Below are 51,054 nucleotides of genomic sequence, written 5' to 3' on the forward strand. Positions count from 1 at the left end.
GAGGCGCTCCAGCAGATCGCGGAGAAGAAGCGCACCCTCAACCAGCAGAAGGCGGAGGCCGCGAGCAAGCTCAACGAGCTCGACGAGACCCGCACGGAACTGGGCAAGAAGAAGAAGGAAGTCCAGGCGAAGCTGGCCGAGGCGCAGAAGCTCCTCAACTCGCTGACCGCCGCCCAGCGTGCTTCCCTCACCGCCGCGGAGAACCGGGCCAACCGCTCCAACGAGCGCGTCGACCTGGGCAACGTTCCGCCGGCCTCCTCGCTCGCCGCGGCCGCCCTCTCGGCCGCGCAGAGCAAGATCGGTTCGCCGTACGTCTACGGCGCGACCGGCCCGAGCTCCTTCGACTGCTCCGGCCTCACCTCCTGGGCCTACGCCCAGGCCGGCGCCTCGATACCGCGCACCTCCCAGTCCCAGGCCAACGCGGGCACGCGCCTGTCGATGGGCCAGCTCGCGCCCGGCGACCTCGTCATCTTCTACGGCGACCAGCACCACGTGGCCCTGTACGCGGGCAACGGCATGGTCCTGCACGCGCCGCGCACCGGTACGGTCGTGCGCTACGAGTCCATCAACAACATGCCGTTCCAGTTCGGCGTCCGGATCTGACCGGAAGCGCCGACGCCCGTTGAACCTATCGGGTGATCTCGTACGGTGACGGTCCGGCGGTGACCTGCGCAAGCGGAGTCCCGCCCGGCCGCCCGGCGGTACCCGGTCTTTGAACTCCCCGTGTCCGGCTGACTACTGTCAGCCGACGTGCCATCTCATCGACGCATCCCGCAGCCCGGCCGGGCCCCGCGTACCTCCAGGGCCACGGTCCTGACGGCGGCGGCCACCGCCGCCGCCGCGATGGCGGGCGCGGCCGGCACCGCGCAGACGGCCGCCGCCGACCCGGCGGACACCCCCGTCGATGTCGCTGCCCGCATCGACCACCTCTACACCCAGGCCGAACGGGCCACCGAGCAGTTCAACGCCGCCCGTGAGAACACCCAGCGGCTCCGGCGCGAGGTGGAGGTGCTCCAGGACCGGGCCGCGCGCGGCCAGGAGCGGGTCAACCGGCTCCGCGACGACCTCGGCACGCTCGCCGGGGCCCAGTACCGCGGCGGGGGAGTGGACCCCACCCTCGCCCTGCTGCTCTCTGCCGACCCCGCGACCTACCTCGACCGGGCCGCCACCCTCGACCGGATCAGCAGCCGTGGCGACGCGCGGCTGGGCGAACTCCGCTCCGCCCAGCGGTTCCTGGACCAGGAACGCTCCCGGGCCACCGAACGCCTCGACGAACTCGAGCGGGCCCGCACCAGCCTCACGGCCCGCAAGAAGGCCGTGCAGCGCAAGCTGATGGCGGCCGCCCGCCTGGTCAACTCCCTCTCCCCGGAGGACCGGGCCCGGCTCGCCCGCCGCCTGGAGGCCCGTGCCTCCCGTTCCGGCCGGATGGTCGACATCCCCGACCTCGGCCCCCTGTCCGTACGCGCCGCGACGGCCGTCGCCGCCGCGCGCTCCGCCGTCGGCTCCCCCTACGTCTGGGGTGCCACCGGCCCCGGCTCCTTCGACTGCTCCGGCCTGATGGTCTGGGCGTACCGCCAGGCCGGCGTGGGCCTGCCCCGCACCTCCCAGGCCCAGCTGCACGCCGGGCGTCACGTGCCGCTCGGCCAGGCCCGCCCCGGCGACCTGGTCATCTACCGCGGCGACGCCAGTCACGTCGCCATGTACGTCGGTGACGGCCAGGTCATCCACGCCCCGTACCCCGGCGCCCGGGTCCGCTACGACCCCGTCGCCATGCTGCCGATCTCGGCGGTGACCCGGCCCACGTGACCGCCCCTGCCCAGACCGTACGATCGGCGGCGTGGCCCTCTTCCGCTCGCCGACCCGCGCCGTGGCCGCCGCGCTGTGCTGCGCGGCGGTGCTGCTCGCGGGCTGCGGACCCGCGGGCGACGGGACGGCGGAGCACGGGGGGCCCGGGGAACCGGTCGTAAGGCAGCTGCTGGAACGGCGGGCCGACGCGGTCCTGGGGCACGACGAGAAGGCGTACCTGGCCGATGTGACGCCCGCCCGGCACGCCGCCGAGCGCCAGGTCTTCCGCAACCTGGAGGAGCTCCCGCTCGTCTCCTGGTCGTACCGGCTGGTCTCCACCGAGGGCGCGGACCCGGTGACCGCCCGCGTCCAGCTGCGCTACCGCCTGGGGGGCTACGACAGCACCCCGGTCACCACCGACGAGTCCCTGCTGCTGCGCGCGGACGGCACCGGACGCTGGCGGGTGGCCGGCGACGGCGACCCGGGCGGCCTGCTGTGGGAACAGGGCCCGCTGCACGTCGTCCGCGGCAGCCACAGCCTCGTCCTCGGCACCGGCGACCGAACCGAACTGGCCGGGTACGCCACCGACGCGGACCGGGCCGTCCCGCAGGTGCGGCGGGCCTGGGGCGGACAGGGCTGGACCGGGCGGGTGGTGCTGGAAGTGCCGTCCTCGCTGCGGCGGATGGGGCAGCTCCTGGACGCCCCGGCGCAGACGTACGCGGGCGTCGCGGCCGTCACCACCGGGGAGGTCGGCGGCAGCGGGACCGCGCCCGCCGGACGCGTCATAGTCAACCCCGAGGCCTTCGCGGGGCTGTCGGCCTTCGGCCGCCAGGTCGTGCTCACCCACGAGACCACCCACGTCGCCACGCGCGCCGCGACGACCTCCCGCACCCCGCTGTGGCTCTCCGAGGGCTTCGCCGACTGGGTCGCCTACCGGGACTCCGGCCGTACGGCGGCGAGCCTGGCACCCGAGCTGCGCCGGGACGTCACGGCCTCGGGGCCGCCCGGTCACCTCCCCGCGGACGCCGACTTCGCGCCCGGTGCGCTCGCGCAGGCCCAGGCGTACGAGGGCGCCTGGCTGGCCTGCCGGCTCATCGCCGACACCTGGGGCGCCGACCGGCTGGTCGCGCTGTACCGTTCCGGTGCGGATCTGCGCGGCACGCTCGGCATCGACGGGGACGCCTTCACCGAGCGCTGGCGGGCCTACGTCAAGGGGGAGTTGGGATGAGCGCCACGGACGGGGACTTCACGCCGGAGGAGACCGCGCGCGGCAGGGCGCTGCGCCGCGCGCAACTGCCCTTCCTGCTCGGCGGCCGCCTCGCCGGGCTCGCGCTGCTGCTCGTGCTGGGGCTGACCCCCGCGGGCGCCGCCCTCACCGGGCTGTTCGGCGACGCCTGGGCCTCCCGCGTAGCGGCCGGCGGCCTGCTGCTGGTGCTGCTCCAGCAGGCGGTCACCCTGCCGTTCTCCGCCCGGGTCCGCGTCGTCCGGCGCCGCTACGGGCTCGTCACCCAGGGCTGGGGCGGCTGGGCCGTCGACGTCCTGCGCGGGCTGCTCGTCTCCGTACCGCTCGTGCTGGCCGCGCTGTACGGCTACTACGGCCTCGGCTGGGCCTGGGCCGCCCCGGGTGCCGTCTGCGCGGCCGTCGTGCTGTCCTGGCTCGCCCCGGTCGTGCTGGAACCGCTCTTCAACCGCTTCCGGCCGATGGAGGACGGGCCCCTGCGCGACGCGCTGCTGGCCCTGGCCGAGCGCGACGGGATCCCCGTGCGGGCGGTGCTCGTCGCCGACGCGTCCCGGCGGACGACCGCGCTCAACGCGTACGTCTCCGGCTTCGGCCGCACCCGGCGGATCGTCGCCTACGACACGCTGCTCGGCACGGCCCCGGCGGAGGAGGTCGAACTCGTCGTCGCCCACGAACTGGGCCACGTCAAGCACCGCGACGTACCGCGCGGCACGCTGCTCGGCGCCGTCGGCGCGGGGGCGGGGGTCTGCGTGCTCTCCGCGGTCATGGCCGCCTCCTCCTACGGCACCGGTGACCCCCGCGGGCTGTTCCTGCTGGCCGCGGTGGCCGCGGTGCTGTCGGCGTGCGCCGGGCCGTTCGGCTGCGCCCTGAGCCGGCGGATCGAACGGCGGGCGGACGTGCACGCGCTGGAACTGACCCGGGACGCCGAGCGCTTCATCGCCATGCAGCGACGCCTCACCGTCACCAACGTCTCCGACCCCGACCCCCCGCGCCTGCTGCACGTCCTCTTCGGCACGCACCCCACCCCCGTCCAGCGCATCGCCGCCGCCCGCGCGTTCGCCTCCGCCACGGGGTAGCGCCCGGCGCGGCGCAGGCGCTCCGCGCCGAACGCGCCACCCTCGCGCGCCCGGCGCGGTCTGCCCGGGAGGTGGGGTCCGGGCGAGGACTTCCGTGAGCCGTTCGCGTCCGCGTGGGCCGTGGCGCGGGGCACGTTCTGGCGGCGGGGGCCGTCCGCCTTCTCGGCGCGCACCGGTGGCAGGGAAGGACGCCGCCGCAGCTCGTCGTACGGGCCGCGGGCACCGTGCGCCTCCCCGGCGGGGCGCGCCTCGATGCCGGGGCCTCGTGCGCGTCCGCGGGCGGCCCGGGCTCAGGCGGTGAGGTCCGCGAGGGCCTCCGTGAGCCATTCGCGCTCCGCGTGGCCCGTGGCGCGGGCTACGCGGAGCATGCCCTGGCGGAAGGGGTCGTCCGCCTCCTCGGCGCGCACCGGCCTGCCGCGGTCGTAGAAGAAGCTGGAGGGGGTCTCCAGGAACTCCAGCCGGCGCCGCAGCACGGCCGCCTGGGCCGTCGCGTCGGGCAGGTGCCTCAGGAAGGCGAGCACGGCGAAGAAGCGGGTGGAGTCGGTGATCTCGATCGGCTTGGGGTCGCGGAGCCGGGCGAGCAGCCGCGCGCGCCCGGTGTCGGTGAGCGAGAGCACGCGGCGCGGTGCGGCGCCGACGCCCGGCTCGGTGTGCTCGCTGACCAGTCCTGCGGCGGTGAGGCGGTTGATGGCCGGGTAGAGCGCGCCGTCGCTGACCGGGCGGACGTGGCCGTTGAGTGCGGCGATGCGCTCCTTGAGCTCGTAGCCGTGCAGGGATTCCTTGAACAGGAAGCCCAGGATCGTCAGCTCCAGCACCGTTCGCCACCTTTCTCGATCATGCGTTCGCACTTGCCCGTGTGGTGCCATGATGATACCTCTAAACGTGGTATCTCGAATCGAGGTACCGGAGGGGAGGGGACCCATGACGCACCGCGCCCGGCTGGTCGCACTGGCCGGCCCGGTCTACCTGGAACTGCTCGCGGGTGTCGTCGCCGGGATCATCGACGTGCTGTGGGTGGCGCGGCTCGGCGGCGGGGGAGCGGCCGTCGCGGCTGTGGCGGTGGCCACGAACACCGAGAACGTGCTGCTCGGGGTGGTGCTGATGGCCGCGCAGGGGACGACGGTGCTGGTCTCGCGGGCCGCCGGGGCGCGGGACCCGGCGGCGGTCAGGGCGGCGGTGCGCGGCGGGTGGGCGCTGTGCGCGCTGCTGACCCCGGCCGTGGCCGTCGGAGGCTTCCTGTGCCGGGAGCCGCTGGCGGCGCTGCTGCTCGGTGCCCACGGCGACCCGGTGGCGGTCCGTCTCGCGGCCGGGTACTTCGCGGTCTCGCTCCCCGGCACCGCGGTGTTCTACGCACAGAACACCCTGGACGGGGTCTTCAAGGGGGGCGGCGACACCCGCACCCCGATGCGGCTCGCCCTGCTGGCGGGCGGGCTGATCCTGCTCCTCGACCCGTTCCTGATCCACGCCCTCGGGGTGCGGGGCGCGGCCGTCGCCACCGTCGCGGGCCGAACCGTGGCCCTCGCCGCGGGGCTGGCGCTGCTGCGCCGCAACCCCCTGGTGCGGCAGGCCGCGCAGGTGCCGCCCGCAGAACCGGTGGCGGCCGCGCTGCGCCGTACCGCCGTGACCGGGGCGCCGATGGCGGCGGACTTCCTGGTCCGGATGGCCGGCACGCTGACCCTGGTGGCGATCGTGGCCCGGCTGGGCGTCGCCCAGGTCGCGGCGTACGGGATCGCGACCAAGGCGATGTACGTGGCGACGATGGGCTTCTACGCCGTGCGCCAGGCGGCCTCGATCCACACCGCGTACCACCTGGGCGCCGGCCGCGACGAGCGGTACGCCATCGGGCGCCGGGCCCTGCTGCTCGGCGGTGGGCTCGGACTCCTCGCGGCGGTCGTCCTGCTGCCCGCCGCGCCGTGGGTCATGGCCGCCTTCGGCGCGGAGCCCGGCGTGGCGGCGGCCGGGACGGTCTTCCTGCGCACCCTCGGCCCGTACCTGGTGCTGCTGGGGTGCTTCATCGCGCTGGGCGGTGTCTTCCAGGGCGGCGGCGGGGCCACCCTGCTGGTCCGGGTGACGCTGGTGGGCACGGCGGTGCAGCTGCCGCTGGCCTACGCGCTGGCGGGCCCGGCCGGGCTGGGGCTCGTGGGCGTCGGCGTGGCGCTGGCCGTCGCGGCGGGCTTGCAGTGCCTGGCCGTGACGGTGGTCTTCACCAGGTCAGCAGCTTCTCGGCGTCCTGGCCGTGCTCGGGCTCAGGCGCGGCCTGCGCCCTGCGCGCCCTCTCCGGCAGGCCCGTCGAAGCCACCCACAGCCGGCGGCAGGCGATGACGGAGGCGGCGACCAGCAGGCCGTTGCGGAGCAGCAGCAGGGCGATGCCGAGGTCGGTGCTGCCGACGACGTCGGCGAAGCGCACCGGGAACTCGTACAGGGTGAGCACCGTCGCCGCCAGCACCAGCACCGCGGGCAGCGCCATCACGCTGGCCCGCAGCGTGAGGCAGACGGCCGCCAGGCCGATCAGCCAGATCATGTACTGGGGGCTGATCACGCGGCTGGTCGTGGTGAACAGCAGCACCGCGGTGAACGCGGCGTCGAAGGGCGTGCTCGGGCCGTACGTCCGGGTCCGCAGCCGCCACAGCAGCAGCCACGCGAAGGCCACCGCGGTCAGCCCGAGGGCGAGGTCGCTGACCAGGCCCACGTAGGGCCCGAGGAACTCCACCGAGCCGTAGTTGAGCAGGACCTGCCCCTGCCAGCCGTGGTGCCGGGCGATGTGGAAGACCAGGGAACCCAGGGACTCCACCTCGGTGCCCCGCTCGCCCTGGAAGCGCAGGAAGGCGAAGGCCCCCGGCATCCACAGCCAGAAGCCCAGGGCGAGGACGCCCGCCCCGGCCACGGCCGCCGTCCAGATCCGGCGGTCGCGAACCCCGGTGAGCAGCAGCACCGGCCAGACCTTGAGCATCGCGCCGAACGCGATCAGCGCGCCCGCGACCCTGGGGCGGCGCACCGTCGCCAGCAGCGCGGCCATGGCGACGGCGGTGACCATCACGTCGTAGCGCGCGTACGCGGTCGGCCCCAGCAGCGGCACGCCCAGCACCCACACGTAGGCGCCGGCCACCCGCCGTCCCTCGCCGCGCGAACCGCGCAGCAGCAGCGCGAAGGCGACGAGGTCGGCGGCGCAGGCGAGCCAGAAGAACGCGGTCGCGTAGTCGAGGAACGGCAGCATCGCGGGGGCGAGCACCGCGAGCGCGGCGGCGGGCGGGTACTGCCAGGTGACGTCGTGGTGGGGGAAGGTGCCGGTCCGCAGGACCTCGTACCAGCCGTGGTAGATCACCGAGACGTCGGTGGTCACGTCCAGCGGGGACAGGGTGAGCACCTTGAAGACGTAGAGCAGCAGCACGACCCGGGTGGCCGCCCAGGCGAGGACCGGCCCGACCGGGAGCCGCTTGCCGCTGTCGCCTGCCATGTCCACCTCGTCGAATCGGTTCTGCTGTGATGATGCACGATGCCGGTCTCACCCGTGGACAGGCTGTGGAGCTTAGACGCGCGAGGGGCCGCGGTCGGTTGCCGCGGACCGCACCGGATACCCTCGGCGACGTATGGACAAGACCTTGATCGTCACCAACGACTTCCCGCCACGCCCCGGTGGCATCCAGGCGTTCGTGCACAGCATGGCGCTGCGCCTCGATCCCGGCCGGGTGGTGGTGTACGCGTCGACCTGGCGGGACGGCTCCGAGGTCGCCGCGTTCGACGCCGAGCAGCCCTTCCCGGTCGTACGTGATCGTACGACGATGTTGCTGCCGACCCCGAGGGTGACCCGGCGCGCCGCCGCGCTCCTGCGCGAGCACGGCTGCACCTCGGTGTGGTTCGGGGCCGCGGCCCCGCTCGGGCTGATGGCGCCCGCGCTGCGGAAGGCCGGGGCCCGCCGGCTGGTGGCGACGACCCACGGGCACGAGGCGGGGTGGGCGCAGTTGCCCGCGAGCCGCGGGCTGCTGCGGCGGATCGGCGAGGGCACCGACACGATCACCTACCTGGGCGAGTACACCCGGTCCCGGATCGCCCGGGCACTGACGCCGCAGGCCGCCGGGCGCATGGTGCAACTGCCGCCGGGCGTGGACGAGAAGACCTTCCACCCGGCCTCCGGCGGCGAGGCGGTGCGCGCCCGGCTGGGGCTCACCGACCGGCCGGTGGTCGTCTGCGTCTCCCGCCTGGTGCCGCGCAAGGGCCAGGACACCCTCATCGAGGCGATGCCGACGATCCTGGCCGCCCAGCCCGACGCCGTCCTGCTCGTCGTGGGCGGCGGCCCGTACGCGGACGACCTGAAGCGGCTCGCCGAGCGGACCGGGGTGGCGGAGTCGGTGCGGTTCACCGGGGCCGTGCCGTGGCAGGAGCTGCCCGCGCACTTCGGCGCCGGTGACGTCTTCGCCATGCCGTGCCGCACGCGCCGGGGCGGGCTGGACGTCGAGGGGCTCGGCATCGTCTACCTGGAGGCCTCGGCCACCGGCCTGCCGGTCGTCGCGGGCGACTCCGGCGGGGCGCCGGACGCGGTGCTGGACGGCGAGACCGGCTGGGTGGTGCGCGGCGGGGAGCCCGCGGAGGCAGCCGAGCGGATCCTGGTGCTGCTGGGCGACGCGGAACTGCGGCGCCGGATGGGCGAGCGCGGGCGCAAGTGGGTCGAGGACGCCTGGCGGTGGGATCTGCTCGCCGAGCGGCTCAAGGCCCTCTTGTAAAAGACCATGAGCGCACGGTATGGGCGGAATCCGCCGTTCCGCCCATGATGCGCCCATGACAGCAAACCTGACGCGTCGTCAGATTCTGGGCATCGCCGCCCTGCAGACGGCATCCGTGATGGGTCTCACCCGCATCGGGCTCTCCCCGGCCGCCGCGGCGGACCGGGAGCCCGCCGGCTACGCGCCGGCCGTCGTCGTCGGCTCCGGCTACGGAGGCGCGGTCGCGGCGTTACGCCTGGCCGAGGCGGGCGTGAGCACCCTCGTACTGGAGATGGGGCGGGCGTGGGACACGCCGGCCCCCGACGGCAAGGTCTTCTGCAACACCGCCTCGCCGGACCGGCGCTCCATGTGGTTCCGCACCCGCACCGCGGCGCCCCTGGCCACCTTCCTCTGGCTCGACGTGGTCAACAAGGACATCACCCCGTACCCCGGCGTCCTGGACCGCGTCGACCACCCCGGCATGTCCGTCTACGTCGGCCGCGGCGTCGGCGGCGGCTCCCTCGTCAACGGCGGCATGGCCGTCACACCGGACCGCGCCTACTTCCGGGAGGTCCTCCCGCAGGTCGACGCGGACGCCATGTACGGCACGTGGTTCCCGCTGGCCAACCGCATGCTCGGCGTCAACACCGTCGCGCCCGACTGGTTCGAGGGCACCGAGTGGTACCAGTTCACCCGCGTCTCCCGCGCCCAGGCCGCCCGGGCCGGGCTCGCCACCACCTTCGTGCCCAACGTCTACGACTTCGACTACATGCAGCGCGAGGCCGCGGGCACCGCCACCAAGTCGGCCCTGGCCCAGGAGGTCATCTACGGCAACAACTTCGGCAAGCGCAGCCTCGACCGGACCTACCTCGCCGCCGCGCTCGGCACCGGCAACGTCACCATCGAGACGCTCAGCCACGTGAAGGCGGTCCGCCGCGACCCCGACGGCACCTACGTGCTCACGGTGGCGCAGACCGACCTCACCGGCGCCGTCGTCGCCACCCGCGAGGTCGGCTGCCGCGCCCTGTTCCTCGCCGCGGGCAGCCTCGGCACCACCGAACTGCTGCTGCGCGCCCGGGAGACGGGCGCCCTGCCCGACCTCAGCGCCGCCGTCGGCAAGGGCTGGGCGGGCAACGGCAACATCATGCTCGGCCGCGCCAACCACCTGTGGAACCCCACCGGCGCCCACCAGTCGACCATCCCCGTGATGGGCATCAACGACTGGAACAACGCCGCCAACCCGGTGTTCGCCGAGATCGCCCCGCTCCCCATCGGCCTGGAGACGTGGATCAGCCTCTACCTCGCGATCACCAAGAACCCCGAGCGGGGCACCTTCGTCTACGACCCGGCCACCGACGCGGCCGTGCTGAACTGGACCCGCTCCCAGAACCAGCCCTCGGTCGCCGCCGCGAAGACCCTCTTCGACCGCGTCAACCGGGCCAACGCCACCATCTACCGCTACGACCTGTTCGGCGGCAACCGGGTCTTCGCCGACGACTTCTGCTACCACCCGCTCGGCGGCTGCGTCCTCGGCAGCGCCACCGACGCCTACGGCCGCGCGGACGGCTACGACGGCCTGTACGTCGTCGACGGCTCGCTCGTCCCCGGCTCCATCGGGGTCAACCCGTTCGTCACCATCACCGCCCTGGCCGAGCGCACCATGGCCAGGGTCCTGGCCCGGGACGGCATCACCTAGGAACGCCGGTGGCCGCCGTACGCCCGAGGGGTACGGCGGCCACCGTCGACGTGGGTGAGGGCCCGTCAGCGCGGGCTCACCTGCCGTAGATCGCGGCGATCTCGTCCGCGAAGTCCCGCAGCACCACGTTGCGCTTCAGCTTCAGCGAGGGCGTCACGTGACCGGACTCCTCGGTGAACTGCGTCGCCAGGACACGGAACTTCTTGACCGCCTCCGCCTTGGACACCGCGGCGTTGCCGTCGTCGATCGCCGACTGCACCTCGGCCAGCAGCTCCGCGTCCTCACGCAGCTCCGCGACGCTGCGGCCGGACTTGCCGTGCTGCTGGGCCCAGCGGGGCAGGAACTCCTCGTCCAGGGTGACCAGCGCGCCGATGAAGGGCTTGCCGTCGCCGACCACCATGCACTCGGCGACCAGCGCGTGGGCCCGGATGCGGTCCTCGATCACGGCCGGGGCGACGTTCTTGCCGCCCGCGGTGACGATGATCTCCTTCTTGCGGCCGGTGATGGTGATGTAGCCGTCCTCGTCCAGCGTCCCGACGTCGCCGGTGTGGAACCAGCCGTCGGTGACGGCCTCGGTGGTGGCCGCCTCGTTGTTCCAGTAGCCCGCGAACAGGTGCTCGCCGTGGAGCATGACCTCGCCGTCGTCGGCGATGCGGACCGTGGAGCCCGGCAGCGGCTGGCCGACGGTGCCGATCTTGGTGCGGTCCCAGGGGTTGAAGGCGGTGGCCGCACAGGACTCGGTCAGGCCGTAGCCCTCCAGCACCGTGAAGCCGATGCCGCGGTAGAAGTGGCCCAGCCGCTCGCCCAGCGGGGCCCCGCCGGAGATCGAGTACTCGGCGCGGCCGCCGAGCACGGCGCGCAGCTTGCTGTAGACCAGCCGGTCGAAGACCTTGTGCTTGAACTTCAGGCCGAGCGAGGGACCGCCGGCCGAGTCCAGCGCGCGGCTGTACTCGATCGCCACGTCGGTGGCCTTGTCGAAGACCTTCCCCTTGCCGCCGGCCTGCGCCTGGGCGCGCGCGGAGTTGTAGACCTTCTCGAAGACCCGCGGCACGCCCAGCAGCAGCGTCGGGCGGAAGGCGGCCAGTTCGCCGGTGAGGTTCTTGGTGTCGCTGACGTGCCCGAGCTTGATCGGCGCCATGATCGCGGCCACCTCGACCAGCCGTCCGAAGACGTGCGCGAGCGGCAGGAAGAGCAGGATCGAGGAGTCCCCGGTGCGGAAGAGCGGCTTCAGGCGCTCCACGACGTTGCCGCACTCGGCGAAGAACGCGCGGTGCGTGAGCACGCAGCCCTTGGGGCGCCCGGTCGTGCCCGAGGTGTACACGATGGTGGCGGGGGAGTCGGCCTTGGCCCAGGCGCTGCGCTCGTCCACGGTCGCCTCGGCGACGTCCGTGCCGGCCGCGCCGAGGGTCTCCACCGCGCCCGCCTCGATCCGCCACACGTGCTTCAGCTGCGGCAGGCGGTCGCGCACCGACTCCACGGACTTCTCGTGGGCCTCGGTCTCCACCACGGCCGCGACGGCGCCGGAGTCGCCGAGGATCCACTCGATCTGCTCGGCGGAGGAGGTCTCGTAGACCGGGACGGTGACCGCGCCCGCGCTCCAGATGGCGAAGTCGAACAGCGTCCACTCGTAGCGGGTGCGGGAGATCAGGGCCACCCGGTCGCCGGGCTGCACGCCCGAGGCGATCAGGCCCTTGGCGGCGGCGCGCACCTCGGCGAGGAAGGTGGTCGAGGTGACGTCGGCCCAGTCACCGGTCACGGTCTTCCGGGCGATGACGGCAACGTCCGGGTGCTGAGCGGCGTTGCGGCGGATGAGATCCGTCAGATTGCCGTCCGCGGGGACCTCGTAGAGAGCCGGAAGGCTGAACTCGCGCAAAACTGCTGCTCCTCATCGGCGCCGGCGGCGGTGCTGGCTGCGTCCACTGCATGGTTGAGCGTGGAACGGACGGCCTGGACGTTACCCACCGGTAAAGCTTCAGCGGTAGGGGGTGCCGTGTAGATGTTTTGTGTGTCACATCGTCGTCACACGCCGCAGGCCCGCCGCGACACCGTGCGGATCCACTGGTCGGAAGCCTAGTCGAGGCCCCCGGTGACCCGCAGGTAACCGCAGCCCCGGTGTGCCCTCCCCAACCCCGCCCGGCGCGTCCTACAGTGATCGTCATGCGGGTCCATGTCGTCAGTGACGTCCACGGCGCCTCCGAGGCCCTCGCCGAGGCCGGTGAGGGCGCCGACGCGCTGATCTGCCTCGGCGACCTGATCCTCTTCCTTGACTACGCCGACCACTCGCGGGGCATCTTCCCCGACCTCTTCGGGGCCGAGAACGCCTCCCGCATGGTCGGGCTGCGCACCGCCCTGCGCTGGGACGAGGCCCGCGCCCTCGACCGCGAACTGTGGGCGGGGCTCGGCACCGACCGGCGCACCGCCATCGAGGCCGCCGTGCGCCGCCAGTACGCCGAGCTGTTCGCCGCGTTCCCCACCCCGACGTACGCCACCTACGGCAACGTCGACATCCCCGCGCTCTGGCCGGAGTACGCCCGGCCCGGCACCACGGTGCTCGACGGCACCACCACCGAGATCGGCGGCCTGGTCTTCGGCTTCGTCGGCGGCGGGCTGCGCACCCCGTACCGCACCCCGTACGAGATCGACGACGAGACGTACGCCGCCAAGGTGGCCGCCCTCGGCGAGGTCGACGTGCTGTGCTCGCACATCCCGCCCGCCGTCCCCGAGCTCTGCTACGACACCGTCGCCCGGCGCCTCGAACGCGGCAGCGAGGCGCTGCTCGACGCGATCCGCCGGGTGCGCCCCCGCTACGCGCTCTTCGGCCACGTCCACCAGCCGCTCGTGCCGCGGATGCGCCTGGGCAGGACCGAATGCGTCAACGTCGGCCACTTCAACTCCACCCGGACACCCTGGGCACTGCAATGGTGACCGCCCCGGCGGTCTCCGGCCGCCCGACCAGGCGGTAGCCTTCACCAGCAGACATACAACAGCAGGTACGACGCGACGTCCCGGAGGGGCCACGGCGATGGCGGAACACACCAGGTCGAGCATCACCATCGACGCGGCCCCGGCCGATGTCATGGGCGTCATCGCGGACTTCGCCCGGTACCCGGAGTGGACCGGCGAGGTGAAGGAGGCGGAGATCCTCTCCGCCGGCGGCGACGGCCGTGCCGAGCAGGTCAGGCTCCTCCTGGACGCGGGCGCCATCAAGGACGACCACACCCTCGCCTACACCTGGGTCGGCGACCACGAGGTCCGCTGGACCCTGGTCAAGTCCCAGATGCTGCGCACCCTGGACGGCGCCTACATCCTGGCCCCGCTGGAGGACGGCAAGCGCACCGAGGTCACCTACCAGCTGACCGTCGACGTCAAGATCCCCATGCTCGGCATGATCAAGCGCAAGGCCGAGAAGGTCATCATCGACCGCGCCCTCGCCGGCCTGAAGAAGCGCGTCGAGTCCCAGGGCTGACGTGCGCACGCTCCTGGTCACCGGCACGGGCGGCGCCGGGCGTACGACGGTCGCCGCCGCCACGGCCGTGGCCGCGAGCACGCCCGGGCGGCGTGTGCTGCTGCTCTCCACCGATCGCGACGCCTCCCTCGACGGGGTCCTGGGCCCGGTGCCGCCCCCGTCCGGGGACGGCGGCGGTCCGCAGCCGGACGGGGCGCCCCTGCCCATCGCGCCGGTCGGGTCCGTACCGGGTCTGTGGGCCGCGCGCGTCGACGCGGCCGCCGCCTTCCGGGCCGACGCCGGGGCCGTCCAGCAACGCCTGGGCTCCCTGCTCGACCTGCTCGGCGCGGCCCCGCTGGACCCCGAGGAACTGACCGAACTCCCCGGCGCCGACGCCTTCGCGCTGCTGCGCGCCCTGCGGGACACCGCCGGCGGCTGGGACCTGGTGGTCGTCGACCTCCCGCCGGTCCACGACTCCCTCACCGCACTCGCGCTGCCCGCGCAACTGCGCCGCTACATCGCCCGGCTGGTCCCCCAGGAGCGGCAGGCCGCCCGCGCCCTGCGCCCCGTCCTCGCCCAGCTCGCCGGTGTGCCCGCGCCGGGCGCCTGGGCCTACGAGGCCGCCGCCCGCGCCGACCGGGAACTGGCCGGTGCCCAGGCCGTGATCGAGGACGCCGCCACGACTGTCCGGCTCGTCGTGGCCCCCGGCACGCACGCCGCCGACGCCGTGCGCCGGGCCCGCACCGGACTGGCCCTGTACGGCCACCGCCTCGAGGCCGTGGTCGCCAACCGGATGCTGCCCGCCGAGTCCCCGGACCCCTGGCTGACCGAACTGGCCGCCCACCGGCGCAAGGAAGTGCGCGCCCTGCGCGCGGAACTCGCCGGAACGCCCACCGCGCTCCACGAACTGCCCCACCTCGGCCGGGAGCCGCGCTGCGCCGAGGACCTCGCCCGGCTCGCCGCGCAGCCGCCCGCCGACGCGCCCGAGGGCCCCGCGGCGCCGCCGTGGACCACCGAGGACCGGCTCGCCGCCGAGGGCCACTTCCTCTGGCGGCTGCCCCTGCCGGGCGCGACACGCGACACCGTCGACCTCGTACGCCGCGGCGACGAACTCGTCGTCGACGCCGAGGGATACCGCCGCATCCTCCCGCTGCCCTCCGCGCTGCGCCGCTGCACCGTGGCCGGTGCGGCGCTCCGCGACGGCGCGCTGCAGGTCCGGTTCGCCCCGGATCCCGGTCTTTGGCCCCGCTGAGCGCTGAAAGTGCCGCCCCCGTTCGGGTACCGTCGTGGGTATCAAGCCCGGAGCCTTACGGAGCCACCATGAGCGAATCCACGGACCGCGCGGGCCGCCCCGACACCGATTCAGACGCCTGGGCCAAGGCGAGCGCGGAGGACACCGCCGCGGAGAACGCCCGCCGGCGGCAGCAGAGCGGACAGACCCCCGGCAGTGCCGGCGAGGAGCTGCGGCGTCTCGCGGAAGCGGTCACCGACCGCCTGTCGATGCTCCGCACCCCCGCCGCCGAGATGGCGGCGCAGGGGCTGATCTCGCAGGTCAAGCAGGCGGTTGAGCCGATCGTCGAGCGCAACCCCGAGGTCTTCGACCACCTCGCCGCCGCGGGCGCCGAACTCCTGGCCGCCTACCGCGCCGCGGTGAGCGGGCAGGAACGACGCTGGACCTCCGGCGGGGACACGCCGCCCAGCGAACGCATCGACCTGGACTGAACGGCGCGACGCGGACCCGGGACGAGCATCGGGCCCGAACAGGGCGCGGGTCGCCCTCCGGTACGGTTGGACACAGCGGGGCTCGACCGAATACTGAGGGATACATGGGACTCACCATCGGCGTCGACATCGGCGGCACGAAGATCGCGGCCGGCGTGGTCGACGAGGAAGGCTCGATTCTCGAAATCGTCAAGGTGCCGACCCCGCAGACCTCCGAGGGCGTCGTCGACGCCATCGCGAGCGCGGTGCACGACGTCAGTGTCGGCCACACGGTCGAGGCCGTCGGCATCGGTGCCGCCGGCTACGTCGACGACAAGCGTGCCACCGTGCTCTTCGCGCCCAACATCCGCTGGCGCCACGAGCCGCTGAAGGACAAGGTCGAGCAGCGCGTCGGACTGCCCGTCGTCGTCGAGAACGACGCCAACGCCGCCGCCTGGGGCGAGTACCGCTTCGGTGCCGGCGCGGGCCACGACGACGTCATCTGCATCACCCTCGGCACCGGGCTCGGCGGCGGCATCATCATCGGCAACAAGCTGCGCCGCGGCCGCTTCGGCGTGGCCGGCGAGTTCGGGCACATCCGCATGGTGCCGGACGGTCTGCTGTGCGGCTGCGGCAGCCAGGGCTGCTGGGAGCAGTACGCCTCCGGCCGGGCACTGGTGCGCTACGCCAAGCAGCGGGCCGTCGCCCAGCCGGAGAACGCCACCCTGCTGCTGTCGCTCGGCGACGGCACGCCCGAGGGCATCCAGGGCCAGCACATCAGCCGGGCCGCGCGTGACGGGGACAAGGTCGCGATCGACTCCTTCCGCGAGCTGGCCCGCTGGGCCGGCGCCGGGCTCGCCGACCTGGCCTCGCTCTTCGACCCCTCCGCCTTCATCGTCGGCGGCGGCGTCTCCGACGAGGGCGAACTCGTCCTCGAGCCCATCCGCAAGTCCTTCCGCCGCTGGCTGGTCGGCGGCCAGTACCGGCCGCACGCCCAGGTACTCGCCGCCCAGCTCGGCGGCAAGGCCGGCCTCGTCGGCGCCGCCGACCTCGCCCGCCAGGGCTAGCCCCGGCGGTCACCCGCCCGGCACCGGTGCCCCCGTCACTCCCGGCGAAGGAGTGACGGGGGCGCCCGGCTTCCCGGCCGGGCACACGACGCCCCCGCGCGACCGCGCCGCCGCTACAGTGAGCCCGTGAGCGAGGGCCCGCTGCCGGAGCTGCCGGCGTCCCGTACCGAGCCGGACGGCTCCGCCGTCGTCCGCGTGCTGAGCTACAACATCCGCTCCATGCGGGACGACACCGCGGCGCTCGCCCGGGTGATCCGCGCCTGCGACCCCGACCTCGCGCTGATCCAGGAGGCACCCCGCTTCTTCCGCTGGCGCAAGGCCGTCGCCCGCCTCGCCCGCGCCTGCGGCCTGGTCGCCGTCACCGGCGGGGCCACCGCCACCGGCCCCCTCGTGCTGTCATCCCTGCGGGTGCACGTGGAACGCGCCGAGGACGTCCTGCTGCCCCGCACGCCCGGTCTGCACCGGCGCGGCTTCGCCACCGCCGTCGTGCGCGTCGGCGGCGCCCGCCTGTCCGTCGTCAGCTGCCACCTCTCGCTGCAGGCCCGCGAGCGCTACGACCAGGGCGGCATGCTGCTGGACCGGCTCGCCGCCATGGGCGAGCCGTACGCGGTCGTCGGCGGCGACCTCAACGACCGCCCCAACGGCCGCACCTTCCGCCGGCTCGCCGACGACCTCCAGGACGCCTGGGCGGCCCGGCCCTGGGGCGGCGAGTACACCTCCACCCCGTACGACCCGCACCAGCGGATCGACGCGATCTTCACGACCCCCGGCATCGAGGTCCTCGGCTGCGGGGTGCCGCACGGCCTGCCCGGCATCACCCCGTACGACCTGAGGGCGGCCACGGACCACCTCCCGGTCCTGGCCGCCCTCAAGGTGCCCGCGTCCGCCTGACGGCGGCGCCGGTCAGACCACGGCGCCGCCGCCCGGCAGGTCGTCGTCCTCGTCGCCGCCCGGACGCATGCGCGTCACCAGGGTGGCGAAGCCGCCGAGGAAGCCGCCGACGCCGACGGTGAGAGCCCACCACGGCATCGGTTCCTGGAAGAGGACGAAGCCGAAGATCAGCAGCGGGCCGCCCACGGCGGCCAGCCACGCGAACTTCGTCGTCACGTCCGCCTCCGGCAGCGGCGGCGGCTCCGGCGGCTCGTAGTGCCCCTCGTCCGCGTCCTCATCGAGTGCGTAGTCACGGGGACCGGACAGCACGGGGTGGATGACGATGCGCGTCGCGTCCGGCGCCGCGGGCAGCGCGGACGGGTCCGCAGTGCCCTCGCTCCCGTCGCGCTCGCCGTCGGCCCCGCCCTCGCCGTCCCGCTCCGCGGCCGGGACGTCCTCGGCCTCGGGCCAGGAACCCGTCCCGGGCTCGGGGTCCTTCTCGTACGCCGCGACGATCTCGGCCCACGCCGATTCCTCGTCCAGCGGCGCGCGCTCCGGCTCGCCGCCCTCCGGCACCTGGCGGCGCTCCTCCTCGGGCTCAGCCACTGGCCGCGTCCTCCTTCTCCGCCCGCTCTCCCGCACCCGACAGCCGCTCGACGAAGGCGTACGACTCCTCGAAGACCGTCTCCGCGTCGTGGTCCAGCGTCGCGACGTGGTAACTGCGCTCCAGCACCGTCTCCGTGACGTCCGTCGACGACACCCGGCTCAGCACGACCGCCGAGTTCGACGGGTGCACCACGTGGTCGACCCGGCTGTGCAGCAGCAGGAGCGGCTGCGTCACCTGCGGCAGCTCATGGCGTACCAGCGTCCAGAAACGGCTCAGGGAGTGCACCGCCCGCAGCGGGGTGCGGTCGTAGCCGACCTCCTGCGAGCCCTCCTTCGCGATGTCGCTCGCGATGCCCGGCACGGTGGGGACGAAGTGGCGCAAGAGGGGAACGACCTTCAGCTGATGGCTGTCGGCCTTGACCGAGGGGTTGACCAGGGCGATGCCACTGACCGCGGCGCCGTGCTGCGCGGCCAGCCGCAGGGTCAGGGCCCCGCCCATCGACATTCCGAAGACAAACACGCGGTCACAGCGCTCGGACAGCGCGCGGAATTCCCGGTCCACCTCCGCGTACCAGTCCTCCCAGCCGGTCAGCTGCATGTCCTGCCAGCGCGTGCCGTGCCCCGGCAGCAGCGGTACGGACACGGTCAGGCCCCGCTCGGCCAGGTACTCGGCCCACGGCCGCATGGACTGCGGTGTGCCGGTGAATCCGTGGCACAACAGGACGCCGACCTTGCCGCCGTCGTGGCGGTAGGGCTCGGCTCCGGGCATCAGCGGCACCGTGCGTCTCCTGTTCGGTGGAATGCGCGAAAAGCGATACCTCACAGTACGCGGACGGCCGACACCGGGGGAGAGCACCGGCGGATCTGGCGTTAAGGTCTTCCCGTCAGACACAGGAGGTCATCGGTTGTTGTACGGCGTGATGAAGATCGCCATCGGGCATCCCCTGCGGGCCGCGTTCCGGCCGTGGGTGGAGGGGATGGAGCACATCCCCAAGCAGGGAGCGGCGATCCTGGCGAGCAACCACCTGTCCTTCTCGGACTCCTTCTTCCTGCCGGCCGTGCTCGACCGCAAGGTCACCTTCATCGCCAAGGCCGAGTACTTCACCACGCCCGGCATCAAGGGCAAGCTCACCGCCGCCTTCTTCAAGGGCGTCGGCCAGCTCCCCGTGGACCGCTCCGGCGCGCGCGGCGCCGGCGAGGCCGCGATCAACAGCGGGATAAAGGTCATCGAGGCCGGCGAGCTCTTCGGCATCTACCCCGAGGGCACCCGCTCGCCCGACGGCCGCCTCTACCGCGGCAAGCCCGGCGGCCTGGCCCGCATCGCGCTCGCCACCGGCGCGCCCGTGATCCCGGTCGCCATGATCGACACGGAGAAGATCCAGCCGCCCGGCCAGGTCATGCCCAAGCTGATGCGCCCCGGCATCCGGATCGGTAAGCCGCTGGACTTCAGCCGCTACATGGGCATGGAGCACGACCGCTTCATCCTGCGCTCGGTCACCGACGAGGTGATGTACGAGATCATGAAGCTCTCCGGCCAGGAGTACGTGGACATCTACGCGACCGCCGCCAAGCGGCAGATCGCCGAGGCGGCGAAGAAGCAGCAGCAACAGCACGGCGAGCCCTAGCCGGACGCGCCAGGGGGAAACGGGGGGACGGCCCATGGCCGGGGAGAAGACCGGCGCGACCGGGGGGAGACCCGGCGGGTCCGCCGCCGCGCGGCCCGCACGCGTCGCCCGCATGTCCGTCGAGCAGCCGCTGTGGCGCGCCCTGACCGGCTACCGGTTGCTGACCGCGGCGTACGCCATCGGGCTCTACGCCGCCGCCTACCACGAGCACGCACACCCCCTGGCGGGCGCGGCCTACATGGCGGTGCTCGCCGTGTGGACGCTGGCCACCGTCGGCAAGGTGAGCTCGCCCCAGCGCTGCACCAGGCCCTTCCTCATCGTCGACCTCGGTGTCGCGATCACCGGCATCCTCATCACCCCGGTCGTCGAGGCGCACCAGCGCATCCTCGACGGCGGCCCCACCCTCCCGTCGATCTGGACCGCCGGCTCCGTGCTCGCCTTCGCCATCAAGGGCGGCTGGCGCTGGGCCGCCGCCGCCTCCTGCCTCGTCGGCGGCGCCAACCTCGTCGAGCGCGGCGCCCCGGCGCGCGACACCCTCCACAACGTGCTGCTGGTGGCCATCGCCAGCATCGCCATCGGGTACGTCGTCGAGGTCGCCCGCGCCAGCGAACGCACCCTCGCCCGCGCCCTGCAGATCGAGGCCGCCACCCGCGAGCGGGAGCGCCTGGCCCGCGACATCCACGACAACGTGCTGCAGGTGCTCGCCATGGTGCAGCGGCGCGGCGCCGAGATCGGCGGCGAGGCCGAGGCCCTGGGCCGCATGGCAGGCGAACAGGAGGCCGCCCTGCGCGCCCTGGTCACCGACGGCGCCGCCGCCCTGCCGTCCCCCCGCGGTGCCACCGGCACCGACGCCGACGCCGAGGCCGGCGCCGGCCAGGACCCGGACGCGCCCCGCGACCTGCGCCCGCTGCTCTCCCCGTACGGCAGTGCCCGGGTCACCGTCGCGGCCCCCGGCACCCCCGTCCTCGTCCCGGCCCGCGCAGCACGTGAACTCGCCGCCGCCGTGGGCGCCGCCCTGGAGAACGTCCGCCGGCACGCCGGTGAGGACGCCCACGCCTGGATCCTGGTCGAGGACGAACCCGAGGCCGTACTGGTCAGCGTCCGCGACGACGGCCCCGGCATCCCCGAAGGCCGCCTCGCCGCCGCCGAGGCCGAGGGCAGGCTCGGGGTCGCCCAGTCCATCCGCGGCCGGCTCCGGGACCTCGGCGGCACGGCGGAACTGGTGTCGGTGCCCGGGCAGGGGACAGAAGTCGAGTTGAGGCTCGCGAAGTGAGGGAGGAGATTGGGGTCATGGCGGTGAAGGTGATGGTGGTCGACGACCACCCCATGTGGCGGGACGCGGTGGCCCGCGACCTCACCGAGGCCGGATACGTGGTGGTCGCCACCGCCGGCGACGGTCCGGAGGCGGTACGGCGCGCCAGGGCGGCCATGCCCGAGGTGCTCGTCCTCGACCTCAACCTCCCCGGCCTGTCAGGTGTCCAGGTCTGCAAGGACGTCATCGCCGACAACCCCGCCCTGCGGGTGCTGGTGCTCTCCGCCAGCGGCGAGCACGCGGACGTCCTGGAGGCCGTGAAGTCCGGCGCCACCGGCTACCTGCTGAAGTCCGCCGGCCGCGAGGAACTCCTCGACGCCGTCCGCCGCACCGCCGTCGGGGACCCCGTCTTCACCCCCGGCCTCGCCGGCCTCGTCCTCGGCGAGTACCGCCGCCTCGCCTCCGACCCCGCCCCCGTCGCGGCCGACACCCCCGAGGCGCCCCGCCTCACCGACCGCGAGACCGAGGTCCTGCGGCTCGTCGCCAAGGGGCTCAGCTACAAGCAGATCGCCGAACGGCTGGTCATCTCCCACCGCACCGTTCAGAACCACGTCCAGAACACCCTCGGCAAGCTCCAACTCCACAACCGCGTCGAACTCGTCCGCTACGCCATCGAACGCGGACTGGACGAGGAATAGCCCCGACGCCGCCTCCGGGGGCGCGCCCGCTCCAGTGCCGCGCGCCGCCCGGAAGGGTGAAATCGGCGGACCAACATCCCCGCGGATCAAGGGATTTCACCGAACGGCCCATCCCACCTGTGACGCCGGTCACGCTAGCGTCGTGGACGCAGGCAAATGGTGCGAACGGGAAGGGATGGATCATGCGAGTTGGCGTGCTGACCGGCGGCGGAGACTGCCCCGGGCTCAACGCGGTCATCCGTGCCATCGTGCGCAAGGGTGTCCAGGAGTACGGATACGAGTTCACCGGTTTCAGGGACGGCTGGCACGGTCCCCTCGAGGGCGACACCGTGCCGCTCGACATCCCCGCCGTGCGCGGCATCCTCCCGCGCGGCGGCACGATCCTCGGATCGTCCCGCACGAACCCGCTCAAGGCGGAGAACGGCGTGCGCCGCGTCAAGGAGAACCTCGCCAAGTACGAGGTCGACGCACTCATCGCGATCGGCGGCGAGGACACCCTCGGCGTCGCCACCGCCCTGTCGGACGAGTACGGCGTCCCCTGCGTCGGCGTGCCCAAGACCATCGACAACGACCTGGCGGCCACCGACTACACCTTCGGCTTCGACACCGCCGTCAACATCGCCACCGAGGCCATCGACCGCCTCCACACCACCGCCGAGTCGCACATGCGCGTCCTCGTCGTCGAGGTGATGGGCCGCCACGCCGGCTGGATCGCCCTCCACTCGGGCCTCGCCGGCGGCGCCAACGCCATCCTCATCCCCGAGCAGCGCTTCGACGTCGACCAGGTCTGCGCCTGGGTGGAGAGCCGCTTCAAGATCCGCTACGCACCCATCGTCGTGGTCGCCGAGGGCGCCATGCCCAAGGACGGCGACATGGTGCTCAAGGACCAGTCGCTCGACTCCTTCGGCCACGTCCGGCTCTCCGGCGTCGGCGAGTGGCTCGCCAAGGAGATCGAGAGGCGCACGGGCAAGGAGGCCCGCACCACCGTCCTCGGCCACATCCAGCGCGGCGGCACCCCCAGCGCCTTCGACCGCTGGCTCGCCACCCGCTTCGGCCTGCACGCCATCGACGCGGTCCGCGACCAGGACTGGGGCAAGATGGTCGCCCTGCGCGGTACGGACATCGTCCGCGTCCCGTTGCGCGACGCGACGGCCCAGCTCAAGACGGTCGATCCGCGGCTCTACACCGAGGCGGCGGTCTTCTTCGGGTAAACACGGCGTTTCCCCGGCGCCGTCTGCGCTTTCCCCGCTTGCCATGGGCGATCACGCGGCCGTACATTCCCTGCACCCGGCTTGTCCGGCCGCTTCGTTTATCCCCCTTGAGCACATGAGGAGCGCCCGGCATGACGGGTGTACTGGCGGTCGCAGGCGGCACCGCATCCGGCAAGTCCACCCTTGCCGAGGCCCTGTCGCTGCAGTGTCCCGAGAGCATCGCACTGGTCCATCTGGACGACTACTACGTGCCCGCGCACGATCCCCTCAGGGGCGTGTGGACGGTCAGCGCCGGCGGGCACGCCATCCTCGACTGGAACCACCCCGGCTCCATCGACGAGGCCGCCGTCAGCGCCGCGATCGACGCGGCGCTGACGCGGCCCGGCGTGCGCCTCGTGGTGGTCGAGGGCCTGTTCGCCCTGACCCTGCCGTCGGTGCGGGAACGGGCGGACTGGCGGGTGTACGTGGACGCCCCCGACGACGTCCGGCTGGCCCGCAAGATCCTCCGCAAGATCGAGGTCCAGCGGCAGGACCCGCGGCTGTCCCTGCTGAACTACCTGCAGAGCGGGCGGGACCGCCACGTCGCCCACGTCGCCCCCTCGCGGGCGCTGGCCGACCTCGTGGTGGACGGCCTCAACGAGGGCCCCGACATGGTGGCGGCGGTCCTGGGTCTCATCGGCCCGCTCCTGTCGCCCGTCCCCGCGCCCGTGCCCGAACCGGTCCCCGCCGCCCGCCCCCGCCGGCCCCGCGCGGTCACCCCGCGGACGCACCAGCTTCCGGCGGCCGCGGTCTGACCTGCCGGGGCGGCGGGTCGCGGGCGTCAGCCCGTCACCGTGACCCCCGCCAGGAGGTCCGCCACGATCGCCGTGCCGCCCAGCGTGAGCACGGACTCGGGGTGGAACTGGACGCCCGCGAACCCCGGGCCGCGCAGGGCGTGGACGTCGCCGGTGGCGGGGTCGCGGCTCAGTTCGATGCGGTGCATGGCGAGCTCCTCCGCCGTGGCGTCGTCGCAGCGGGCGGTGAAGGAGTTGTAGAACCCCACGGTCTCCGCCTTCCCGAACAGGTCGACGGATGTCTGCGCGCCCTGGAAGGGGACGTCCTTGCGGACGATGTCGAGGCCGAGTTCGGCGGCGATCAGTTCGTGGCCGAGGCAGACCCCGAGCAGGCCGTGCCGGTGGCCGCGGACGAGTCCGGAGGCGAGGCCGCGCAGGAGGGCCATCTTGGGGTCGCCGGTGTCGGACGGGTCGCCGGGGCCCGGACCGAGGATGACCGGGCCCTGGTGCGCGAGGGCGGCCTCGTGCAGTCCCGGGGCGTCGAAGCGGCGCACGGTGACCTGCAGCCCGGACGACCTCAGCACGTGCGCGAGCATCGCGGTGAAGGTGTCCTCGCCGTCCACCACGAGGGCGTGCCCGGTCAGCGTGCCGGGCTGCTCCGCGGTGCGCATGCGCAGCCAGAACGGGGCCAGGTTCCGGCGGCGTCCGTCCAGCGCGGCCCGCACCCGGATGTCGTCGCCGAGCGGTGGCCGGTCTGCAGCCGGGCCCTGCGCCCGTCCGGGCCGGACCCCCAGCGCGGCCAGCACGGCCGCCGCCTTCGCGTGCGTCTCGGCGACCTCCGCGTACGGGTCGGAGCGCCGCACCAGGGTCGCGCCCACCGGGACCTTCAGGCCGCCCGCGGCGTCGACGTCCGCGGTGCGGATCAGGATGGGCGAGTCCAGGGTCTGTGCCCCGCCGGCGTCCCGCCCGATCAGGGCGAGGGCGCCGGCGTAGTAGCCGCGGCCGCCCGGCTCGTGGCGCTCGATCACCCGGCAGGCGTTCTGCACCGGCGAGCCGGTCACCGTCGCGGCGAACATCGTCTCGCGCAGCACGTCCCGCACGTCCATGCTGCTGCGGCCGCGCAACTCGTACTCGGTGTGCGCCAGGTGCGCCATCTCCTTCAGGCGCGGGCCGACGACGACGCCGCCGAGGTCGCCGACGGTGCACATCATCTTCAGTTCCTCGTCGACCACCATTGTCAGCTCCTCCACCTCCTTGGCGTCCCGCAGGAAGGCGAGCAGCCCCTCCGCGTCCGGCCCCTGCGGGGGGTAGCGGTAGGTGCCGCTGATGGGGTTCATGACGACCGTGCCGCCGGCCATCCGCACGTGCACCTCGGGGCTCGCGCCGACCAGGGTCCGCTCCGGGGTCCGCACCACGAACGTCCAGTAGGCGCCGCGCTCGCCGTCGAGCAGCCGGCGGAACAGCGCGAGCGCGTCGGCCGCCGCGAACCCCGGGACCTCGCCGCGGAAGGTGCGCCGGATGACGAAGTTCGCGCCCTCGCCGCCCCCGATCTCGTCCTCGATGACGCGCTCCACGATCCCGGCGTACGTGTCGTCGTCGACGTCGAAGGCCCCGCCCTCCACGCGCACCGCGTGCGCGGGCAGGGCCGCCATGAGCTCGGGGAGCGGCAGCTCGTACGCCTCACGGGGGCGCAGCACGACCAGCGGCGTCCCGTCGTCGCGCACGTCGAAACCGCGCTCCCTGATCTGCCGGTACGGCAGCAGCGCCAGTGCGTCCACCGCGGGGCGCTCCCCTTCGGGTGCCCCGGTCGGCAGCGCGATGTCGGTCAGCCGCTCCGCCGTCGTGACCGGGCCGAGCAGCACTTCGACGGTGTCCGTGTCCCGGCCGGGCGCTCTGCGCCTGAGCAGCGCGAAGGGCGGGCACGCGGGGTCCAGCAGCCGTTCGACGAGCGCGGCGGCGGGGGGTGCGGCGGCGGGATCGTGGTTCTCCACGGCGGTTCCTTCCGGTCTTCGGCGAGGGAAGGGACGGCCGCGCAAACACCGAAGGCCGCCCTTCGGGCGGCCTGAGCGTCTGGCTGTGCGTACGCGCTGCTAGTGGGCCGCCGGATCCGCGGTCCACCACCACTGCAGGTGCGTCTGCTGCGCGTACATGTTCCGCACCTTAACGCATCCGTCCACGACGCGGCGGCCGCGTCTCACGCTTTCGGGGCATCGTGGGGACGTAGGGCCCCGGTACTCTCGGGGATGCGTCCGGAATCCCGTCCATGGGAGGAACCATGACCGCCGAACCGCTGCCGGCCTGGGCGATTCCGCCGCGTGGCGGCTTCACCTCGGACGACCTGGACCGCATTCCCGACCTCCCGCCGCACACGGAGTTGATCGACGGGAGCCTGGTGTTCGTGAGCCCGCAGAAGAGCTTTCATTCGCTGGCCATGTATCTGCTGGAGCAGGGCTTGCGAGCGGCGGCACCGGAGAACCTGCGGGTGCGGCGGGAGATGAGCGTCGTGCTGAACCGGCGCAACCGGCCCGAGCCGGATCTGGTGCTGGTGCGGGCCGAGGCCGCGAGCGACGGCGCGGACGAGACGGGGTACCAGGCGGCCGACGCCGTGCTCGTCGTGGAGGTGGTCTCACCCGACTCCGAGGAGCGGGACCGCAAGCGCAAGCCGCAGCTGTACGCCGAGGCGGGCATCCCGCACTTCTGGCGGGTCGAGAAGGGCGAGGGCCGGCTCCCCGTCGTCTACGTCTTCGAACGGGAGCCGGCCACCGGCACCTACGTCGCCACCGGCATCCACCACGAACGCCTCAAGGTGTCTGTGCCGTTCGCCGTGGACATCGACCTCGCGGAGATCGAGCGGCTGTAGCCGCCGCCCCTCACCTCACCAGCCGCCACAGGGACGCCCACTGCCTCGCCGTGAGGTCCTTGGGGAGGGCGTGCGGGGGGACGCGTTCGGCACGCAGCCAGTCGCGCAGCGCCGTGCGGTCGAAGTGGCCGGTGCGGGCGAGGACTTCGCGCAGGCCGCGGCCCGGGCCGGTGAACACCCGCTGGACGAAGGCCTGGTAGGCGCGGCGGTCGCCGGTGACGAGCGGCTGCGGGCGCCGGGTCATGGTCAGCAGTCCGCCGTCGACGGAGGGTGCCGGGCGGAAGGCGCGGGCGGGGACGCGGGAGTGGAGGGTGAAGTCGTACCAGGGCCACCAGGAGGCGGTGAGCATGCTGGCGCCGCCGACGCCCGCGCGGCGGCGGGCGACCTCCCACTGGACGAGCAGCACCGCGCACTCCCACCGGTCGGCGGCCAGGACGCGCCGCATGATGGTGGTCGTCAGGTGGAAGGGCAGGTTGCCGACGATCACGTGTGGTTCGCGCGGGAAGCGGTAGCGCAGGACGTCGGTGGTGACGACGTGCGCGCCGCGCGGGAGCCGCCGCTGCAGGCGCTGTGCGCGCCCCGGGTCGATCTCCACGGCCGTCAGGGGGCGGCCGGTGCGGCTGAGGGGGAGGGTCAAGGCGCCGTCGCCGGGGCCGATCTCGACGATGGGTCCGCTGGTGGCGGCGACGAGGGCCTCGATGGAGGCGATGACGGTGCGGTCGGTGAGGAAGTTCTGGCCGAGCTCGTGCCGGCCGCCCACCATGGACCGGTGGTGAGGCATGGGTGTGCACTCCGCGACATAAGAGGTTCCGACGATGGACCCGATGCCGCGGCGAAGAGCGCCGCGGCTATGCCCGGCGCAGCCTGATGTAGTAGGTGCAACCCATGGGCCGCACGGTATCCCGGCCCCGCCCGGTTCCGCACGCGGTTTTCCGCGCTCTCCGTGTGGACGCGCGCGTATGGGACGGAGCGTCCGGGCCATGTTCCGTCTCACCAGGCGCGGCTTCACTGGTCGCATGACTTCCCGAGACGCCGTCCTCGTCGCGGCCACCGTCGCCGTCGGCCTCATGGCCGGGCTCTTCTTCGCGTTCTCCGTCGCCGTCATGCCGGGTCTGGCCAAGGCGGCCGACCGTACGCTCGTCGACGCGATGCAGCGCATCAACATCGCCATCCAGAACGGCTGGTTCCTGCTGGTCTTCGGCGGTTCGCTGCTGCTGTGCGCCGCCGCGGTGGCGCTCTGCCTGCGCGACGCAGGCCGCGGTCCGCTCCCGTGGGTGATCGCCGCGACCGTGCTCTACCTGGCGGTGCTCGTCGTCACCTTCGGCGTCAACATCCCGTTGAACGACCGGCTGGACGCGGCGGGCGACCCCGGGAGCCTCGCCGATCCCGCCGCCGTGCGCGAGCGGTTCGAGGCGGCCTGGGTCCGCTGGAACCTGGTGCGCACGCTCCTGTGCACGGCGGCGCTGGGCTGCCTGGGCCAGGCGCTCGTCCTCAGCGGCCGCGCCGCCGTGGAAGCGGCGCGTCGCACAGGGCGCATGTGAAGTCGTCGTCCTTGACGAGGTTGCGCTCGCCGCACCGCGGGCAGTGTCGGAAGACGACCGCCTGCGTGAACCAGCCGGGGCGGGTGAGCCCCGCCCGGTCGAGGGCTTCCGCCAGCGCGGGCCAGGACGCCTCGGCGTCGGGGCAGTAGCCGGTCGACTGGTTGCCGACCTCGGTCACCTCCCACCCGCCGTCCTCCCGCGCGGCGAACGTGATCTCCCCGGCGGCCAGCACGGGCCCGCCCCCGGCGCACGCCACGTGCTCGCTGCGGCGCGGCGCCAGACGGAGCGTGCCGGTCGAGTCGACGACGTAGGTGAAGGGCTCCTCGCGGTCGGCGGCGGCGCCATCCAGCCACTGCCGGACGTCGTCCGCTGACCGCACCGCCCGGCCCGCCGCGTCGGGCCGCACCACGGCGGCCCGGATGTCGTCCGGTCCCACGTACCTGAACGCCTCCGACGGTGTCGGCATGACGGCGGCCCCTCCCGTCCGGGCTTCGGTGTGCGGGCCGAGCGTACGACCCCGGACGCGGGCCGTCTCACTGGGTGGACTCCGCGGTGGCGGCGTGGGCCGGACGCGCCGTCGCCGTACGCCGGGCGGCGCCGGCGCGCGGGGCCGGGGAGGGCCCGCCCTCCGGGCTCCGCAGGCCTGTGCCGGGCGGGTCGGACGGGGCTCCGCGGAGGTCACTCGGTCGTCTCATCCTCTGGTCCGATGCGCAAAGGAACGGACACGACCACGTAATGTGGGCTGCGTGACCGTGAACGCTGAAACCCACGCCGGGCGCCAGACCTGGCGCTCACTGCCCGCGGCGCAGCAGCCTGAGTACCCCGACCCCGAGGCTCTGCGCGAAGTGATCGCGGACCTCGAGTCGTATCCGCCGCTCGTCTTCGCAGGCGAGTGCGACCAGCTGCGCGACCGCCTGGGGGCCGTGGCCCGGGGTGAGGCGTTCCTGCTGCAGGGCGGCGATTGCGCGGAGGCCTTCGACCAGATCGGGGCCGACCAGATCCGCAACAAGCTGAAGACGCTGCTGCAGATGGGCGCCGTCCTCACCTACGCCGCGTCCGTGCCGGTCGTGAAGGTGGGCCGGATCGCCGGTCAGTACAGCAAGCCGCGTTCGAAGCCGACGGAGACCCGGGGCGGGGTGACCCTCCCGACCTACCGCGGCGACTCGGTCAACGGCTTCGAGTTCACCGAGGCGGCCCGCGTGCCGGACCCGGAGCGGCTCAAGCGCCTGTACAACGCGTCCGCCGCGACGCTGAACCTCGTCCGGGCCTTCACCACCGGCGGCTACGCCGACCTGCGTCAGGTGCACGCCTGGAACCAGGACTTCGTGAAGTCCTCGCCGTCCGGGCAGCGCTACGAGGCCCTGGCCCGGGAGATCGACGGCGCGCTGAACTTCATGCACGCCTGCGGCGCGGACCCCGAGGAGTTCAAGACCGTCGAGTTCTACGCCTCGCACGAGGCGCTCCTGCTCGACTACGAGTCGGCGCTGACCCGCGTGGACTCCCGCACCGGCCGGCTGTACGACGTGTCCGGCCACATGGTCTGGATCGGTGAGCGCACCCGTCAGCTCGACCACGCGCACATCGAGTTCGCCTCGAAGATCCGCAACCCACTCGGTGTGAAGCTCGGCCCGACGACCACGCCCGAGGAGGCGCTGGCGCTGATCGACCGGCTGGACCCGGACCGCGAGCCCGGCCGGCTGACCTTCATCACGCGTATGGGCGCCGGCAAGGTGCGCGAGCTGCTGCCGAACCTGGTGGAGAAGGTCACGGCCTCGGGCGCGCAGGTCGCCTGGGTGTGCGACCCGATGCACGGCAACACCTTCGAGGCGGCCTCGGGTCACAAGACGCGCCGTTTCGACGACGTGCTCGACGAGGTCAAGGGCTTCTTCGAGGTGCACCACGGCCTCGGCACCCACCCGGGCGGCATCCACGTGGAGCTCACCGGCGACGACGTGACCGAGTGCGTGGGCGGCGGCGACGAGATCTTCGTCGACGACCTGCACCAGCGCTACGAGACGGCCTGCGACCCGCGGCTCAACCGCAGCCAGTCGCTCGACCTGGCGTTCCTGGTGGCAGAGATGTACCGCGGCCAGTAGCGGCGGCCGTCCCTGCGGACCCTGAGAGGGGCGCGGATCACATCGATCCGCGCCCCTCGTCGGTTTTCAGCCACTCGCCCGGCGGGTAAGGTTAGGTTAACCTCAGGCCGGGATCGAGAGAGAGGGGAACCGCGTGTACGTCTGCTCATGCTTCGGCATCACCGAAGAGCAGGTCAAGCAGCATGCGGACGCCGGCCGCTGCACCCCTCGCCAGATCGCCTCCGCCTGCAAGGCGGGCACGGACTGCGGTTCCTGCGTGCGCCGGATACAGGCGCTTCTCGGCCGCGGCGACGGCTGTGCCACCCGAACGAAGCTCGACACGGCGAAGTCCGGAGCGCCCGCGGAACCCCTCGGTGCCCCCGCGCCGGCCTCCCTGCCGGTCCCGCCCGCACTGCCGGTGCCGGTCGCGGTCCCGCTGCCCGCGGCGGCCAGCGCCGCCTGAACGGCTGCGGCCCGGCCGACGGCCGTCAGCTGTCGGGCTGCTCGACGAGCTGGGCGATGTACAGCGGCTCCCCGAGCTTCTCGATGAGTTCGAGCTGGGTGTCCAGGTAGTCGATGTGGTGCTCCTCGTCGGCGAGGATGTCCTCGAAGATGTTGGCCGACGTGATGTCGCCCTTCGTCCGCATGACCTCGATGCCGCGCCTGAGGCGGTCGATCGCCTCGACCTCGACCTGGCGGTCGGCCTGGAACATCTCGGTGAGGGTCTGCCCCACCCGGACGTGGAAGAGCCGCTGGTAGTTCGGCAGTCCGTCGAGGAAGAGGATGCGGTCGGTCAGCACCTCGGCATGCTTCATCTCGTCGAAGGACTCGTGCCGCGTGTACTTGGCGAGCTTCGTCCAGCCCAGGTTCTCCTGCATCTTGGCATGCAGGAAGTACTGGTTGATCGCCGTCAGCTCGCCCGTCAGTTGCTCGTTCAGGAACTCGATGACCTCGGGGTCGCCCTGCATGGCAAGCCCGTCCTTTCCGGAGGAATCCACACGATGGGCGCATTTTCGCACCGCCGGTGGAAGCGATCCAGTAAGTTCACACTTACTCCGGTGGCCCGGGTTGTCATACTTTGACCTGGTGCTGGTCGGTGGCACTGCATCCGGTCTGTCACCATGGACGCATGGGTCAGTCCGAACGCCGCGAAGGGGAGCTTCCTCCCGGACAGCGGCTCCAGCGGGGCTGGCCGGTCACCCACTACGGTCCGGTGCCCAGGTTCAAACCCGAGCGCTGGGAGTTCCAGGTCTTCGGCGCCACGGCGGACGGCGGCAAGCGTGCGTGGGGCCACGAGGAGTTCGCCGCGCTGCCGTACACGACCGTCACGGGCGACTTCCACTGCGTGACCAAGTTCAGCATGCTCGGCGTCGAGTGGGGCGGTGTCTCCACCGCCGAGATCCTGCGGCTGGCGCCGCCCGCGCCGGACGTCACGCACGTCATGGTGTGGGCCGAGTACGGCTTCAGCTCCAACCTGCGGCTGGCGGACTTCGCCGACCCCAAGTCGATATTCGCGACCCACCGCGGCGGCGAGCCGCTGACCGCGGAGCACGGCTTCCCGGCCCGGCTCGTCGTGCCCCACCTCTACGCCTGGAAGGGCCCCAAGTGGGTCAGGGGCGTGGAGTACATGACGTCCGACCGCCGCGGCTTCTGGGAGGAGCGCGGCTACCACAACCTGGGCGACCCCTGGAGCGAGCAGCGCTACTCGTACCAGGAGGAGCCCGGCGACGGGCCGGAGCTGTAGCCGCCGGGCCTCCGCCGCGGGTCAGTGGTACCGGTGCACGACCGCGTGTCCCTTGCCGCGGCCGATCATCCACTTGTTGACGGGTGTGGTCACCAGGAAGGCGACCGCGAAGGCCAGCGCGAGGCTGATCCAGAACAGCGCGTCCGACAGCGTGGCGTCCATCGCGCCCGGGAACAGCAGGATCGTCCCGTTGTCCGCGAGTTCCATGAAGACGATCGAGACGGTGTCGGCGGCGAGCGCCACCCGTACGGCGCCGCGCAGGTCCAGGCCGGCCCGCAGGACGCCGCGCATGGTGAGCGAGTAGCCGAAGACGAAGGCCAGGACGATCGCCAGGGTCATCGTCGGGACGTTGTGCCAGCCGAGGGCCGTGCCGATCAGCATGCCGAGGACCTCGCCGATCGCACAGCCGGTGAGGCAGTGCAGCGTGGCCTGGACGGCGGTGCCCCAGGAGGCCGGGCCGGTGTGGTGGGCCGCCGTGTGGTGCTCGTGGTGGGACGGCTCGTGGTGGGACGGCTCGTGCTGGGACGGCTCGGGGTGGGACTGATGCCGTTGGGAGTGCTCGACGTGCTGCATCCTGTGTCCCCCAGGGATGAGTGCGGGTGTCGTCGTGCGTTCTGGCTCCTCAACGCATTACCCCCCTGGGGTATTCCTGCCGATCCGGTCAGGCCGGGCGCAACGACTTCAGCACGGCCACGTCCGTGGCCATCCCGGTGCCCTTGGGGCCGCCGTTCGGCGTCTCCACGACCAGCGGCACGCCCTGCGTGGCGGGGTGCCGGAAGAGCTCCCCGAAGGCGGTGGCACCGATGTGACCGGCGCCGATGTTCTCGTGGCGGTCCTTGTGGGCGCCGGCGACGTCCTTGGAGTCGTTGGCGTGGACGAGCTTCAGCCGTCCCTCGCCGACCGTCGCCACCAGCTCGTCCAGGACGGCCTTGACCCCGCCGGCCGCCGCGAGGTCGTGCCCGGCCGCGAACACATGACAGGTGTCCAGACAGACCCCCAGCCGTGGGTGGTGGTCCAGGGCGTCGAAGTACGGGCCCAGGTCCTCCACCAGCGAGCAGAGCGAGAAGCCCTGCCCCGCGGTCGGCTCCAGCAGCAGCCACGGGTCGTCGTCGTGCGTCAGTTCCTCCAGCAGCGGCAGCATCCGCTCCCGTACCTGCGCCAGCGCGGTGGCCCGGGAACGGCCGCCGGTCGCCGACCCGGTGTGCACGACCGTGCCCAGGGCGCCGATCGCCCGCCCGCGGCGCAGCGAGTGGCGCAGCGAGTCCACCGAGTGGTCGACCGTCGCCTCGGTGTGCGAACCGAAGTTGATCAGGTACGGCGCGTGGACGTACGCGGGGAGTCCCTGCGCGGCGCAGCGCTCGCGGAACTCCTCGTCCTGGCGCGGACTGCCGGGCGGGGTCGCCCACCCGCGGGGGTTGGCGACGAAGACCTGCACGGTCTCGGCGCCCATCCGCGCGGCCTCCGCCAGCCCGGTGGTGGCCAGACCCCCGGCCACGGCGACATGGCCGCCGACGGGGTTGCGGAGCTCGGCGGCGGCGCCGCCATCGGACGTGACTATCGCACCCACAGTGTGATCGTGCTGCCCTTCGGTGCCTCGGTGCCGCCGGCGGGCGACTGGTTGTTGACCTGGCCGGTGAAGAAGAACTGGATGACGCGCACGTCGAAGCCCGCGGCCTCCAGCTTCGCCTTCGCCTTGTCGACGTCCAGGCCCTGCACGTCCGGTACCACGACCATCTCCTGGCCCTTGGAGACCTGCAGCGTGACCGTGTCCCCGGCCGCCAGCCGCGTGTTCGCGCCGGGCGTCTGCCCGGCGACCGCGCCCTCGTCCGCCTGGTCGGAGTAGACCTGCCGCGGGTCCACCTTGACCCGCAGCCCGGCGTCCTCCAGCTGCCGGCGGGCGTCCTCCAGCGGCTGCCCGACCACGTCGGGGGCGTCGACGGGCGCGCCCTTGCTCACCACCAGCGACACGGCCGAGTCCGGCCGGCGGCTCGCGCCCGAGCCGGGGTCGGTGGAGATCACCCGGCCCCGCGGCACCTCGTCGCTGAACTCCCGGGAGACCGTCCCCGGACTCAGTCCGGCGGCCTTCAGGCGTCGCTTCGCCTCCGCCAGCTCCTCGCCCACCACGCCCGGGACCTTCACCCGCTCCGGGCCCTTGGACACGGTGATCGTCACCGTGCCGTTGTCGCGGATGCGCTCGCCCGTGCCCGGGTCGGTGGAGGCCACCTTGCCCTTGGTCATGGTGGGGTCGAACGCCTCGACGACCTCGACCCGCAGCCCGGCGTCGCGCAGCTGGCGCTCCGCCTGCGCCTGCGGCAGCCCGACGACGGCGGGGGTCCGGGTGAACTGGCCGTCGTTGATGTACCAGACGCCCGCGCCGACGCCGAGGATCAGCAGCAGGGTCGTCACGACGGCGATGGCCCCGGGACGCCGCCGGGGCCGGGTCGACGTCCGGGACGCGGCCCGGGGCTGCTGCCGGGTCGGCTCGGGCGAGAACTCCAGGCGCGCGGTGCGGTGCACCACCGTCGTCGGTTCCTCGGCGCCGGCCGGTGCCGCGGGGGCGTGCGCGGGGGTCCGCGCGCCCGGCGGCACCAGGTCCAGCTGCTCGGGCGTCATGCCCTGGCGCACCGCGTGCAGCCGCCGCAGCAGCTCCGCGGCGTCGGCCGGACGCCGGGCGGCGGCACGCGCGGTCGCCTCGGCCACCAGCGCGTCCAGCTGCGGGGGCAGCCCGGGGGAGGCGGCGGACGGGGCGGGCACGTCCTCGTTCAGCAGCTGGTAGACCACCTGCACGGGCGTCCCGCCGGTGTGCGGCTTGCGGCCGGTGAGCATCTCGTAGAGCAGCACCCCGCACGCGTACACATCGGTGCGCTCGTCGGTCGTGGGGCTCTCGACCTGCTCCGGCGCCATGTACGAGACCGTGCCGAGGACACCGCCGGCGGAGGTGTTGGTGTGCGTGCCCGCGATCCTGACCAGGCCGAAGTCCGCCACCTTGACGCGGCCGTCGTCGCCTATGAGGACGTTCTCCGGCTTCATGTCGCGGTGCACCAGCCCCGCGCGGTGCGCCGCGCCGAGCGCGGCCAGCACGGGCTCCAGGATGTCCAGCGCGGCGCGGGGCGGCAGGGCGCCGCGGTCGCGCAGCACGTCGCGGAGGGTGCAGCCCGCGATGTACTCCATGGCCAGGTAGACGTAGGTGCCGTCGGCGCCCTGGTCGTAGACCTGCACCACATTGGGGTGGTCGAGGCGCGCCACCGTCTTCGCCTCGCGGATGAAGCGCTCCACGAAGCCGGGCTCGGCGGAGAGGGCGGGGTGCATGACCTTCAGGGCCAGCACCCGGTCCAGGCGGGTGTCCAGCGCCCGGTACACCGTCGCCATGCCGCCGACCGCGATCCGGGACTCCACCCGGTAGCGGCCGTCGAGCGTCTGCCCGACGAGCGGGTCCTGAAGCGTCGTATCCACGAAGGTGCAGTTTACGGTGCCGACATGACCCTTCTGGGCTAACCCGCCCAAGTTGTACCTCACCCGTGCCGTACCGCGACCGCCCCGTGGCCCGCGCTGCCACGTGCCACCGGGCGGGAGCGGCCCCGGTCCGGCGCGGGCCCCCGCAGGTCGTGGCACGGTGCCCTGGCCAGGGGTCAGCAGGCGCCGAAGGCGGGGCGCTCGGGGTCGAACGTGGCGAGTCCCACAGCCGGCGAGGACGCGTTCGCGTGGTGGCGGCGGGGGATGCGCCCCGCCCGGTACGCCAGGCGCCCGGCGTCGACGGCGTGCCGCATGGCCTCGGCCATGAGCACCGGTTCCCTCGCCCGGGTGACGGCGGAGGCCAGCATGACGGCCGCGCAGCCCAGCTCCATCGCCAGGGCCGCGTCCGAGGCCGTCCCGGCACCCGCGTCCAGGATCACCGGCACCGTCGCCCGCTCGACGATCAGCTCGAAGTTGTGCGGGTTGCGGATGCCGAGCCCCGATCCGATGGGCGAGCCCAGCGGCATGATCGCCGCGCAGCCCGCGTCCTCCAGCTTCCGGGCGAGCACCGGGTCGTCGTTGGTGTACGGCAGCACCGTGAAGCCGTCGTCCACGAGGGTCTCCGCCGCGTCCAGCAGCTCCACCGGGTCCGGCAGCAGGGTGCGCTCGTCGGCGATGACCTCCAGTTTCACCCAGTCCGTGCCCAGCGCCTCGCGCGCCAGGCGGGCGGTGAGGACGGCCTCGCCCGCGGTGTAGCACCCGGCGGTGTTCGGCAGCACGCGGATGCCGTGCCGGGCGAGCACGGACAGCACGGAGCCCTTGACCGTGGGGTCCAGCCGCCGCATGGCGACCGTGGTCAGCTCGGTGCCGGAGGCCAGCAGCGCCTGCTCCATCACCTCCAGGCTGGGCGCCCCGCCCGTGCCCATGATCAGCCGGGATCCGAAGGCGGTGCCGCCGATGGTCAGCGGGTCGTCGGCCATGGGGGTCAGCCTCCCTGGACTGCGGTGAGGACCTCGACGCGGTCGCCGTCGCGGAGCGGGGTCGCCGGCCACTGGGCGCGGGGGACGACCGTCTCGTTGAGCGCGGCCGCCACTCCGGACGGGGCGACCGTCAGGGTCGCGACGAGGCGGTCGAGGGTGACGCCCTCGGCGACCTCCCGCGCCTCGCCGTTGACGGAGACGGACAGAAGGAGGGGCGCGGTCATGCGTGCTGCTCCTGGAGGGCGAAGCGGTCGGGGGAGAAGGGCCGGGCCTGCGCGGGGACTTCCGACCCGGTCAGGACCTCGGCCATCACGTCCCCGGTCAGCGGGGTCAGCAGCACGCCGTTGCGGTGGTGGCCGGTGGCCATCACCAGGCCGTCCAGCGCGCCGCGGCCGAGCACCGGGGCGTTGTCGGGCGTGCCGGGGCGCAGGCCCGCCTGCGTCTCGGTCAGCGGGAGTTCGGTGATGCCGGGGAGCAATTCATGGGCGTCGCGGAGCAGTTCGTACACCCCGCCGGCGGTGACGGTGGTGTCCCAGCCCATCTCCTCGCTGGTGGCGCCGACGACCAGCTCGCCGTTCTCGCGCGGCACCAGGTAGACGTGACCGCCGCGCACCACGGCCCGTACCGTCCGCGACAGGAACGGCGCGTACGCCGCCGGCACCCGCAGCCGCAGCACCTGCCCCTTCACCGGCCGTACGGGCGGCAGCGCCCGTGCGGGCAGCCCCTCGACCCGGCCGCTGAGGCTCCCGGCGGCCAGCACCACCTGCCCGGCGGCGATCCGGGTGCCGTCCTCCAGGACCACCCCGCGGGCGCGGTCGCCCGTGACGTCCACCCGCGCCACCCGCGACCGCCGGAACTCCACCCCGGACAGCTCGCAGGCGCGCACCAGCGCCGCGGCCAGCCGCCGCGGGTCGATCTGGTGGTCGCCGTCGACCCGCAGCCCGCCGTGCACGCCGGGTGCGAGCATCGGCTCCAGGCGGCGGCACTCGCGGCCGCTGAGCCACTGCGACGCCAGGCCCAAGGACTCCTGGAAGGAGTGGAGTTCGCGCAGCTGCGCCCGGTCGTCGGCGTCGAGGGCGACGGCGAGGGTGCCGCACGTGCGGTAGCCGAGGTCGAGCCCCGTCGTCTCCTCCAGCTCGGCCACGAAGGACGGATAGCGCCGGGCCGCCGCGAGGTTGAGCTCCAGCAGCGGCTGCTCGCCGTACTGCACCTCCGTGACCGGCGCCAGCATCCCCGCGGCCACCCGGGCGGCCCCGCCGCCCGGTTCGGGGTCCGCGACCGCCGTGCGCAGGCCACGCCCGCGGGCCCGCCACGCGGTGACCAGTCCGATGATCCCGCCGCCGACCACGACGACGTCATGACGGTGCATGATGTTCCCGCTCCTCCCTTCGCCGGCATGACCCGGATCAGGTTCGTACGGTCGGCGGCCGCTCCAGCCGCCCTCTCAGCCCGGTGCGCCGGGCTCCCGCGAGTGCTCCTGAACCACCTTAGTACGCGCCATCCACGGCGAGTAGGGCACCGGTACCGGCGGGCGGCGCCCCCGCGGCGTTACGGTGATCGCGTGACCAGCAGCGAGCAGCGCGTCGTCGTCGTCGGGGCCGGGATGGCCGGAGTGCAGACCGCCGTGTCCCTGCGCGAGCAGGGCTGGGGCGGGACGATCACGCTGATCGGCGCGGAGCCGCACGCCCCCTACGACCGGCCGCCGCTGTCCAAGGGCGTGCTCTTCGGCGCCGAGGAGGGCCCGGCGCTGGACGTCGACTTCGCCGGGATCAACGTCGAACTGCTGCTCGGGCGGCACGCGACCGCCCTGCGCCCCGGGGAGCGGCAGGTGCACACCGACGCCGGCCCGGTCGGCTACGACAAGCTCGTCCTGGCCAGCGGCGCCGAGCCGGTCATGCTGCCGGGCAGCGAGGGCACGCCGGGCGTGCACGTGCTGCGCACCCTGGACGACGCCACGGCGCTGCGCCCGGTGCTGGAGAACCGGCACCGGGTCGTGGTGGTCGGTGCGGGCTGGATCGGCGCCGAGTTCGCCACCGCGGCCCGTCACGCCGGGTGCGAGGTGACCGTCGTCGAGGCCGCCGACCATCCGCTCGCCGGGGTGCTGCCCGAGCACATCGCCGAACGGATGCGCGGCTGGTACGCGGAGGAGGGCGTGGAGCTGCGCACCGGCGCGGTCGTCTCCTCCGTCGAGCCGGGCGCGGTGCGCCTGGCCGACGGCAGCGTGCTCGCCGCCGAGGCGGTCGTCATCGGGATCGGCGCCCGGCCCGCCACCGGGTGGCTGGCCGGCTCCGGCGTCGAGCTGGGGCCGGACCGCTCGGTCCTCGCCGACAACCGGCTGCGCACCTCGGTGCCGGACGTGTACGCGGTGGGGGACTGCGCCTCCTTCCCGTCGGCGCGGTACGGGGAGCGGCTGCTGATCCACCACTGGGACAACGCGGTGCAGGGGCCGCGCACGGCCGCCGCGAACATCCTGGGCGGTGACGAGCCCTACGACCCCGTCCCCTACTTCTGGTCGGAGCAGTTCGGGCGGTTCGTGCAGTACGCCGGGTACCACGTGGACTCCGACCGCATGCTGCTGCGCGGGGACCCGGACGGGCCCGCCTGGTCGGTGCTGTGGCTGCGCGACGGCCAGCTGGTCGCGCTGTTCGCCGTGGGCCGGCCCCGCGACCTGGCGCAGGCCCGCAAGCTCATCGCCCGCGGCGCCCACCTCGACGACACCCTGGCCGCCGACCCTGCGGTGCAGCTGCGGGCGGCGGTCGTCTGACGCCCGTGGTGGTGCCGGAGGCGTAGCGGACCCGTCAGGACGGAGCAACGGGTGGCCTGAGCGGTTCCATGGTGTCGGTCCGGGATGGCACGCTTGTCCTGTGACCGAGATCGACGCAAAGATTGACTCCCTCGTCCCCTCCTGGCTGTACGTCCCCGACGTCGCCGAGCGCCTCGGCGTGGAGGTGACCCGGGTCCGCCAGCTCATCAAGGAGGGCCAGCTCATCGCCGTGCGCCGTGGTGAGAACCGGGTGCTGATGGTCCCCGCCGACTTCATCGGCGAGGAGAAGATCGTGAAGGGCCTCGCGGGCACCCTCACCCTGCTCAAGGACGACGGGTTCAGCGACGAAGAGACCCTGGAGTGGCTGTTCACCCCGGACGAGAGCCTGCCCGGCACCCCCGTCCAGGCGCTGCGCGACAACCGCGGCACCGAGGTGAAGCGTCGCGCCCAGGCACTCGCCGTCTGACCGAACGACCCGCCACCGCCGCAGCCACCCGAGGGGGACCCGCCCGTATGAGCACGCGTACGAGCACGAGCACGAGCACCAGCACGGGCATCCGCGCCCAGCTCGCCGACGCCCGGCTCTACCTGTGCACCGACGCGCGCAAGCGCCACGGCGGCCTGGCGGAGTTCGCGGCGTTCGCGGACGCCGTGCTGGCCTCCGGGGTCGACGTCGTCCAGCTGCGCGACAAGAGCCTGGAGGCCCGCGAGGAGCTGGAGTACCTCGCGGTCCTCTCGGAGGAGTGCGGACGGCACGGCAGGCTGCTCGCGGTGAACGACCGTGCCGACGTGGCGCACGCCGCCGGGGCGGACGTCCTGCACCTGGGCCAGGGCGACCTGCCCGTGCCGGCCGCCCGTGCGATCCTCGGCGACGAGGTGGTCATCGGGCGGTCCTGCCACTCCGAGGCCGAGGCGGCCGCGGCCGCCGTGGAGCCCGGTGCGGACTACTTCTGCACCGGGCCGGTGTGGCCCACCCCGACCAAGCCCGGCCGGCCCGCGCCGGGCCTCGGCCTGGTCCGGTACGCGGCGGGCCTGGGCACGGACCGGCCGTGGTTCGCGATCGGCGGGATCGACCTGTCCAACGTGGAGCAGGTGCTCGACGCCGGGGCCCGCCGGATCGTGGTCGTACGGGCCGTCACCGAGGCGGCCGACCCGGGTGCCGCGGCGGCCGAGCTGGCCAAGCGGGTGCGCTCCTACGAGGACTGAGCGAGGACCGGGCGAGGACCGGACGACGGCGCAGCGGCGGCCCGCAGGGGGGCGGGCGCCGTGCGGGGCCGTCTCGCGCCGCGAGCGCGGGATGTCCAAGGGGTGGACTTTTGGGCGTCGTCTGTTGGGACGGCCCAGTCCTCGCCGATAGCCTGAGGCCCATGGCCCTCGGAACCGCCTCCACCAGGACCGATCACGCGGTCACCATCCGTGAGCTGCTGGCCTCCGGCGAGCGCTCGTACTCCTTCGAGTTCATGGCGCCGAGGACCGAGAAGGGCGAGCGGACCCTGTGGAACGCGATCCGCCGCATCGAGGCGGTGGGCCCCACCTTCGTCTCCGTCACCTACGGCGCGGGCGGCAAGTCCCGCGAGGGCACGGTCCGGGCGACCGAGCGGATCGCCTCCGACACCACCCTGACCCCGGTGGCCCACCTGACCGCGGTCGACCACTCCGTCGCCGAGCTGCGCAACATCATCGGCCAGTACGCCGACGCGGGCATCCGCAACATGCTCGCGCTGCGCGGCGACCCGCCCGGCGACCCCATGGGGGAGTGGCTGCGGCACCCGGAGGGCGTCGACCACGCCTACGAACTGGTCCGGCTCATCAAGGAGTCGGGCGACTTCTGCGTGGGTGTCGCCGCCTTCACCGAGATGCACCCCCGCTCGACCGACTGGGAAAGTGATACGCGTCACTTCGTCGAGAAGTGCCGGGCGGGCGCGGACTACGCCATCACCCAGATGTTCTTCAACGCCGAGGACTACCTGCGCCTGCGCGACCGCGTCGGGAAGGTGGGCTGCGAGACCCCGATCATCCCCGAGATCATGCCGGTCACGAACGTGAAGCAGATCGAGCGCTTCGCCCAGCTCGGCAACGCGCCTTTCCCGCAGGAGCTCGCGGACCGTATCCTCGCGGTCAAGGACGATCCGGCCGCGGTGCGGGCGATCGGGGTCGAGTACGCGACCGAGATGTGCCGGCGGCTGATGGCCGAGGACATCCCGGGGCTGCACTTCATTACCCTTAATCACTCCACGGCGTCGTTGGAAATCTACGAGAATCTGGGACTGCACCAGAGGTCGTGAGGGCGGACCCGCCGCCCCAGTGGGCCGACGACGGTGAACGGTGAGGAAGTGCGCTCATGGCCTACACAGTGCTCTACATCGCCTTCGGGGTGGTCGCGCTGTGGCTGCTCGGTGAAGTGCTCCTGCAGTACAAGGCGCGGCTGAGGTGGCGACTGCTGGCCTTCGCGGGGTTCCTTGGTGTCGTCCTGGGCGTCTACCTGCCCTCGGTCCTCGTCATCGTGGCCGGTGCCGTCGCCTTCGGCGCGGGCCAGACGTTCGTCACGCTCTCCTACCGCCGCGGCTTCGTCGAGGGTTGGGCACTGCGCTCCCCCAAGGAGGGCGCCGACGATGAGGACGACGAGGAGGCGCCGCCGCTGCCACGCCGTGCCGCCGGCCGCCGCGGCCGGGGCGCGGAGCGCGACGAGCTGCCGGACGACGGCCTGGCGACGCCGTACGAGGAGCCCGCGGGCGAGACTCAGGCCGGTGCGGGCGTCGGGCAGTCCTACGACAGCTACGCCGCCGCCGGCCCGGCCGCGGCGGCACCCGCAGGGATGGACTCCACGCAGGTCTACCAGCCCATGCCCATGCACGAGGACAGCGGCGAGTACCCGATGTACAACGGGCAGCCGAACTACGCCCAGGACCCGTACGCGGGCGCCGGTTACCAGGACTACGCCACCACCGGCTACGGCGACTGGAACGGCGGCCAACAGCAACAGCAGCCCGCCGCCGCCTCGTACGACGCCTACGGACAGCAGCAGCAGACCGGCGGCTGGGAGCAGCAGCAGACGGCGGCCTACGGCACCTACGCGGGCGGCTACCAGGACCCGTACCAGGGGCAGGGCCAGGGCCAGGGTCAGGGCACCCAGCAGCAGTACGGCTACGACACCCCGGCGGGCGGCGTGTGGGTGCCGCAGCAGGGCGGGGAGCAGCAGCAGCCCTACGTTCCGCAGCAGCAGAACACCTACGACCAGCAGGGCCAGCAGCAGGGGCAGCAGCAGGGCCAGTACGACCCGTACGACCCCTACCGCTACAGCTAGCGCCCACGGGGCGCGGACCCGTCAGCCGAAGCCGACCCGCTCCAGCCGGAAGTCCAGCAGCCCGGCGTCACCGAGGACCTCCACGTCCGCGGCGGCGACGGGCTGCCGCCGGTGGACGAGGCGCAGGAGTCCGGGCAGCGGGCCGCGCACCGCGACGGCCGCCTCGGTCCGCGCGCGCGGCGCGGAGCACAGACGGTAGGGGAAGCCACCGGTGTCCGGGCGCGGGACGCGTGCCTCAGCGGCTGCCGCCGGGACCGCCCGCTATGAGGTCGGCGGCGATGGCACCGGACATGCCGGTGTGGGCGAGGCCGCCACCGGGGTGGGACCAGCCGCCCACCAGGTACAGACCGGGGACGAGCAGCCGGTTGCCGGGGTGCAGATGAGCCCCGTCCGCGCCGGCCAGGGCGGGGCGGGGGAGCCGGCCGCCCGGGGTGCCCGTCTCCTCCTCGGTGTCGGCGGGCGTGTGCACGGCCCGCCACAGCAGGCGGTCCGTCAGATCGGGCAGGACCGCGGCCGCTGCCTCCTGCGCCGCATCCGCGACGCGCTCGGCCGTACCCGGCGCCCGCCAGTCCACCCCCGAGGGGCCGTGGGGCGGGACCGTGACGCTCAACGTGACCGACTCCGAGGCGTCGTCGGGCCGCAGGGTGTCGTCGTCGGGGCGCAGCACCGTGACCGTCGGGCGGTCGTACAGCTCGCCCCGCGCCAGTGCGGCCGCCTCGGCCTCCAGGTCCGCGGTGTGGACGACCGTACGGTGCACGGCGTCCGAGGGCCGGGCCCCGCGCAGCGCCAGGCAGACCGTGAGGCGCCCGGGGCCCTCGCAGCGGGGGCCGGGACCGATGCCGTCCCACACCCCGTCGTCGGGCCGGACGTCCCCGGCGCCGTGCGCCAGCAGCGGGGGCAGCAGCCACGGGGCGACACCGGCGACGACCGTGTCGGCCTCCACCCTTGTGCCGTCGGCGAGTTCGAGACCGGCCGTACGGCCGTCCTTCTCCACGATCCCCGCGACCCCGGTCCCGAAGTGGAACTCAACCCTCCGCGCCACGCACCGGGCGTGCACGGCGTCGGCCAGCGCCCGCATGCCGCCGCGTACGTACCAACTGCCGAAGGTCTGCTCCATGTACGGCAGCACGGTGGCGCTGCCGGGCGCGGTGCGGGGGTCGAAGCCGTACGCCAGGGCATAGGAGCCGAGCAGCGCAGCGAGCCGCGGATCGTCCAGTTCGCGCCGGGCGACGTCGGCCAGGGTGGGCGCGCCGCGCCGGAACAGCCCCCGTCGCACGGGAGGAGCCGGATACGGATCGCGGCCCAGCGCGGCCGGGTCGCCGGCGAGCGCGTCCTCCAGCAGGGGGCGGCGCGTGGCGTCCCACACCTCCCGGGCCCGCACCAGCAGCTCGCTCCAGCGCTCGCCCGCGCCGGTGCCGAGCGCCGCGTCCAGGGCCGCGACGACCCCGCCGCGGGACGCGTTGGGCAGCGACACGGACGTGCCGTCGGAGAAGAGGTGGCGGCTCGCCGGGTCGACCTGGCGCAGCGCGACGCTGTCCTCCAGGCTCTCCCTGCCGGTCTTGACGAACAGGTCGCGGTAGACGGCGGGCAGGTGCAGCAGGCCCGGGCCGGTGTCGAACCCGAAGCCCGCGCGCTCCAGCCGCCGCACACCGCCCCCGTGGGTGCCGGCCCGCTCGTACACCGCCACCCGGTGCCCGCCGGTGGCGAGCCGGGCGGCGGCAGCCATGGCGCCCATCCCCGCGCCGATCACCGCAATCCGTGCCATGAACGGGACTCTAACCCCAGCCACCGACAACGCCGCGACCGGCCTTGCGGCGTTCCCTGCGGGCCTTCCAGCGCTGCCAGGCACGGCGGATCCGCGACAGTATGAAGATCACGGTGATGACGCCCAGCACGAGCAGCACGGCCGCGATGCTCGCCGCGGCCACCGGGTGGAAGAGCGCGAAGACGATGATCGCGGCGACGCCGACGTCCTCCGCGAGGCTGATCACGATGTTGCTCACGGGCTCCGGCGAGGTGTTGACGCCCATGCGGAGCCCGGCCTTCACCAGATGGCTCACCAGCGCCGTCGTCCCGCCGACCGCGCCCGCGGCGAGCTGCGGCAGCGAGCCGTTCTGCCCGGCCAGCAGGGCCGCCACCACGCCCCCGGCGACCGGCCGGATCGCGGTGTGCACGGCGTCCCACGTGGTGTCGACGTAGGGGATCTTGTCCGCGACCGCCTCGCAGAGGAACAGGATCCCCGCGGCGATCAGCACGTCGGTGCGCTCCAGGGCGGGCGGCACCTGGTCGCTGACGCCCGTGACGCCCATCAGGCCCAGCAGGAAGACCACGGCGTAGGCGTTGATCCCGCTCGCCCAGCCGCTGGTGAACACGAGCGGAAGTACCGACATGGGCCGTGATGCTACCGAAGCCCTGGAAAACCACCGCGGCCTTTGAGCGATACGACCCGGTCATGAGTACCTGTACTCAGACCCCCACTTGAGTACCCGCACGGATGAGCGCGGGGCGGCCCGGACGCCAAGGTGGAGGCAACGGAAGGGCACGGCACCGGCACCGCCGACACGGGGCGGCGGAACGGCGCTGCGCCCGGCCGGAGCGGGGGTGCACGGGGGAGCGCCGTCCCGGAACGGCCCGACGGGGGATCGGGCCGCGCCGGGGCGGCGCGCCGTCGTACGGCGCTCAGGCTCGGGCGTGCCCCGCGACCCGTCCCTGCAGGAGCCGCGACAGGGCCGCGTGCACGTCGTCGATCGAGCGCTCGGGCTGGAAGGACAGCCAGTCCAGCGCCGCGACGAGCACCATCCCGAAGAGGGCGGCCGCCGTGAGCGGCACGTCGATCTCGTCGCTGAGCTCGCCCGCCGTCACCGCGTCGTGCAGCGTCTGCTCCACGACCGCGACCGCCTCCTTGCGCAGCACCATGAGCGTGTCCTGCCAGGCGCGGTTGGTCCGCCACAGCTCGGCCACGTACAGCTGCGTGAAGGACGGGTACTCGGCGATGAAGGCGAGCCCGGCCCGGATCATCGCGTCGATCGCGTCCACGTGGCTGCCGCCGCGGGCGGTGACGCCCGCCCCCGCCTCCCGCAGGGAGGCCGTCAGCAGGCCGACGCCGTGCCGCAGCAGCTCCTCGAAGAGCTCGTTCTTGCTGGCGAAGTTGTAGTAGACGGTGCCCTTGGCCACCCCGGCGCGCTCGGCGATCTCGTCGACCGTGGTGGCGGAGAAGCCCTGCTCGGCGATGAGCGTGACCGCGGCCTGGAAGAGCTTCTGCCGGGTGGCCTGCCGTCGTGCACTGTTCATGACGACGATTGTCTACGGTCCGGGCGCCCGGTTTCGTGCGGCCTCACAGGGACAGCTCCGGATGCAACCGGTCCAGCGTCCACACCTGCTTGCGGCGGGCCGCCACCGCGGTCAGCGCCAGCGCGCCCGCGGTGAAGGCGAGCAGCACCAGGACCGCCCGCCACACCGGCCAGAGCCCGCCGCCCGTGATGAGGTGGCGCAGCCCCTCGACGACGTAGGTCATCGGCAGGAAGGGGTGGATCGCGTTGAAGAAGCCGGGGCTGGTCTGCACCGGGTAGGTGCCGCCCGCCGAGGTGAGCTGCAGCATGAGCAGCGCCAGCACCAGCACGCGTCCCGCCGGCCCGAAGCGGGCGTTGAGCCACTGCACGATGGCGGCGAAGCAGGCGGTCACCAGTACGAGGAAGCCGACCGTCCCGGCCGCCCGCACCATCTGCAGGCCGATCGCCCAGTGCAGCACCGCCATCAGGGCCAGTGTCTGCAGCACCCCTATGGCGAGCACCGGCAGCCACCCGGCCACCGCGATCCGCCAGGCGGGGGCGCCCGCGGCCATGGCGCGCCTGCTGAGCGGCGGCAGCAGCATGTAGGCGACCATCGCGCCGACCCACAGGGACAGCGGGATGAAGTAGGGGGCGAAGCCCGTCCCGTAGTTGGGCGCCTTGTGCAGCGACTGGGCGGCGAGCCGGACCGGGTCGGCCATCACCTCGGTGCGGTCGGCGCGCTCGGCGCCGTCGTAGTCGGGGATCCGGGACGCGCCGTCGTGCAGGCCGTCGGCGAGCTGCCCGCTGCCGTCGGTGAGCCGGGTCAGACCGGTCGTCAGCTGGTTGCTGCCGTCCGACAGCCGGTACATCCCGCCCGCCAGGGTGTCGGCCCCGGAGGCCAGGTCCCGGAGCCCGGCGTCGAGGGCGCCCGCGCCGTCCGACGCCGTCCGCAGCCCCTTCGCCACCTTGTGGGCGCCCTCGTTGAGCCGGTTGACGCCGTCGACGGCGTTCTGCAGTTTCGTGGCGAGCGCCGGGTCCGACAGCGCCACGGCCGCCGAGTGCAGCGCGTCGAGGTCGTCGCGGAGGTCGTCGAGGGCGGCGGAGTGCCCCTGCACGTAGGTGTCGAGACGGGCGGCGACGCCCGCCACCTCGTCGGCGGCGTCGACGGCCTGCTTCAGCGTCCGGCACTGCGGGGTGACGGCGCCCAGGGGGCACTGCTCGGCGTAGGCGTCGTGGATCCCGGCGGCGGCCGCCTCGGCGTCGCGGGCCGCCCGCGCCGACTGCCGCGGCAGGTCGCCGATGCCGTCGCGGGCGGCCTGCGAGCCGCGGGCGACGACCCGGGCCACCGCGTTGATCTCCTTGACGTGCTGCTTGACGAAGGTCAGTTCGTCCGAGGCGCCGTTGACCTTGTCGGCCAGTGCCTGGGTCCCCGAGGCGACCTGGCCGGCGCCGCTGTCGAGCGCCCCCAGCCCGCCGGCCAGCGAACTGCTGCCCTTCTTCGCCGTGTGCAGGCCGCCGGCCAGCCGGCGCGCGCCGTCCTCGGCGGTGGAGATGCCGTCGCCGAGCCTCTTGGAGCCGGTCCGGGCCGAGCCCGCGCCCTTGGTGACGTCGTCCGCGCCGTCGGCGGCCCTGACCGTCTCGTCGTGGAGGTCGGAGAAGGCCACGAAGATGCGGTCGTAGAAGTCCCTCGACGCCTTGGTGGAGGCGGCGGACCGTACTTCGGAGAAGACCGTGCGGGAGATCTGCCCCACGACGTAGTTGTTCGCGTCGTTGGTGCGCACCTGGAGCGCGCCGGTGCGCGGGTGGTCGCCGGAGCTCGACGCGACGCGCGCGCTGAAGTCCCGCGGGATGGTCAGCGACAGGTAGTACGTGCCGTCCTCGACGCCCTTGGCCGCCTCGGCGGCACTGGTCTCGCGCCAGTCGAAGGTGGCGCTCTCCCGCAGGCCGTCCACGATGGAGTCGCCCGCGGCGACCCGTTGCCCGTTCACGGTGGTGCCCTGGTCGGCGTTCACCAGGGCGACGGGGATCTTGTCCAGCCGCCCGTAGGGGTCCCAGAAGGACCACAGGTACAGGGCGCCGTAGAGCAGCGGCAGGAGCAGCAGCGACACCATGGCCGCGCGCGGCAGCCGCCCCCTGCCGAACTTCCTCAGCTCAAGCGCTGCCAGCCTCGGCGTGCGCATCGGCCGCCCCCTCCTCGTCGTCGGTCTTAGCGTCGGTATGCGTGTCGGTCTCCGCGGCGGCCGGCCGGGTGCGCGCCACGACGGCGTCCCCCGGAGCCTGGGAGCACACCGCCAGCACCGTCGTGCCGCCCGCGGCGACGGCCCGCAGCATCGCCCAGGCCTCCTCGCGTTCCGCCGGGGCCAGCTTGTGGTCGGCGTCGTCCACCGCCAGCACCTTGGGGCGGCCCAGCAGCGCGAGGGCGGTGCCCAGACGCAGGGCCTCGAGCCGCTCCAGGTCCCGGGCCGCGGTGCGCTCGGCCTTGGGCAGCGTCGACAGGTCCAGCCCGGCCGCCGTCAGCGCCCCGTCGACGCGCGCCCTGTCCGTCGTGCCGGGCCGCACCAGTTCGCGCAGCGAGCCGCCGAACCGCCGCTGCAGCAGCACGCGTTCCCGAAGGTGCTCGCCGACGGTGAGGGCCGGGTCGAGTTCCGCGACCCCCGTGACGGGGCCGAGCGCTGCGACGCGGCGGACCGCGGCGAGCTGTTTGGGCAGCGTGAGCCCGGCCACCTCGGCCCGGCCCTCCGTGGCGCGCATGCGCCCGGTCAGCGACAGCAGCAGACAGGTGCGGCCCGAGCCGGAGGCACCCTCGACGGCGACCAGACCGCCCGCCGGCGCGGTGAAGGTGACGTCCCGGAATACCCAGCCCCGGGGCCCCATGAGCCCGAACCCCTCCGCGGTGATCACTCGCCCGCCCCCATTCTTTGAACTGACCAGTCAGTGCAAAAACACTAACGCATCGCGCCACCGGACCGCGAATCCAGGGACGTTGTCCGGCCACCGCGACCGTTTGTGCAGGTCAGCGCGATTGTCAGAGGTGTGCTTCACGATGAGTGCTGAAGGTCAGGAACTGTCGGACACGTCATGCGAAGACAGGAGGAATGTGATGACCGTGCCAGCCCGCAGGGCCGCCGTCGCCGGCGGCAGTGCCGCCGACGTCCACCCCGTGCTGCGCAAGGCCACCGCCCCCGCGGCCGCCCTCGACCTACTCGCCCAGGCCCGGCGGGGGCTCGATGAGGCCGCCGTCCTGGAGACCCCCAACGACCGTTTCGCCACCGCCCACTTGGCCGCGCTGCGCACCGCGGCCGCCGTCCTCGCCGTGCGCGGCCGCCCCGAACCCACCAGGCGGCGCCGGCAGCGGATACGCAGTGCTTGGGAGGTGCTGCCCGAGGTCGCGCCCGAACTGGCCGAGTGGAGCGCCCTGTTCGAGGCGGGAGCCCGTCAGCGGGCGCGCGCCGAGGCCGGCATCCAGGGCGCGGTCAGCCCCCGGGAGGCCGACGACCTCGTCCGTGCGACGGGGATGTTCCTGCGGCTCGTGGAGCGCCTGCTGGTGCTGCAGCCCGTGCCGGACCGGCCGCAGACGGGCCGTCCCGCTTGATCGGCCGCCGGGCGGCAGCCCACTAGAGTGGGTCCCAGGCCGGGTCGACCGGTCCCCTGCCCCGTCCGTCCGCGAGGAGCCGTCCGCATGTCCCGTCCAGGAGGGGCCGAACCGCTGCGGCCCCGCGCAGCCCTGCGTACCGCCGTGGTCTGGGAGGTCCTGCGCGATGCGCTGGACCGGCAGGCCAAGGCCGCCGGACGGGACGTCCTCGACGTGCTCGACACCGGTGGCGGCACCGGCAACTTCGCGGTACCCGTGGCCAGTCTGGGCCACCGGGTCACCGTGGTCGACCCCAGTCCCGACGCGCTCTTCGCCCTCGAACGCCGCGCGGCGGAGGCAGGCGTCACCGAACGTGTCCGCGGGGTGCAGGGCGACGCCCACGGACTGCTCGACGTCGTGCCGGCCGGCAGCCACGACGTCGTGCTCTGCCACGGCGTGCTGGAGTACGTGGACGACCCCGCCGAGGGCGTGCGCAACGCCGCGGGCACCCTGCGCGCCTCCGGCGCCCTCAGCCTGCTCGCCGCCAGTCGTCACGGGGCCGTGCTCGCCCGGGCGCTCGCCGGTCACTTCGGCGAGGCCCGGCACACCCTGGACGACCCCGACGGCCGCTGGGGCGACGGCGATCCGGTGCCCCGCCGCTTCACCGCGGGCGAGCTGACCGCGCTGGTCGCCGACGCCGGGCTGCGGGTCGGATCGGTGCACGGTGTCCGGGTCTTCGCCGACCTCGTCCCCGGCGTCCTGGTGGACACCGAACCGGGCGCGATGGACGCCCTGCTGAGGCTGGAACTGGCCGCCGCCGAGCAGCCCGCGTTCCACGCCGTGGCGACCCAGTTGCACGTGCTGGCCGAGCGCGGCTGAGCCGGAACCGGGGGCGGCGCCCCTTGCCTCTTCCGGTCACCCACCGGGAGGAGTCCGTCACACGCCCCCCGATTCCCGGTTCAGGGCCTTATGCTGGCATGACGTGGCGTTCGACGGGGAAAACACCCCCCGTCGGATTGGCGTAGTGGGGCGGGTTTCACGGGGGCGATTCCCTGCCTATCCTGGAAGGGTCGTACCGGTCGCTCCCCCGCGACCGACGAGGAGGAGGACTCCGTGCCGCTCTCGGAGCACGAGCAGCGCATGCTCGAGCAGATGGAGCGAGCGCTGTACGCCGAAGATCCCAAGTTCGCGTCGGCGCTTGAGGGAAGCGGGCTGCGCACCTACACCAGGCGGCGCGTCTACCTGGCTGTGGCGGGCTTCCTGGTGGGCATCGGGCTGTTGATGGGCGGCATGATCGCCCAGCAGCCCTGGATCAGTGTCGTGGGCTTCCTCGTGATGCTCGGTTGTGCCGTTCTCGCCGTCACCGGCTGGCGCCGTGCCGCCAAACCGGGTGCGGCCCCCGCTCCCGCGGGGAACTCCCCGCAGGGTGCCGTCGGACGGGGCCGTCGCCTCCAGCCGCGGCGCAAGATGATGGACCGGATCGAGGAGCGCTGGCAGCGGCGCCGCGACGAACAGGGCCACTGACACACAGACCAAGACGAAGGGGGCGGGGTTCCGGTCGGAACCCCGCCCCCTTCGCCATGCTGTCCTCTGGGCCGACGGGGGTGCGGCGTGCGGCCCGCCGACAGATCGGCACCGCGTACCGCCGCGCGCCGCTCGTGGGGACCGGACCCCTGGGGGCCGCCTGCTGCTGGGACGGGTACGGATGAGCGGGGACGGCACGCGGGGCACTCATTCGGGGCGTTCGGTCG

The 51,054-nt window shown here is 73.5% G+C and carries 52 protein-coding genes and 1 riboswitch; of the genes, 31 read left to right on the forward strand and 21 right to left on the reverse strand.

Annotated elements, in window-relative coordinates; genetic code table 11:
- From ABZ312_RS37435 to ABZ312_RS37450, 4 genes are all read left to right on the forward strand, one after another.
- On the forward strand, nt 1-603 hold a 603-nt coding region (locus ABZ312_RS37435), incomplete at its 5' end, for a C40 family peptidase (RefSeq protein WP_500439651.1).
- 147 nt (nt 604-750) lie between these two features.
- Entirely contained in the window at nt 751-1,806 is a 1,056-nt protein-coding gene (locus tag ABZ312_RS37440; protein WP_500329911.1) for a C40 family peptidase, read from the forward strand.
- A 31-nt stretch (nt 1,807-1,837) separates the two neighbouring features.
- Entirely contained in the window at nt 1,838-3,013 is a 1,176-nt protein-coding gene (locus ABZ312_RS37445; protein WP_500329910.1) for a hypothetical protein, read from the forward strand.
- The gene (locus ABZ312_RS37450) at nt 3,010-4,101 is read left to right on the forward strand and encodes a M48 family metallopeptidase (protein WP_500439652.1); all 1,092 of its coding nucleotides are present in this window, start codon (nt 3,010-3,012) and stop codon (nt 4,099-4,101) included. The genes ABZ312_RS37445 and ABZ312_RS37450 overlap by 4 nt, the downstream gene beginning before the upstream one ends.
- Before the next feature lie 290 nt (nt 4,102-4,391).
- On the opposite strand, the gene ABZ312_RS37455 is transcribed toward ABZ312_RS37450, so the two are convergent.
- Nucleotides 4,392-4,916: a PadR family transcriptional regulator gene (locus tag ABZ312_RS37455; RefSeq protein WP_500329907.1), complete on the reverse strand. Its 525-nt coding sequence runs from the start codon at nt 4,914-4,916 to the stop codon at nt 4,392-4,394.
- Between the two features lie 106 nt (nt 4,917-5,022).
- Between ABZ312_RS37455 and ABZ312_RS37460 the strand changes: the two genes are divergently transcribed.
- Nucleotides 5,023-6,423 carry an MATE family efflux transporter gene (locus ABZ312_RS37460; RefSeq protein ID WP_500329905.1) on the forward strand — a complete coding sequence of 467 codons (1,401 nt, stop codon included), beginning with the start codon at nt 5,023-5,025 and terminating at the stop codon, nt 6,421-6,423.
- Here ABZ312_RS37460 and ABZ312_RS37465 read toward each other — a convergent pair.
- Complete coding sequence (locus ABZ312_RS37465; RefSeq protein WP_500329904.1) at nt 6,305-7,555, reverse strand: glycosyltransferase 87 family protein; 1,251 nt, start codon at nt 7,553-7,555, stop codon at nt 6,305-6,307. The two genes, ABZ312_RS37460 and ABZ312_RS37465, sit on opposite strands and share 119 nt — an antisense overlap.
- Before the next feature lie 133 nt (nt 7,556-7,688).
- On the opposite strand from ABZ312_RS37465, the gene ABZ312_RS37470 reads away from it, so the two are divergent.
- The gene (locus ABZ312_RS37470) at nt 7,689-8,819 is read left to right on the forward strand and encodes a glycosyltransferase family 4 protein (protein WP_500329902.1); all 1,131 of its coding nucleotides are present in this window, start codon (nt 7,689-7,691) and stop codon (nt 8,817-8,819) included.
- Between the two features lie 55 nt (nt 8,820-8,874).
- Entirely contained in the window at nt 8,875-10,494 is a 1,620-nt protein-coding gene (locus tag ABZ312_RS37475) for a GMC oxidoreductase (protein ID WP_500329901.1), read from the forward strand.
- 76 nt (nt 10,495-10,570) lie between these two features.
- Here ABZ312_RS37475 and ABZ312_RS37480 read toward each other — a convergent pair whose 3' ends face one another.
- Entirely contained in the window at nt 10,571-12,367 is a 1,797-nt protein-coding gene (locus ABZ312_RS37480) for an AMP-dependent synthetase/ligase (protein ID WP_500359543.1), read from the reverse strand.
- A gap of 284 nt (nt 12,368-12,651) precedes the next feature.
- Here ABZ312_RS37480 and ABZ312_RS37485 point away from each other — a divergent pair, with 284 nt between their 5' ends.
- From ABZ312_RS37485 to ABZ312_RS37510, 6 genes are all read left to right on the forward strand, one after another.
- Nucleotides 12,652-13,419: a metallophosphoesterase family protein gene (locus tag ABZ312_RS37485; RefSeq protein ID WP_499511406.1), complete on the forward strand. Its 768-nt coding sequence runs from the start codon at nt 12,652-12,654 to the stop codon at nt 13,417-13,419.
- Between the two features lie 97 nt (nt 13,420-13,516).
- Nucleotides 13,517-13,960 (forward strand): SRPBCC family protein, encoded by a 444-nt coding sequence (locus ABZ312_RS37490; RefSeq protein ID WP_499511405.1) that lies wholly within the window; start codon nt 13,517-13,519, stop codon nt 13,958-13,960.
- Nucleotide 13,961: 1 nt separating this feature from the next.
- On the forward strand, nt 13,962-15,191 hold the full coding sequence (locus ABZ312_RS37495) for an ArsA family ATPase (protein ID WP_500329897.1): 1,230 nt from the start codon (nt 13,962-13,964) through the stop codon (nt 15,189-15,191).
- 68 nt (nt 15,192-15,259) lie between these two features.
- Entirely contained in the window at nt 15,260-15,661 is a 402-nt protein-coding gene (locus tag ABZ312_RS37500) for a DUF5304 family protein (RefSeq protein WP_500329896.1), read from the forward strand.
- Between the two features lie 104 nt (nt 15,662-15,765).
- Complete coding sequence (locus tag ABZ312_RS37505; protein ID WP_500329895.1) at nt 15,766-16,707, forward strand: ROK family glucokinase; 942 nt, start codon at nt 15,766-15,768, stop codon at nt 16,705-16,707.
- 126 nt (nt 16,708-16,833) lie between these two features.
- A complete protein-coding gene (locus ABZ312_RS37510) occupies nt 16,834-17,598 on the forward strand; it encodes an endonuclease/exonuclease/phosphatase family protein (protein WP_500359540.1) in 765 nt (254 codons plus the stop codon).
- A 12-nt stretch (nt 17,599-17,610) separates the two neighbouring features.
- Here ABZ312_RS37510 and ABZ312_RS37515 read toward each other — a convergent pair whose 3' ends face one another.
- Together ABZ312_RS37515 and ABZ312_RS37520 are read right to left on the reverse strand one after the other, a co-directional pair.
- The gene (locus ABZ312_RS37515) at nt 17,611-18,183 is read right to left on the reverse strand and encodes a hypothetical protein (protein WP_499511400.1); all 573 of its coding nucleotides are present in this window, start codon (nt 18,181-18,183) and stop codon (nt 17,611-17,613) included.
- Complete coding sequence (locus ABZ312_RS37520) at nt 18,176-18,961, reverse strand: alpha/beta hydrolase (protein WP_499511399.1); 786 nt, start codon at nt 18,959-18,961, stop codon at nt 18,176-18,178. Before ABZ312_RS37520 ends, ABZ312_RS37515 begins: the two co-directional genes overlap by 8 nt.
- A 127-nt stretch (nt 18,962-19,088) precedes the next feature.
- On the opposite strand from ABZ312_RS37520, the gene ABZ312_RS37525 reads away from it, so the two are divergent.
- The 5 genes from ABZ312_RS37525 to ABZ312_RS37545 all read left to right on the forward strand — a co-directional run bounded on the left by ABZ312_RS37525 (nt 19,089) and on the right by ABZ312_RS37545 (nt 23,763).
- On the forward strand, nt 19,089-19,808 hold the full coding sequence (locus ABZ312_RS37525; protein WP_500359538.1) for a lysophospholipid acyltransferase family protein: 720 nt from the start codon (nt 19,089-19,091) through the stop codon (nt 19,806-19,808).
- Between the two features lie 112 nt (nt 19,809-19,920).
- Nucleotides 19,921-21,081, forward strand: coding sequence for a MacS family sensor histidine kinase (gene macS / locus ABZ312_RS37530; protein ID WP_500359547.1), 1,161 nt, complete (start codon nt 19,921-19,923; stop codon nt 21,079-21,081).
- A gap of 17 nt (nt 21,082-21,098) precedes the next feature.
- A complete protein-coding gene (locus tag ABZ312_RS37535) occupies nt 21,099-21,758 on the forward strand; it encodes a response regulator (RefSeq protein ID WP_500329889.1) in 660 nt (219 codons plus the stop codon).
- Between the two features lie 182 nt (nt 21,759-21,940).
- Complete coding sequence (locus ABZ312_RS37540; protein ID WP_499511397.1) at nt 21,941-22,969, forward strand: 6-phosphofructokinase; 1,029 nt, start codon at nt 21,941-21,943, stop codon at nt 22,967-22,969.
- A gap of 131 nt (nt 22,970-23,100) precedes the next feature.
- Complete coding sequence (locus tag ABZ312_RS37545) at nt 23,101-23,763, forward strand: uridine kinase family protein (protein ID WP_500329886.1); 663 nt, start codon at nt 23,101-23,103, stop codon at nt 23,761-23,763.
- 26 nt (nt 23,764-23,789) lie between these two features.
- On the opposite strand, the gene ABZ312_RS37550 is transcribed toward ABZ312_RS37545, so the two are convergent.
- Nucleotides 23,790-25,733 (reverse strand): anthranilate synthase family protein, encoded by a 1,944-nt coding sequence (locus tag ABZ312_RS37550; RefSeq protein ID WP_500439653.1) that lies wholly within the window; start codon nt 25,731-25,733, stop codon nt 23,790-23,792.
- A gap of 284 nt (nt 25,734-26,017) precedes the next feature.
- Here ABZ312_RS37550 and ABZ312_RS37555 point away from each other — a divergent pair, with 284 nt between their 5' ends.
- Nucleotides 26,018-26,602, forward strand: a complete 585-nt coding sequence (locus ABZ312_RS37555) for a Uma2 family endonuclease (protein WP_500329882.1) — start codon at nt 26,018-26,020, stop codon at nt 26,600-26,602.
- Nucleotides 26,603-26,612: 10 nt separating this feature from the next.
- Here ABZ312_RS37555 and erm read toward each other — a convergent pair whose 3' ends face one another.
- Nucleotides 26,613-27,365 (reverse strand): 23S ribosomal RNA methyltransferase Erm, encoded by a 753-nt coding sequence (erm, locus tag ABZ312_RS37560; RefSeq protein WP_499516807.1) that lies wholly within the window; start codon nt 27,363-27,365, stop codon nt 26,613-26,615.
- Nucleotides 27,366-27,618: 253 nt separating this feature from the next.
- Here erm and ABZ312_RS37565 point away from each other — a divergent pair, with 253 nt between their 5' ends.
- Entirely contained in the window at nt 27,619-28,143 is a 525-nt protein-coding gene (locus tag ABZ312_RS37565; protein ID WP_499511394.1) for an anthrone oxygenase family protein, read from the forward strand.
- Here the strand turns inward: ABZ312_RS37565 and ABZ312_RS37570 are convergent.
- Nucleotides 28,094-28,609: a hypothetical protein gene (locus tag ABZ312_RS37570; RefSeq protein ID WP_499511393.1), complete on the reverse strand. Its 516-nt coding sequence runs from the start codon at nt 28,607-28,609 to the stop codon at nt 28,094-28,096. The genes ABZ312_RS37565 and ABZ312_RS37570 overlap by 50 nt on opposite strands.
- Before the next feature lie 280 nt (nt 28,610-28,889).
- Between ABZ312_RS37570 and ABZ312_RS37575 the strand changes: the two genes are divergently transcribed.
- Nucleotides 28,890-30,239, forward strand: coding sequence for a class II 3-deoxy-7-phosphoheptulonate synthase (locus ABZ312_RS37575; RefSeq protein ID WP_499511392.1), 1,350 nt, complete (start codon nt 28,890-28,892; stop codon nt 30,237-30,239).
- Nucleotides 30,240-30,372: 133 nt separating this feature from the next.
- Entirely contained in the window at nt 30,373-30,681 is a 309-nt protein-coding gene (locus tag ABZ312_RS37580) for a (2Fe-2S)-binding protein (protein WP_500329879.1), read from the forward strand.
- Between the two features lie 25 nt (nt 30,682-30,706).
- Here the strand turns inward: ABZ312_RS37580 and bfr are convergent, their stop codons facing one another.
- On the reverse strand, nt 30,707-31,186 hold the full coding sequence (gene bfr / locus ABZ312_RS37585) for a bacterioferritin (protein WP_500329878.1): 480 nt from the start codon (nt 31,184-31,186) through the stop codon (nt 30,707-30,709).
- Between the two features lie 161 nt (nt 31,187-31,347).
- Between bfr and ABZ312_RS37590 the strand changes: the two genes are divergently transcribed.
- Nucleotides 31,348-31,962 (forward strand): sulfite oxidase-like oxidoreductase, encoded by a 615-nt coding sequence (locus ABZ312_RS37590; protein WP_499511389.1) that lies wholly within the window; start codon nt 31,348-31,350, stop codon nt 31,960-31,962.
- 21 nt (nt 31,963-31,983) lie between these two features.
- Here the strand turns inward: ABZ312_RS37590 and ABZ312_RS37595 are convergent, their stop codons facing one another.
- The 6 genes from ABZ312_RS37595 to thiO form a co-directional block, all read right to left on the reverse strand.
- A complete protein-coding gene (locus tag ABZ312_RS37595; protein WP_500439654.1) occupies nt 31,984-32,535 on the reverse strand; it encodes a DUF4396 domain-containing protein in 552 nt (183 codons plus the stop codon).
- Between the two features lie 88 nt (nt 32,536-32,623).
- Nucleotides 32,624-33,529, reverse strand: a complete 906-nt coding sequence (locus ABZ312_RS37600; protein WP_500329876.1) for a deoxyribonuclease IV — start codon at nt 33,527-33,529, stop codon at nt 32,624-32,626.
- The gene (gene pknB / locus ABZ312_RS37605) at nt 33,517-35,415 is read right to left on the reverse strand and encodes a Stk1 family PASTA domain-containing Ser/Thr kinase (protein ID WP_500329874.1); all 1,899 of its coding nucleotides are present in this window, start codon (nt 35,413-35,415) and stop codon (nt 33,517-33,519) included. The genes ABZ312_RS37600 and pknB overlap by 13 nt, the downstream gene beginning before the upstream one ends.
- A 176-nt stretch (nt 35,416-35,591) precedes the next feature.
- The gene (locus ABZ312_RS37610) at nt 35,592-36,395 is read right to left on the reverse strand and encodes a thiazole synthase (RefSeq protein WP_499511385.1); all 804 of its coding nucleotides are present in this window, start codon (nt 36,393-36,395) and stop codon (nt 35,592-35,594) included.
- Nucleotides 36,396-36,400: 5 nt separating this feature from the next.
- Entirely contained in the window at nt 36,401-36,619 is a 219-nt protein-coding gene (gene thiS, locus ABZ312_RS37615) for a sulfur carrier protein ThiS (RefSeq protein WP_500329873.1), read from the reverse strand.
- Nucleotides 36,616-37,764 carry a glycine oxidase ThiO gene (gene thiO / locus ABZ312_RS37620; protein WP_500329871.1) on the reverse strand — a complete coding sequence of 383 codons (1,149 nt, stop codon included), beginning with the start codon at nt 37,762-37,764 and terminating at the stop codon, nt 36,616-36,618. The genes thiS and thiO overlap by 4 nt, the downstream gene beginning before the upstream one ends.
- Nucleotides 37,761-37,874: riboswitch (TPP riboswitch) on the reverse strand. (Overlaps the previous gene by 4 nt.)
- Before the next feature lie 82 nt (nt 37,875-37,956).
- Here thiO and ABZ312_RS37625 point away from each other — a divergent pair.
- The 5 genes from ABZ312_RS37625 (at nt 37,957) to ABZ312_RS37645 (ending at nt 42,463) form a co-directional block, all read left to right on the forward strand.
- Nucleotides 37,957-39,159 carry an NAD(P)/FAD-dependent oxidoreductase gene (locus tag ABZ312_RS37625; protein ID WP_500329870.1) on the forward strand — a complete coding sequence of 401 codons (1,203 nt, stop codon included), beginning with the start codon at nt 37,957-37,959 and terminating at the stop codon, nt 39,157-39,159.
- 100 nt (nt 39,160-39,259) lie between these two features.
- On the forward strand, nt 39,260-39,625 hold the full coding sequence (locus ABZ312_RS37630) for an Rv2175c family DNA-binding protein (protein ID WP_500329869.1): 366 nt from the start codon (nt 39,260-39,262) through the stop codon (nt 39,623-39,625).
- Between the two features lie 47 nt (nt 39,626-39,672).
- A complete protein-coding gene (gene thiE, locus ABZ312_RS37635) occupies nt 39,673-40,365 on the forward strand; it encodes a thiamine phosphate synthase (RefSeq protein WP_500329867.1) in 693 nt (230 codons plus the stop codon).
- A 161-nt stretch (nt 40,366-40,526) separates the two neighbouring features.
- Nucleotides 40,527-41,444, forward strand: a complete 918-nt coding sequence (gene metF, locus ABZ312_RS37640) for a methylenetetrahydrofolate reductase [NAD(P)H] (RefSeq protein ID WP_500329866.1) — start codon at nt 40,527-40,529, stop codon at nt 41,442-41,444.
- Nucleotides 41,445-41,500: 56 nt separating this feature from the next.
- Entirely contained in the window at nt 41,501-42,463 is a 963-nt protein-coding gene (locus tag ABZ312_RS37645; RefSeq protein ID WP_500329864.1) for a hypothetical protein, read from the forward strand.
- 21 nt (nt 42,464-42,484) lie between these two features.
- On the opposite strand, the gene ABZ312_RS37650 is transcribed toward ABZ312_RS37645, so the two are convergent.
- The 6 genes from ABZ312_RS37650 to ABZ312_RS37675 all read right to left on the reverse strand — a co-directional run bounded on the left by ABZ312_RS37650 (nt 42,485) and on the right by ABZ312_RS37675 (nt 48,606).
- Nucleotides 42,485-42,613 (reverse strand): hypothetical protein, encoded by a 129-nt coding sequence (locus tag ABZ312_RS37650; RefSeq protein WP_500329863.1) that lies wholly within the window; start codon nt 42,611-42,613, stop codon nt 42,485-42,487.
- A gap of 85 nt (nt 42,614-42,698) precedes the next feature.
- Nucleotides 42,699-44,228 (reverse strand): phytoene desaturase family protein, encoded by a 1,530-nt coding sequence (locus ABZ312_RS37655; RefSeq protein WP_500358203.1) that lies wholly within the window; start codon nt 44,226-44,228, stop codon nt 42,699-42,701.
- A 10-nt stretch (nt 44,229-44,238) separates the two neighbouring features.
- Nucleotides 44,239-44,853: a DUF4126 domain-containing protein gene (locus ABZ312_RS37660; protein WP_500439655.1), complete on the reverse strand. Its 615-nt coding sequence runs from the start codon at nt 44,851-44,853 to the stop codon at nt 44,239-44,241.
- 289 nt (nt 44,854-45,142) lie between these two features.
- Nucleotides 45,143-45,754: a TetR/AcrR family transcriptional regulator gene (locus ABZ312_RS37665; protein ID WP_499511375.1), complete on the reverse strand. Its 612-nt coding sequence runs from the start codon at nt 45,752-45,754 to the stop codon at nt 45,143-45,145.
- Nucleotides 45,755-45,797: 43 nt separating this feature from the next.
- Nucleotides 45,798-47,912 (reverse strand): YhgE/Pip family protein, encoded by a 2,115-nt coding sequence (locus ABZ312_RS37670; protein WP_500439656.1) that lies wholly within the window; start codon nt 47,910-47,912, stop codon nt 45,798-45,800.
- Nucleotides 47,884-48,606: an ATP-binding cassette domain-containing protein gene (locus ABZ312_RS37675; RefSeq protein ID WP_500329954.1), complete on the reverse strand. Its 723-nt coding sequence runs from the start codon at nt 48,604-48,606 to the stop codon at nt 47,884-47,886. Before ABZ312_RS37675 ends, ABZ312_RS37670 begins: the two co-directional genes overlap by 29 nt.
- A gap of 226 nt (nt 48,607-48,832) precedes the next feature.
- Here ABZ312_RS37675 and ABZ312_RS37680 point away from each other — a divergent pair, with 226 nt between their 5' ends.
- From ABZ312_RS37680 to ABZ312_RS37690, 3 genes are all read left to right on the forward strand, one after another.
- Nucleotides 48,833-49,324, forward strand: a complete 492-nt coding sequence (locus ABZ312_RS37680) for an SAV_6107 family HEPN domain-containing protein (protein WP_500439657.1) — start codon at nt 48,833-48,835, stop codon at nt 49,322-49,324.
- Nucleotides 49,325-49,411: 87 nt separating this feature from the next.
- Nucleotides 49,412-50,182, forward strand: a complete 771-nt coding sequence (locus ABZ312_RS37685; RefSeq protein WP_500329858.1) for a methyltransferase — start codon at nt 49,412-49,414, stop codon at nt 50,180-50,182.
- A 234-nt stretch (nt 50,183-50,416) separates the two neighbouring features.
- The gene (locus ABZ312_RS37690) at nt 50,417-50,827 is read left to right on the forward strand and encodes an SCO2097 family morphological protein (RefSeq protein WP_500329857.1); all 411 of its coding nucleotides are present in this window, start codon (nt 50,417-50,419) and stop codon (nt 50,825-50,827) included.
- Nucleotides 50,828-51,054 lie beyond the last annotated feature (227 nt).

Origin of the sequence: Streptomyces sp. NPDC006207 (assembly GCF_040613835.1) — a bacterium.
GTDB lineage: Bacteria > Actinomycetota > Actinomycetes > Streptomycetales > Streptomycetaceae > Actinacidiphila.

Bases quoted from the DNA above. Each gene is read 5' to 3' on its own strand.
- ABZ312_RS37450 (WP_500439652.1), top strand. From the start codon at position 3,010: ATGAGCGCCACGGACGGGGACTTCACGCCGGAGGAGACCGCGCGCGGC.
- ABZ312_RS37460 (WP_500329905.1), top strand. From the start codon at position 5,023: ATGACGCACCGCGCCCGGCTGGTCGCACTGGCCGGCCCGGTCTACCTG.
- ABZ312_RS37465 (WP_500329904.1), bottom strand. From the start codon at position 7,555: ATGGCAGGCGACAGCGGCAAGCGGCTCCCGGTCGGGCCGGTCCTCGCC.
- ABZ312_RS37470 (WP_500329902.1), top strand. From the start codon at position 7,689: ATGGACAAGACCTTGATCGTCACCAACGACTTCCCGCCACGCCCCGGT.
- ABZ312_RS37475 (WP_500329901.1), top strand. From the start codon at position 8,875: ATGACAGCAAACCTGACGCGTCGTCAGATTCTGGGCATCGCCGCCCTG.
- ABZ312_RS37485 (WP_499511406.1), top strand. From the start codon at position 12,652: ATGCGGGTCCATGTCGTCAGTGACGTCCACGGCGCCTCCGAGGCCCTC.
- ABZ312_RS37490 (WP_499511405.1), top strand. From the start codon at position 13,517: ATGGCGGAACACACCAGGTCGAGCATCACCATCGACGCGGCCCCGGCC.
- ABZ312_RS37500 (WP_500329896.1), top strand. From the start codon at position 15,260: ATGAGCGAATCCACGGACCGCGCGGGCCGCCCCGACACCGATTCAGAC.
- ABZ312_RS37505 (WP_500329895.1), top strand. From the start codon at position 15,766: ATGGGACTCACCATCGGCGTCGACATCGGCGGCACGAAGATCGCGGCC.
- macS (WP_500359547.1), top strand. From the start codon at position 19,921: ATGTCCGTCGAGCAGCCGCTGTGGCGCGCCCTGACCGGCTACCGGTTG.
- ABZ312_RS37535 (WP_500329889.1), top strand. From the start codon at position 21,099: ATGGCGGTGAAGGTGATGGTGGTCGACGACCACCCCATGTGGCGGGAC.
- ABZ312_RS37540 (WP_499511397.1), top strand. From the start codon at position 21,941: ATGCGAGTTGGCGTGCTGACCGGCGGCGGAGACTGCCCCGGGCTCAAC.
- ABZ312_RS37545 (WP_500329886.1), top strand. From the start codon at position 23,101: ATGACGGGTGTACTGGCGGTCGCAGGCGGCACCGCATCCGGCAAGTCC.
- ABZ312_RS37555 (WP_500329882.1), top strand. From the start codon at position 26,018: ATGACCGCCGAACCGCTGCCGGCCTGGGCGATTCCGCCGCGTGGCGGC.
- erm (WP_499516807.1), bottom strand. From the start codon at position 27,365: ATGGTGGGCGGCCGGCACGAGCTCGGCCAGAACTTCCTCACCGACCGC.
- ABZ312_RS37565 (WP_499511394.1), top strand. From the start codon at position 27,619: ATGACTTCCCGAGACGCCGTCCTCGTCGCGGCCACCGTCGCCGTCGGC.
- ABZ312_RS37570 (WP_499511393.1), bottom strand. From the start codon at position 28,609: ATGCCGACACCGTCGGAGGCGTTCAGGTACGTGGGACCGGACGACATC.
- bfr (WP_500329878.1), bottom strand. From the start codon at position 31,186: ATGCAGGGCGACCCCGAGGTCATCGAGTTCCTGAACGAGCAACTGACG.
- ABZ312_RS37590 (WP_499511389.1), top strand. From the start codon at position 31,348: ATGGGTCAGTCCGAACGCCGCGAAGGGGAGCTTCCTCCCGGACAGCGG.
- ABZ312_RS37595 (WP_500439654.1), bottom strand. From the start codon at position 32,535: ATGCAGCACGTCGAGCACTCCCAACGGCATCAGTCCCACCCCGAGCCG.
- ABZ312_RS37610 (WP_499511385.1), bottom strand. From the start codon at position 36,395: ATGGCCGACGACCCGCTGACCATCGGCGGCACCGCCTTCGGATCCCGG.
- thiS (WP_500329873.1), bottom strand. From the start codon at position 36,619: ATGACCGCGCCCCTCCTTCTGTCCGTCTCCGTCAACGGCGAGGCGCGG.
- thiO (WP_500329871.1), bottom strand. From the start codon at position 37,764: ATGCACCGTCATGACGTCGTCGTGGTCGGCGGCGGGATCATCGGACTG.
- thiE (WP_500329867.1), top strand. From the start codon at position 39,673: ATGAGCACGCGTACGAGCACGAGCACGAGCACCAGCACGGGCATCCGC.
- metF (WP_500329866.1), top strand. From the start codon at position 40,527: ATGGCCCTCGGAACCGCCTCCACCAGGACCGATCACGCGGTCACCATC.
- ABZ312_RS37645 (WP_500329864.1), top strand. From the start codon at position 41,501: ATGGCCTACACAGTGCTCTACATCGCCTTCGGGGTGGTCGCGCTGTGG.
- ABZ312_RS37655 (WP_500358203.1), bottom strand. From the start codon at position 44,228: ATGGCACGGATTGCGGTGATCGGCGCGGGGATGGGCGCCATGGCTGCC.
- ABZ312_RS37660 (WP_500439655.1), bottom strand. From the start codon at position 44,853: ATGTCGGTACTTCCGCTCGTGTTCACCAGCGGCTGGGCGAGCGGGATC.
- ABZ312_RS37665 (WP_499511375.1), bottom strand. From the start codon at position 45,754: ATGAACAGTGCACGACGGCAGGCCACCCGGCAGAAGCTCTTCCAGGCC.
- ABZ312_RS37670 (WP_500439656.1), bottom strand. From the start codon at position 47,912: ATGCGCACGCCGAGGCTGGCAGCGCTTGAGCTGAGGAAGTTCGGCAGG.
- ABZ312_RS37675 (WP_500329954.1), bottom strand. From the start codon at position 48,606: ATGGGGCCCCGGGGCTGGGTATTCCGGGACGTCACCTTCACCGCGCCG.
- ABZ312_RS37680 (WP_500439657.1), top strand. From the start codon at position 48,833: ATGACCGTGCCAGCCCGCAGGGCCGCCGTCGCCGGCGGCAGTGCCGCC.
- ABZ312_RS37685 (WP_500329858.1), top strand. From the start codon at position 49,412: ATGTCCCGTCCAGGAGGGGCCGAACCGCTGCGGCCCCGCGCAGCCCTG.